General features: G+C 65.9%; 49 protein-coding genes (2 of these 49 only partly in view). 26 read left to right on the top strand and 23 right to left on the bottom strand.

Going from position 1 to position 57,386, the window contains the following annotated elements; genetic code table 11:
* Nucleotides 1-120, top strand: partial view of a M55 family metallopeptidase gene (locus tag HWY37_RS10050; RefSeq protein ID WP_176088561.1) — the end only. The gene continues 705 nt to the left of window position 1, outside the view; the window shows 120 of its 825 coding nt (coding positions 706-825); its start codon lies off the left edge, out of view; the stop codon is at nt 118-120.
* A gap of 14 nt (nt 121-134) precedes the next feature.
* Nucleotides 135-1,925: an aminopeptidase P family protein gene (locus HWY37_RS10045; RefSeq protein WP_175206312.1), complete on the top strand. Its 1,791-nt coding sequence runs from the start codon at nt 135-137 to the stop codon at nt 1,923-1,925.
* 69 nt (nt 1,926-1,994) lie between these two features.
* Here HWY37_RS10045 and HWY37_RS10040 read toward each other — a convergent pair whose 3' ends face one another.
* Nucleotides 1,995-2,996 carry a hypothetical protein gene (locus tag HWY37_RS10040; RefSeq protein ID WP_175206313.1) on the bottom strand — a complete coding sequence of 334 codons (1,002 nt, stop codon included), beginning with the start codon at nt 2,994-2,996 and terminating at the stop codon, nt 1,995-1,997.
* Between the two features lie 220 nt (nt 2,997-3,216).
* Here HWY37_RS10040 and pyrG point away from each other — a divergent pair, with 220 nt between their 5' ends.
* The 4 genes from pyrG (at nt 3,217) to ftsB (ending at nt 7,128) form a co-directional block, all read left to right on the top strand.
* Nucleotides 3,217-4,869: a CTP synthase gene (gene pyrG, locus HWY37_RS10035; RefSeq protein ID WP_175206314.1), complete on the top strand. Its 1,653-nt coding sequence runs from the start codon at nt 3,217-3,219 to the stop codon at nt 4,867-4,869.
* 203 nt (nt 4,870-5,072) lie between these two features.
* Nucleotides 5,073-5,357: a DUF1330 domain-containing protein gene (locus HWY37_RS10030; protein ID WP_042792438.1), complete on the top strand. Its 285-nt coding sequence runs from the start codon at nt 5,073-5,075 to the stop codon at nt 5,355-5,357.
* 4 nt (nt 5,358-5,361) lie between these two features.
* Complete coding sequence (gene eno / locus HWY37_RS10025) at nt 5,362-6,648, top strand: phosphopyruvate hydratase (RefSeq protein WP_175191069.1); 1,287 nt, start codon at nt 5,362-5,364, stop codon at nt 6,646-6,648.
* Nucleotides 6,649-6,714: 66 nt separating this feature from the next.
* A complete protein-coding gene (ftsB, locus tag HWY37_RS10020) occupies nt 6,715-7,128 on the top strand; it encodes a cell division protein FtsB (RefSeq protein ID WP_175206315.1) in 414 nt (137 codons plus the stop codon).
* Nucleotides 7,129-7,167: 39 nt separating this feature from the next.
* On the opposite strand, the gene HWY37_RS10015 is transcribed toward ftsB, so the two are convergent.
* The 15 genes from HWY37_RS10015 to HWY37_RS09945 form a co-directional block, all read right to left on the bottom strand.
* The gene (locus tag HWY37_RS10015) at nt 7,168-7,902 is read right to left on the bottom strand and encodes a TadE/TadG family type IV pilus assembly protein (protein ID WP_246302251.1); all 735 of its coding nucleotides are present in this window, start codon (nt 7,900-7,902) and stop codon (nt 7,168-7,170) included.
* 91 nt (nt 7,903-7,993) lie between these two features.
* On the bottom strand, nt 7,994-8,923 hold the full coding sequence (gene hslO / locus HWY37_RS10010) for an Hsp33 family molecular chaperone HslO (protein WP_176088560.1): 930 nt from the start codon (nt 8,921-8,923) through the stop codon (nt 7,994-7,996).
* A 74-nt stretch (nt 8,924-8,997) separates the two neighbouring features.
* On the bottom strand, nt 8,998-9,519 hold the full coding sequence (locus HWY37_RS10005) for a gamma carbonic anhydrase family protein (protein WP_175206318.1): 522 nt from the start codon (nt 9,517-9,519) through the stop codon (nt 8,998-9,000).
* Between the two features lie 22 nt (nt 9,520-9,541).
* Nucleotides 9,542-11,236 (bottom strand): acetate--CoA ligase, encoded by a 1,695-nt coding sequence (locus HWY37_RS10000; protein ID WP_175206319.1) that lies wholly within the window; start codon nt 11,234-11,236, stop codon nt 9,542-9,544.
* 127 nt (nt 11,237-11,363) lie between these two features.
* Complete coding sequence (locus HWY37_RS09995) at nt 11,364-12,236, bottom strand: UDP-2,3-diacylglucosamine diphosphatase (protein WP_175206320.1); 873 nt, start codon at nt 12,234-12,236, stop codon at nt 11,364-11,366.
* 77 nt (nt 12,237-12,313) lie between these two features.
* Nucleotides 12,314-13,039, bottom strand: coding sequence for a site-2 protease family protein (locus tag HWY37_RS09990; RefSeq protein WP_175206321.1), 726 nt, complete (start codon nt 13,037-13,039; stop codon nt 12,314-12,316).
* A 10-nt stretch (nt 13,040-13,049) separates the two neighbouring features.
* Nucleotides 13,050-13,958 (bottom strand): DUF2167 domain-containing protein, encoded by a 909-nt coding sequence (locus tag HWY37_RS09985; protein WP_175206322.1) that lies wholly within the window; start codon nt 13,956-13,958, stop codon nt 13,050-13,052.
* Between the two features lie 149 nt (nt 13,959-14,107).
* On the bottom strand, nt 14,108-14,626 hold the full coding sequence (locus HWY37_RS09980) for an RDD family protein (RefSeq protein WP_175206323.1): 519 nt from the start codon (nt 14,624-14,626) through the stop codon (nt 14,108-14,110).
* Between the two features lie 129 nt (nt 14,627-14,755).
* Nucleotides 14,756-14,944 carry a hypothetical protein gene (locus tag HWY37_RS09975; RefSeq protein WP_006393542.1) on the bottom strand — a complete coding sequence of 63 codons (189 nt, stop codon included), beginning with the start codon at nt 14,942-14,944 and terminating at the stop codon, nt 14,756-14,758.
* Nucleotides 14,945-15,206: 262 nt separating this feature from the next.
* Entirely contained in the window at nt 15,207-16,577 is a 1,371-nt protein-coding gene (locus HWY37_RS09970; protein WP_420872162.1) for a THUMP domain-containing class I SAM-dependent RNA methyltransferase, read from the bottom strand.
* 519 nt (nt 16,578-17,096) lie between these two features.
* Nucleotides 17,097-17,525, bottom strand: coding sequence for a CopD family protein (locus HWY37_RS09965; protein ID WP_176088558.1), 429 nt, complete (start codon nt 17,523-17,525; stop codon nt 17,097-17,099).
* Between the two features lie 100 nt (nt 17,526-17,625).
* Nucleotides 17,626-19,077 carry a bifunctional 2-methylcitrate dehydratase/aconitate hydratase gene (locus HWY37_RS09960; protein WP_175206325.1) on the bottom strand — a complete coding sequence of 484 codons (1,452 nt, stop codon included), beginning with the start codon at nt 19,075-19,077 and terminating at the stop codon, nt 17,626-17,628.
* Between the two features lie 63 nt (nt 19,078-19,140).
* Nucleotides 19,141-20,334, bottom strand: coding sequence for a bifunctional 2-methylcitrate synthase/citrate synthase (gene prpC, locus HWY37_RS09955; protein ID WP_175206326.1), 1,194 nt, complete (start codon nt 20,332-20,334; stop codon nt 19,141-19,143).
* 96 nt (nt 20,335-20,430) lie between these two features.
* Complete coding sequence (prpB, locus tag HWY37_RS09950; RefSeq protein ID WP_054450739.1) at nt 20,431-21,321, bottom strand: methylisocitrate lyase; 891 nt, start codon at nt 21,319-21,321, stop codon at nt 20,431-20,433.
* Between the two features lie 252 nt (nt 21,322-21,573).
* Nucleotides 21,574-22,563, bottom strand: a complete 990-nt coding sequence (locus HWY37_RS09945) for a malate dehydrogenase (RefSeq protein WP_088139105.1) — start codon at nt 22,561-22,563, stop codon at nt 21,574-21,576.
* Between the two features lie 353 nt (nt 22,564-22,916).
* On the opposite strand from HWY37_RS09945, the gene HWY37_RS09940 reads away from it, so the two are divergent.
* The 8 genes from HWY37_RS09940 to HWY37_RS09905 all read left to right on the top strand — a co-directional run bounded on the left by HWY37_RS09940 (nt 22,917) and on the right by HWY37_RS09905 (nt 30,081).
* On the top strand, nt 22,917-23,696 hold the full coding sequence (locus HWY37_RS09940; RefSeq protein ID WP_176088557.1) for a GntR family transcriptional regulator: 780 nt from the start codon (nt 22,917-22,919) through the stop codon (nt 23,694-23,696).
* Nucleotides 23,697-23,817: 121 nt separating this feature from the next.
* Nucleotides 23,818-24,231 (top strand): succinate dehydrogenase, cytochrome b556 subunit, encoded by a 414-nt coding sequence (gene sdhC, locus HWY37_RS09935; RefSeq protein WP_176088556.1) that lies wholly within the window; start codon nt 23,818-23,820, stop codon nt 24,229-24,231.
* Nucleotides 24,231-24,614: a succinate dehydrogenase, hydrophobic membrane anchor protein gene (gene sdhD, locus HWY37_RS09930; RefSeq protein ID WP_013392308.1), complete on the top strand. Its 384-nt coding sequence runs from the start codon at nt 24,231-24,233 to the stop codon at nt 24,612-24,614. Before sdhC ends, sdhD begins: the two co-directional genes overlap by 1 nt.
* A 15-nt stretch (nt 24,615-24,629) precedes the next feature.
* A complete protein-coding gene (gene sdhA, locus HWY37_RS09925; RefSeq protein WP_272909237.1) occupies nt 24,630-26,396 on the top strand; it encodes a succinate dehydrogenase flavoprotein subunit in 1,767 nt (588 codons plus the stop codon).
* Nucleotides 26,397-26,414: 18 nt separating this feature from the next.
* Nucleotides 26,415-27,131 (top strand): succinate dehydrogenase iron-sulfur subunit, encoded by a 717-nt coding sequence (locus HWY37_RS09920; protein WP_054450743.1) that lies wholly within the window; start codon nt 26,415-26,417, stop codon nt 27,129-27,131.
* 148 nt (nt 27,132-27,279) lie between these two features.
* Nucleotides 27,280-27,540: a succinate dehydrogenase assembly factor 2 gene (locus HWY37_RS09915; RefSeq protein ID WP_175206327.1), complete on the top strand. Its 261-nt coding sequence runs from the start codon at nt 27,280-27,282 to the stop codon at nt 27,538-27,540.
* A 19-nt stretch (nt 27,541-27,559) separates the two neighbouring features.
* Nucleotides 27,560-28,870: a citrate synthase gene (gene gltA / locus HWY37_RS09910; protein ID WP_176088555.1), complete on the top strand. Its 1,311-nt coding sequence runs from the start codon at nt 27,560-27,562 to the stop codon at nt 28,868-28,870.
* 101 nt (nt 28,871-28,971) lie between these two features.
* A complete protein-coding gene (locus HWY37_RS09905) occupies nt 28,972-30,081 on the top strand; it encodes a hypothetical protein (RefSeq protein WP_176088554.1) in 1,110 nt (369 codons plus the stop codon).
* Between the two features lie 44 nt (nt 30,082-30,125).
* Here the strand turns inward: HWY37_RS09905 and HWY37_RS09900 are convergent, their stop codons facing one another.
* From HWY37_RS09900 to mdeB, 3 genes are all read right to left on the bottom strand, one after another.
* Nucleotides 30,126-30,578, bottom strand: coding sequence for a DUF2214 family protein (locus HWY37_RS09900; RefSeq protein WP_175206329.1), 453 nt, complete (start codon nt 30,576-30,578; stop codon nt 30,126-30,128).
* Between the two features lie 134 nt (nt 30,579-30,712).
* Complete coding sequence (locus HWY37_RS09895) at nt 30,713-33,010, bottom strand: NADP-dependent malic enzyme (protein WP_175206330.1); 2,298 nt, start codon at nt 33,008-33,010, stop codon at nt 30,713-30,715.
* A gap of 278 nt (nt 33,011-33,288) precedes the next feature.
* Nucleotides 33,289-35,970: an alpha-ketoglutarate dehydrogenase gene (gene mdeB / locus HWY37_RS09890; RefSeq protein ID WP_176088780.1), complete on the bottom strand. Its 2,682-nt coding sequence runs from the start codon at nt 35,968-35,970 to the stop codon at nt 33,289-33,291.
* A gap of 225 nt (nt 35,971-36,195) precedes the next feature.
* On the opposite strand from mdeB, the gene HWY37_RS09885 reads away from it, so the two are divergent.
* Nucleotides 36,196-38,244: an OPT family oligopeptide transporter gene (locus tag HWY37_RS09885; RefSeq protein ID WP_176088553.1), complete on the top strand. Its 2,049-nt coding sequence runs from the start codon at nt 36,196-36,198 to the stop codon at nt 38,242-38,244.
* Nucleotides 38,245-38,274: 30 nt separating this feature from the next.
* Here HWY37_RS09885 and HWY37_RS09880 read toward each other — a convergent pair whose 3' ends face one another.
* The 4 genes from HWY37_RS09880 to HWY37_RS09865 form a co-directional block, all read right to left on the bottom strand.
* Nucleotides 38,275-39,507, bottom strand: coding sequence for a M20 family metallopeptidase (locus HWY37_RS09880; RefSeq protein ID WP_176088552.1), 1,233 nt, complete (start codon nt 39,505-39,507; stop codon nt 38,275-38,277).
* A 5-nt stretch (nt 39,508-39,512) separates the two neighbouring features.
* On the bottom strand, nt 39,513-41,282 hold the full coding sequence (uraD, locus tag HWY37_RS09875) for a 2-oxo-4-hydroxy-4-carboxy-5-ureidoimidazoline decarboxylase (protein ID WP_176088551.1): 1,770 nt from the start codon (nt 41,280-41,282) through the stop codon (nt 39,513-39,515).
* 11 nt (nt 41,283-41,293) lie between these two features.
* Complete coding sequence (puuE, locus tag HWY37_RS09870; protein ID WP_176088550.1) at nt 41,294-42,238, bottom strand: allantoinase PuuE; 945 nt, start codon at nt 42,236-42,238, stop codon at nt 41,294-41,296.
* 326 nt (nt 42,239-42,564) lie between these two features.
* Complete coding sequence (locus HWY37_RS09865) at nt 42,565-43,581, bottom strand: 1-aminocyclopropane-1-carboxylate deaminase (RefSeq protein WP_175206335.1); 1,017 nt, start codon at nt 43,579-43,581, stop codon at nt 42,565-42,567.
* Nucleotides 43,582-43,761: 180 nt separating this feature from the next.
* Here HWY37_RS09865 and HWY37_RS09860 point away from each other — a divergent pair, with 180 nt between their 5' ends.
* The 11 genes from HWY37_RS09860 to HWY37_RS09810 all read left to right on the top strand — a co-directional run.
* Nucleotides 43,762-44,232, top strand: coding sequence for an Lrp/AsnC family transcriptional regulator (locus HWY37_RS09860; protein ID WP_176088549.1), 471 nt, complete (start codon nt 43,762-43,764; stop codon nt 44,230-44,232).
* A 327-nt stretch (nt 44,233-44,559) separates the two neighbouring features.
* The gene (locus HWY37_RS09855; RefSeq protein WP_175206337.1) at nt 44,560-47,427 is read left to right on the top strand and encodes a 2-oxoglutarate dehydrogenase E1 component; all 2,868 of its coding nucleotides are present in this window, start codon (nt 44,560-44,562) and stop codon (nt 47,425-47,427) included.
* A 101-nt stretch (nt 47,428-47,528) separates the two neighbouring features.
* A complete protein-coding gene (gene odhB / locus HWY37_RS09850) occupies nt 47,529-48,755 on the top strand; it encodes a 2-oxoglutarate dehydrogenase complex dihydrolipoyllysine-residue succinyltransferase (protein WP_176088548.1) in 1,227 nt (408 codons plus the stop codon).
* Nucleotides 48,756-48,872: 117 nt separating this feature from the next.
* The gene (lpdA, locus tag HWY37_RS09845) at nt 48,873-50,300 is read left to right on the top strand and encodes a dihydrolipoyl dehydrogenase (protein WP_059374636.1); all 1,428 of its coding nucleotides are present in this window, start codon (nt 48,873-48,875) and stop codon (nt 50,298-50,300) included.
* A gap of 76 nt (nt 50,301-50,376) precedes the next feature.
* Nucleotides 50,377-51,468, top strand: coding sequence for a cell division protein ZapE (zapE, locus tag HWY37_RS09840; protein ID WP_175206339.1), 1,092 nt, complete (start codon nt 50,377-50,379; stop codon nt 51,466-51,468).
* Nucleotides 51,469-51,578: 110 nt separating this feature from the next.
* Nucleotides 51,579-52,112 (top strand): sigma-70 family RNA polymerase sigma factor, encoded by a 534-nt coding sequence (locus HWY37_RS09835; protein ID WP_175206340.1) that lies wholly within the window; start codon nt 51,579-51,581, stop codon nt 52,110-52,112.
* A complete protein-coding gene (locus tag HWY37_RS09830) occupies nt 52,105-53,091 on the top strand; it encodes a FecR domain-containing protein (protein WP_175206341.1) in 987 nt (328 codons plus the stop codon). The genes HWY37_RS09835 and HWY37_RS09830 overlap by 8 nt, the downstream gene beginning before the upstream one ends.
* Nucleotides 53,092-53,248: 157 nt before the next feature.
* Entirely contained in the window at nt 53,249-55,684 is a 2,436-nt protein-coding gene (locus tag HWY37_RS09825) for a TonB-dependent siderophore receptor (RefSeq protein WP_246302274.1), read from the top strand.
* Between the two features lie 108 nt (nt 55,685-55,792).
* The gene (locus tag HWY37_RS09820; protein ID WP_176088546.1) at nt 55,793-56,425 is read left to right on the top strand and encodes a DUF4198 domain-containing protein; all 633 of its coding nucleotides are present in this window, start codon (nt 55,793-55,795) and stop codon (nt 56,423-56,425) included.
* A gap of 23 nt (nt 56,426-56,448) precedes the next feature.
* Nucleotides 56,449-56,730 carry a DUF3649 domain-containing protein gene (locus HWY37_RS09815; RefSeq protein WP_176088545.1) on the top strand — a complete coding sequence of 94 codons (282 nt, stop codon included), beginning with the start codon at nt 56,449-56,451 and terminating at the stop codon, nt 56,728-56,730.
* Nucleotides 56,727-57,386, top strand: partial view of a PepSY-associated TM helix domain-containing protein gene (locus tag HWY37_RS09810; RefSeq protein ID WP_176088544.1) — the beginning only. It continues 1,002 nt past the right edge of the window; only the first 660 of its 1,662 coding nucleotides appear in the window; the start codon lies at nt 56,727-56,729; its stop codon lies off the right edge, out of view. The genes HWY37_RS09815 and HWY37_RS09810 overlap by 4 nt, the downstream gene beginning before the upstream one ends.

Below are 57,386 nucleotides of genomic sequence, written 5' to 3'. Positions count from 1 at the left end.
TGCATGTGGCCCACGCTGGAACGCGTGGACGGCGTGACCTTGCGATTCACCACGGATAGCATGCAGTCCGCCGTCCGCACGCTGAACAGCCTGGCCGCCATGTCTTTCATGTTGCGCTAAGGATCCCATCCCCCATGTCTAGCACCGACGCCCGTATCGCCCAATTGCGGCAGGCCATGAGCCGCCGCGGCCTGTCCGCCTATGTCGTTCCGTCCTCGGACCCGCACCTGTCCGAATACCTGCCTGCGCGTTGGCAGGGGCGGCGCTGGCTGTCCGGCTTCACGGGCTCGGTCGGCACGCTGGTGGTCACCGCCGATTTCGCCGGACTGTGGGTGGACAGCCGCTACTGGGTGCAGGCCGAGGCGCAGCTGGCCGGCACCTGCGTGCAATTGATGAAGATCGCGCTGGCCACCACGCCGGGCCATGTGGACTGGCTGGCGGCCAATACCAAGGCGGGCGAAGTCATCGGCGTGGATGGACAGGTGCTGGGCCTGGGCGCTTTCCGCGCCCTGTCCGCGGCCGCGGCTGCCGCCGGCGCCGTTCTGGAAATCCGCGAAGACCTGCTGCAAGAGGTCTGGAAGGACCGGGCCGGCCTGCCGAATGCCGCCATCTATGAGCACGTGGCGCCCGAAGCCTGCGTGACCCGCGCCGACAAGCTGGCGCAGGTGCGCGAGGCCATGCGCGGCCATGGCGCCGACGTGCACTTCATCAGCACCCTGGACGACATCGCCTGGCTCTTCAATCTGCGCGGCGCCGACGTGGATTACAACCCGGTATTCGTCGGCCACGCGCTGATCGGCCTGGATCACGCCACGCTGTTCGTGGCGGACGGCAAGATCGACGATGCCCTGCACGCCGTCCTGGCGGCCGACGGCGTGGAAGTGGCTGGCTACGCCCAGGCCGCGGATGCGCTGGCTTCGCTGGAACTGGACCAGAAGCTGCTGATCGACCCGGCCCGCGTGACCTGCGGCGTGTTCCATGCCATGGACCCGGCCGTGCCGCGCGTCGAGGCCATCAATCCGTCCACGCTGCTGAAGTCCCGCAAGACCGATGCTGAACTGGCCAACGTGCGCCAGGCCATGGCGCAGGACGGCGCCGCGCTCTGTGAGTTCTTCTCCTGGTTCGAGGGCGCGCTGGGCAATGAAACCATTACCGAACTGACGATCGACGAGCAGATCACCGCCGCCCGCGCGCGCCGGCCTGCCTACGTCTGCCCCAGCTTCGCCACCATCGCCGGCTTCAACGCCAACGGCGCGATGCCGCATTACCGCGCTACCGCGGAGTCGCACTCCACCATCGAAGGCGACGGCCTGCTGCTGATCGACTCGGGCGGCCAGTACCTGGGCGGCACCACCGACATCACCCGCGTGGTTGCGGTGGGCACGCCCAGCGCCGACCAGAAGGTGGACTTCACGCTGGTGCTCAAGGGCATGATCGCGCTGTCGCGCGCCTCGTTCCCGCGCGGCACGCCTTCGCCCATGCTCGACGCCATCGCGCGCGCGCCCATCTGGGAAGGCGGCGCGGAATACGGCCATGGCACCGGCCATGGCGTGGGCTACTTCCTGAACGTGCATGAAGGCCCGCAGGTCATTTCCTACCGCGCAGCGCCCGGCCCGCACACCGCGATGGAGCCGGGCATGATCACCTCCAACGAGCCGGGCATCTACCGTCCGGGCCGCTGGGGCGTGCGCATCGAGAACCTGGTCGCCAACCGCGCCTGGCTGACCTCGGAACTGGGCGAGTTCCTGTGCTTTGAAACGCTGACGCTGTGCCCGATCGACACGCGCTGCATCGAGCCCGCCCTGATGCGCGCCGACGAGATCGCCTGGCTCAACGACTATCACAAGACGGTGTTCGAGCGCCTGTCGCCGCTGGTCGAGGGCGAGGCCCTGGCCTGGCTGAAGCGCCGCACCGCGGCGATCTGATCCGCGTGAGCGCATGAAAAAAGGCCGCAGGCGTTTTGCCTGCGGCCTTTTTTCGTGGGCGAGGCTAGCTCAGCCCGCTGGCGTCGCGGCCTTGGCGCCGCGATACAGCGCCAGACTGCCGATCACGCAGCCCAGGGCCAGCAGCGCGCCGTATCCCAACAGCGTCATGACGGCGGTCGCCTGGGACTCCGAGGCCCGGATCAGCTGGCCCCAGGTCATCGCCCGGACGATCAGGAATCCTATGCCTATGCCCAGGGCTTGAGCCAGCCAGAACGCGAGGGTGCCATGGGCCACGGCCCGTCCGAAGCGGGCGTCGCCGATCGGATGCGGCAGCGTCTGCAGGCAGACCAGGAGGCACAGCGCTAGCAGGATCGCGGGCAGGGCCAGATAGCCCAGCGCGAACGCCGTCCAGCCTGCGTCCGGCATCTGCATTTGCAGCATGCCGCTCAGCGCGATTGAAACGGTCAGTTGCCAGATCAGCACGGTCAGCCCCGCAACCCAGGCGGCGTGGCGCCGTTCATAGGCGGGGCCGCCGGCCGGGCCGGCGGGTTGCACGGTCCAGGCGGCAATGCGCACGATGACGCAGATGCCGATGATCTCCAGTGCGATGGTCACCAGCTTGGTGATGGTGTTCAGGGCCAGGAATTGCCCGATCATGCCCAGGCCCAGCCGCTCCTGCAGCATGTCGCGGTTGTCCATGACGTAGCGCATCAGCGTGTTCTGCAGGAAGGCCATGCCCGCCGCCACGACCAGGGTGTAGAGCAGGAACAGGGCGATGAAGGTGCCGTACAGCTTGCGGGGTGCGTCCACCGCCCTGGTGTCATGGCGCGCCAGCCAACGGCGCATGGCTCCCCAGGTGGTCAATCCGGCGATCAGCGCTCCCGCGGCGATATGAGCCAGGAGCGGAACCAGGAACTGGGGCTGGCTGTACATCTCTTGCAACTGCTCGTACTGGGGCATGCCGAGCAGGCTGTAGAGCTGGACCAGCGCGGAATATCCCAGTCGCAGGAAAACGGCGGTCAACGCCAGGCGCCAGGCGAGCGAGTAGGGGGATCGGACAGGATCGGTCATCGGCGTAGGGGAAAGTGTTGAGAAAAAGCAGCAACCGAAAAAATAGGGATCGAACATAGCACGGCGCTGCGCCGCGCCACGCAACGCGCTGGTCCTTGCGGCGCTTCGAGTGCTGCCAAATGTTACGCCCCGGAGCTAGGGGAAAACCCAAATAACCTCCGCCTCCCGGCTATAATCCAAATTTCCCGCACGCGCCCGCTCGTCCCGGGTGCTCATTACGATGACCAAATACGTATTTGTCACCGGCGGTGTGGTGTCTTCCCTGGGCAAAGGCATCGCCGCTGCGTCGCTCGCCGCCATCCTCGAGTCGCGTGGCCTGCAAGTCACCATGCTGAAGCTCGACCCGTACATCAACGTCGATCCGGGCACGATGAGCCCGTTCCAGCATGGCGAGGTGTTCGTCACTGAAGACGGCGCCGAAACCGACCTGGACCTTGGCCACTACGAGCGTTTCATTTCCGCTCGCATGCACAAGGTGAACAACTTCACCACCGGCCAGATCTACGAATCCGTGCTCCGCAAGGAACGCCGCGGCGACTATCTGGGCAAGACCGTCCAGGTCATTCCGCACATCACCAATGAAATCCAGGATTTCATCGCGCGTGGCGCCGACGCTGCCTGGAACGGCAACACCGACGTCGCCATCGTTGAGATCGGCGGCACGGTCGGCGACATCGAGTCCCTGCCGTTCCTGGAAGCCGCGCGCCAGATGAGCCTGCGCATGGGCCGCAACAACGCCGCCTTCGTGCACCTGACGCTGGTGCCCTTCATCGCCTCCGCTGGCGAATTGAAGACCAAGCCGACCCAGCACTCGGTGCAGAAGCTGCGCGAAATCGGCATCTACCCGAACGTGCTGCTGTGCCGCGCCGACCGCCGCATTCCGGACGACGAGCGCGCCAAGATCTCGATGTTCTCCAACGTGCCCCTGGACGCGGTCATTTCCGTCTGGGACGCCGACTCGATCTACAAGATCCCGGCCATGCTGCACAAGCAGGGCGTGGACAACATCGTCTGCGAAGCGCTGGGCCTGACCCCGCCGCCGGCCGACCTGTCCATGTGGGACAACCTGGTCGAGGCGCTGGAGCACCCGCAGCACCAGCTCACCATCGGCATGGTCGGCAAGTACGTCGACCTGACCGAGTCGTACAAGTCGCTGACGGAAGCCCTGGTCCACGCCGGCATCCACACGCGCTCGAAGATCAACATCGAGTACATCGACTCCGAAGACATCGAAACCCGCGGTACCGACCAGCTCAAGCACCTGGATGCCATCCTGGTTCCGGGCGGCTTCGGCAAGCGCGGCACCGAAGGCAAGATCGCCGCGATCCGTTACGCCCGTGAAAACGGCGTGCCCTACCTGGGCATCTGCCTGGGCATGCAGCTGGCCGTCATCGAGTTCGCGCGCCACGTCGCCGGCCTGGGCGGCGCCAACAGCACGGAATTCGATCCGTCCGCGCCGCACCCGGTGGTGGCCCTGATCACCGAATGGATGGACCGCGAAGGCAAGGTCGAAAAGCGCGACCAGTCGTCCGACCTGGGCGGCACGATGCGCAAGGGCGCGCAGCGCGTGCCCATCAAGGCCGGCACCCGCGCGCAGGCCATCTATGGCGACGAGGTGAACGAGCGTCACCGCCATCGCTATGAAGTCAACAACGTCTACGTGCCGCGCCTGGAAGAGGCCGGCATGGTGATCAGCGCCCGCACGCCGAGCGAGAACCTGCCGGAAATGATGGAATTGCCCGATCATCCGTGGTTCGTGGGCGTGCAGTTCCACCCGGAGTTCACGTCCACTCCGCGTGACGGCCACCCGTTGTTCTCCAGCTATATCCGCGCCGCCATCGAGCAGAAGGCTCGCCGCGGTCAGGAGGCGTAATGCGCGTCTGCGGTCTCGAGTTCCGTAAGCGGATCTTCGGGACCGCGGGCCTTCGCCCCAGCGCCGCCCTGTACGGCGGCGCTTCTTTCGGATACAACCAATTAGCATCGGATATGCGTCGCCGGGCCGCCTTGCGCGACACTGGCGGCTTCGCCGTATCCGGCGTCAGACCGAAACCAACGCAACTGCTCTGAAGGAATCCCATGAGTGCCTACCTCATCGCCGACGTCTCAGTGACCAAGCCCGCGCAATACGAGGATTACAAGCGTCTGTCCACGCTCGCGATGCGCGCGTACGATGCCAAGATCCTGGTGCGTGGCGGCGAATCCAGGCACCTCGAGGGCCGTGAGCCCGGCCGCACCGTCGTCATGGAATTCCCCTCCATGACCGCGGCCCAGGCTTTCTACGACTCCTGGCAGTACCGCCGCGCCCGCAATGCCCGCGAAGGCGCGGCCGTCATGAATATGTTTATCGTTCAGGGAATGTAAAGTCATGAGTGCAATCGTCGATATCATCGGCCGCGAGATTCTGGATTCGCGCGGCAACCCCACCGTGGAATGCGATGTGCTGCTGGAATCCGGCGCCATGGGCCGCGCGGCCGTGCCGTCGGGCGCTTCCACCGGCGCCCGCGAAGCCATCGAGCTGCGCGACGGCGACAAGAGCCGTTATCTGGGCAAGGGCGTGCTGCGCGCCGTTGAAAACCTGAACACGGAAATCTCCGAAGCCCTGATGGGCCTGGACGCCCAGGAACAGACCTTCGTCGATCGCACCCTGATCGAGCTGGACGGCACCGAGTCCAAGGAACGCCTGGGTGCCAACGCCATCCTGGCCGCCTCCATGGCCGTGGCCCGCGCCGCCGCCGACGAGTCGGGCCTGTCCCTGTACCGCTATTTCGGCGGCAGCGGCCCCATGAGCATGCCCGTGCCGATGATGAATGTCATCAACGGCGGCGCGCACGCCAACAACACGCTGGACCTGCAGGAACTGATGATTCTGCCGGTGGGCGCAGGCAGCTTCCGTGAAGCCCTGCGTTGGGGCGCTGAAGTCTTCCACATGCTGAAGAAGCTGATCCACGGCCAGGGCATGTCCACGGCAGTGGGCGACGAGGGCGGTTTCGCGCCCAACGTGGCCAGCCACGAAGCCGCCATCCAGCTGATCCTGAAGGCCATCACCGAAGCCGGCTACGAGCCGGGAACGCAGATCGCCCTGGGCCTGGATTGCGCCAGCTCCGAGTTCTACCGCGACGGCAAGTACACGCTGGCCGGCGAAGGCGGCATCTCGCTGTCCTCGCAGGAGTTCACCAACCTGCTGGCCACCTGGTGCGACAAGTACCCCATCATCTCCATCGAAGACGGCATGGCCGAAAACGACTGGGATGGCTGGAAGCTGCTGACCGACCAGTTGGGCAAGAAGGTGCAGCTGGTGGGCGACGACCTGTTCGTCACCAACACCAAGATCCTGCGCGAAGGCATCCAGAAGGGCGTGGCCAACTCGATCCTCATCAAGATCAACCAGATCGGTACCCTGACCGAGACCTTCGCCGCCATTGAAATGGCCAAGCGCGCCGGCTACACCGCCGTCGTGTCGCACCGTTCGGGCGAAACCGAGGACTCCACCATCGCCGACATCGCCGTGGCGACCAACGCCATGCAGATCAAGACGGGTTCGCTGTCCCGTTCGGACCGCATGGCCAAGTACAACCAGCTGCTGCGCATCGAGGAAGAGCTGGCTGAAGTCGCGTCGTACCCGGGCCTGGAAGCGTTCTACAACCTGCGTTGATGACTAGCAGCCCCGGGCGCAAGCCTGGGGCCGCATCCACGCCACGACTGCTGAGGGTTCCCGCGTATGCGCCTGTTGTTCCTGGTGCTGTTCGTGCTGCTAGGCCTGATCCAATACCCGCTGTGGCTGGGTAAGGGCGGGTGGTTCAAGGTCTGGGATCTGCAACGCCAGGTGGCGGAGCAGCGCGAGACCAATGAGGGCCTGCGCGCGCGCAATGCCGCGCTTGAAGCCGAAGTGCGCGACCTCGAAGGAGGCTCCGGCGCCATCGAGGAACGCGCCCGCGGCGAACTGGGCATGATGCGCGACGGCGAAGTGTTCGTGCACATCCTGCCCCAGAACACGCAGCCGCCGGCTGGCGGCGCATCCCTGGCGTCCGACGCCGCGGCCAAGCCGGCCGTTCCCGCGCGCGCCAGCGCGCCTGCCGGCCGGCCTGCCGCCCAGGCTCCCAAGCCCGCCAACCAAGCCAACACCCGGCACTGAGCGCCCGCCGCGGCGCTCGCTCATTCACCACCATTGCCATTACCCGCAGCGCAGGCTGCGGCACTCGCCGTACACGATGCCGGCGGGTTGTGGCGCCCTGTGCGCCCAATCCACCGGGTGCGAGTGCATTTCGGTTTCCAGTTCCATCCGCACAGGCAGGAGGCCGCGGGCTTGCGCGTTGCCGGCATAGCTGGCGGCATCGACCGCCAGCGCGGCCAGCAGCGCCCGCAAGGGCGGCAGCAGCGGTTTGTGCAGGTAGGTCAGGCGCAGTTTCAAGGTATTGGCCTGGAATATGCTCTGGCCGCCCGGGCGCGGCGGCCGGCGCGCGTGTTGCAGGTCCTGGTAGCCGTTGTCGATGGCGCGCAGGCCGGCCGCCGCGGCTACCTTGAGGCCCGGGCGGGCATGTTCGCGGAACGACTGTTCGTCCGGCAGCAGCACTTCGATGCGCCAGGGATCGGAGCCTGAAATGGCCGCCAGCTCGGCCTGTTCATGTTCCTGGCGGCGGCGGGCGTGGTCCACGCCCTGCGTGCCCGCATGGCGCGGCAGCAGGGCCTGCAGAAAGGCCGCTCGCATGCGTGCCGGGTCTCCGTGCGCGGTGGCGCCGGCGCGCGCCGCTTCCATCAGGGCCAGATAGGCCATCTGGCGCGCGCCTTGCCAGAGAGCCGCTTCGATCGCGAGCAGGCCCAGCAGCAGCAACAAGGCCGCCGCCACCGCGAATTCGACGGCGGCGGCGCCGCGCTGGCGGTGCGGAAGGGCATGAAAAGAGGCGGTCATGGCTGCGCAGTCTGGCGCAGGCATGGCCGCCTGTCGATGAGGATAAGCCGGCGTGACGGAAACGTCCCGGCGGCCAGGCCGCCGGCGCGGTTCAGTGCACCGTGGGAGGTTCGTCCGCGGCGGGAGCCGCGTTGGACGAGAACAAGGTCGCGCAGTCGACGGCGTCGAACTTGTAGGGCTTGCCGCAGAAATCGCAGGACACGTCGACCTGGCCGCGTTCGGCGATGATGCTGTCGATCTCTTCCTGGCCCAGCGTGCGCAGCATGCTGGCCACGCGCTCGCGGGTGCAGGGGCAGTGCCAGCGCACGGACAGCGGATCGAACGCCACCAGGGTTTCTTCCCAGTACAGGCGATGGATCAGCGTGTCGATGTCGGTGGCCAGCAACTCGTCGCGCTGCAGGGTGCCGGACAGCGCGCAGGTGCGATCCCAGGTCTCGGCGGCGCCCTGTTCCGTCAGGACCGGCGCGTCCGCACCGCCGTGGAACGGCAGGCGCTGGATGAGCATGCCGGCGGCATGGTCGGCGTCGGCCGCCAGCCACAGGCGGGTGTCCAGTTGTTCGGAGGCCTTCATGTAGTGTTGCAGCGCCTCGGCCACGGTGTCGCCCTGCAGGGGCACGATGCCCTGGTAGGCCTGCTGGCCCGGCAGCTTGCGCTGCGGGTCCAGCACCACGATGAAGCGGCCGTTGCCGCCCGGGTTCAGCAGGCTCTGCATGTTGCCGTCGGTGGGGACGTCGTATCCTTCGCGCATCTTGACGGTGGCGCGCAGGCTCAGGTCGTTGCGGCATTCCACCACCAGCAGGGCGATGGGGCCGTCGCCCTGGATCTGCAGCACCAGCGAGCCGTCGAACTTGATGTTGGCTGCCAGCAGGGTGGACGCCGCCACCAGTTCGCCCAGCAGGTGGGTGATGGCGGGGGGATAGTCGTGATTGGCCTGCACGGCCTTCCAGGTCGCGTCCAGGCGCACGGCCTGGATGCGGACGCTGCGGTCTTCGGTAAGGTATTTCTTGAGCTGATCGGTCATGGGGGAATGTTAGCCGATCGGGCCGGCCTATTCCCCCTGCCGCCAGCAGGGTCGGGCGGCTGCCCGAGGGGCGCTCAGCCGATGCGCTTCAGGGCCGTCTTGTAGTGTTGGCCGCGCGCCACGTAATGGGCGGTGTTCTTGTGCAGATTGGCGATTTCTTCGTCCGAGAGCTCGCGGACGATCTTGCCGATGCCGATGACCAGGGAATTGTCGGGAATGATGCGGTCTTCGGGGATGATGGCGCCGGCGCCGATGAGGCAGTTGCGGCCGATGACGGCGTTGTTCAGCACGATGGCCTGCATGCCCACGAGTGCGCCTTCATGGATGGTACAGCCGTGCAGCATGGCCTGGTGGCCCACCGTGACGTTGGGGCCGATGGTCATGGGACAGCCGTCGTCCACGTGCAGCACACTGCCTTCCTGGATATTGGTGCCGCTGCGGATCAGGATGGCGTCGTTGTCGCCGCGGATCGACACGTTGGACCAGATGCTGACGCCGGCCTCCAGCGTGACGTTGCCGATGATGTCGGCGCTGTCGGCCACATAGGCGGCCGGGTCGATGCGGGGGATCAGGTCGTCGAGCTGGTAGATGGGCATGCCTTAGTCTCCGGTTGCGGCGTCACGCCTTGGGGGCGTGCTGCGCGTCTGTAATGCCTGCGGTCATCCGCGAGCGCTCTTCTTCGCGCAGGCGCAGGATGCGGCGCTGGATTTTACCGGTGGTCGTCATGGGCAGCTCGTCGACGAACTCGATCTCCTTGGGGTATTCATACGGGGCCAGGCGCTCGCGCACGTGTTCCTGCAGGTTCTCGATGATGTCGTTGCGGTCGCGCTGCGCGAAATCCGGCGTCAGCACCACATAGGCCTTGACCAGGGCGCCGCGCTCGGCGTCGGGCTTGGGCACGACGGCGGCGTTGGCCACGGCCGGATGTCCGATCAGGCAGCTTTCGATCTCGCCGGGGCCGATGCGGTAGCCGGCGGACTTGAAGACGTCGTCGGCGCGGCCCGCGTACCAGAGGTAGCCGTCGGCGTCGATCTTCGCCAGGTCGCCTGTCAGGCACCAGTCGCCCTTGAATTTGGCCTGGGTGGCGGCTTCGTTGCGCCAGTAGCCCAGGAACATCACCGGGTCGGGGTAGCCGTGGATGTCGAGGCGGTTGACGGCGATCTCGCCGGTGCCGCCGGGCGCCACGGGCTTGCCGTCCTCGTCCAGCACCGCGACGTTATGGCCGGGGTAGGGGCGGCCCATGCTGCCCGGCTTGGCGGGCCAGCGCTTCTGGCTGTTGCCCACCACATAGTTCATTTCGGTCTGGCCGAACATTTCGTTGGGCGTCACGCCCAGCGCCGACTGGCACCAGTCGAACACGGTTTCGCCGACGTTCTCGCCGGCGCTCATGATGGAGCGCAGGGCCAGCTGGTAGCGGTTGCGGGGTTCCGGCACCGCCTTCATCATCATCTTGAGCGCGGTGGGGAACAGGAAGGTGTTGGTGACCTGGTAGCGCTCCAGGAGTTCGAACGCGCGTTCGACCGAGAAGCGGCCGCGCGTGCCGACGATGGGGTGGCCGAAGTACAGGGTGGGCAGCAGGGCGTCCATCATGCCGCCGGTCCAGGCCCAGTCGGCGGGCGACCAGAACACGTCGGCGGGCTTGGGGAACCAGTCCTGCGAGGCCACGAAGCCCGGCAGGTTGCCGATCAGCACGCTGTGCGGCAGCAGGGCGCCCTTGGGCGCGCCGGTGGTGCCGGAGGTATAGAGCAGGATGGCTGGATCCGACGAACGGGTCTGGACCATCTTGAATTCGTTGGGCTGGCGCGCCAGCAGGCTGCGCCAGGGCAGCACGCGTTCGTCGGCGAAGCCGATGCCGATGATCTGTTGCAGGTTGGGGCAGTTGTCGCTGACGGCCAGCAGGTTGGCGCTGGAGGCGTGGTCCACGATGGCGACGCGGGTTTCGGAGTCGCGCAGGCGGCTTTCCAGGGCTTCCGGCCCGAACAGGGCGGATAGCGGCAGCACCACGGCGCCGACGCTGTAGATGGCCATGTGGGCCACCACGGTTTCAGGGCGTTGCCCCAAAACCACACCGACGCGGTCGCCGCGCCCCACGCCCATTTTCACCAGGCCGTTGGCCAGCTGATTGACCGCTTCCGCCAGGCGGGCATAGGTCCAGACCTCGCGGTTGCCGGATTCATCTTCATAGTAGATGGCAATGCGCCGCGCATCCGGACTGCTGGATGCCCAGCGGTGGCAGCACGCTTCCGCGATGTTGAACTGGGTGGGTACCAGCCAGCGGAATGTTTGGTAGAGCGCCTGATATTGGTCGTTCATGGCCCTATGTTGTGAGCATGTTGCAGCGTGAACGGGTCAAGTTCGCCCGTTGCCCCAGATGCAAGCATGACCTAGAGGGCCGTGAACTGCAACATCCCCGTTGCGTAACGGGGACGCATACGGGTTATCACGGGTGTTTGCCTTGGCGGCGCAGTGCCGAGGGCAGGGCGGGCAAGGTCAGCGAGCGCGGCGGACGGGCGGCGGGGTCGGCCTCGCGCTCGGCCATGACGGCGGCCCAGTCCAGCAACTGGAGCTGGCCGTCGTGGGTCTCGGCCAGGGCGGACAGGCTTTCCACCCAGTCGCCGTCGTTGCAGTACAGGATCTCGCCCACGTAGCGCAACTCGGCCTTGTGGATATGGCCGCAGACCACGCCGTCCAGTCCCCGGCGCCGGGCCTCGCCCGCCAGCGCTTCCTCGAAGTCCGTGATGAAGGACACGGCGTTCTTGACCTTGTGCTTCAGGTATTGGGACAGGGACCAGTAGTGCAGTCCCAGGCGGTGGCGCAGCCGGTTGAAATGGTGGTTGATCCACAGCGCCAACTGGTAAAGGCCGTCGCCCAGGTGGGCCAGCCAGCGGCTGTGCTGGATCACGCCATCGAACTGGTCGCCGTGCAGCACGAGCAGGCGCTGCCCCTTGGCGGTGATGTGCACGTCCTCGTCCAGGATTTCGATGTCACCGAACGCGAAGCCGGCGAATTCGCGTGCGAATTCGTCATGGTTGCCCGGAATGAACACGACCCGGGTGCCGTTGCGCGCCTTGCGCAGGATGCGCTGGATCACGTCGTTGTGCGCGCGAGGCCAGTGCCAGTGCTTGCGCAACTGCCAGCCGTCGACGATGTCGCCCACCAGATAAAGGGTGTCGGAATCGTTGTGGTCCAGGAAGTCGAGGAGGAATTCCGCCTTGCACCCGGCGGTGCCCAGGTGGATATCGGAAATCCAGAGGGCGCGCCAGTGCGCGGGGCGGATTTCGTTCACGGTAGCGTTCCCAGGGGCTGTGCTCATGCCTGGGAATGAAACCATCCGGCGATGACCGGAACGTGAAGGTTACATGACGCTGTTGTGACGGCGCGCGCCGCCGTTCAGCGGCGCACCGAGGCCAGCATTTCGTGCACGTCGTGGGCCATCACGGCCAGGATGCACACCAGCGCCAGGTAGGCGCAGGTATAGGTCAGCTTGCTTTCCGTCGAGACGCCGTAATAGGCCTGGTTTTCCGGCAGCGAGGGGTCGTAGCGGAAGGCCCGCAGCACGTTGGGAAAGGCCAGCACCGCCACCAGGATCAGGATGGGGCTGGGACGCCAGAAGAACAGGGCGACCAGGATCGGCACGCCGGCCAGCCAGATGCGGGGGGACAGCACGGCCGTGATGCGTCCGCCGTCGAACGGCGACAGCGGGATCAGGTTGAACAGGTTGATGAAGAAGCCCGCATAGGACAACGCCAGCAGCAGGTCGCTGCCCGTGTCGCGCGCGGCGAAATAGCAGGCCAGCGACGCCAGCGTGCCGGCGAAGGGGCCGCCCAGGCCCACGTAGGCCTCGGTATCCGCGTCGTGCGGCAGCTCCTTCAGCTGGATCCAGGCGCCGACAAAGGGAATGAAGACCGGGGCGCCGACGTCCAGCCCGCGCTGGCGCGCCGCAACGTAGTGCCCCAGCTCATGCATGAGCAGCAACAGCACGAATCCGGCGGCGTAGCGCCAGCCGAAGATAAAGGCATAGGCCGCCACCGACAGCAGCATGGTGCCGCCGGTGGCCAGCAGCTTGCCGAACTTCAGGTACTTGAAGCCCGACAGCAGCAGCAGGAGCAGCTTCATGGCCTGCCGATCAGGACTGCTGCTGGTCGGCCTTCTTGGAGCGCAGGCGCTTCCACAGGCCGCCGCCCAGCGCCGCCGCGGCCAGCACGCCGACCTTGGCGAACTTGGCCAGGAAGGCGGCGATCACGGCGAACAGGCCCAGTTTCTTGGCGGCCACGCCGGCCACCAGGGCGGCCAGGCCGTACTCGGCCACCTTGTCGGTCGACGAGTTGAAGTCGGCGTAGCGCTTGCCTTCGACGTAGGTGAGGTTGTCCAGCAGGGTCAGCACGGCCGTCTTGTCCTTCGGCACCAGGCTCTTCTGCGTGATCAGGTCCAGCGTGATGTAGCCGTCGCGGCCCAGCGCGTAGGTGTTGTAGTTGACCGTGGGGTTTTCGGTGGCGCTTTCGCCCTTGTGCTTGACGGCGACCGACCAGACCAGACGCTGCGTATTGCTGTCGTATTTCGGCGCTTCGACCCAGCCGTCCATGATCAGCTCGGGGAAGCCGCGCTTCTTGCGCTCTTCGTTGGACTGTTCCGTGCCTTCGCGCAGGCTGTCCAGCAGTTCGTTGACGTTCCAGTTCTTGGCGTCGTCGTCCTTGATGTAGCCGGCCTTGTCGAAATTGACGGTGATGACCCAGTCGTCATCGTCGCTCTTGGGCATCACCACGCCCAGCAGCGAGGGATCCTTGCCGTTGCCGTAGGCCGCCATCAGGCGGTCCGCCTGCAGGCGCGGCACGAAGAACATGGATTCGGGCAGGTGAACGACCGCCTGCTCGCCCAGCTTGACGTCAGCCGGGCCTTCCTGGGCGGCGGCGAAGGCGGCTTTCGTGGCCGCTTCGATTTCCTGCTGGGCGGCCGCGTTTTGGGCGTTGGCGCCGGCGGGGAGCAGGAACAGGGCGCTGGCGGCGGCCAGCGCAAAACGGGAAAGGAAAGCGCGCATGATGGTTCCGGGGCGTCTTGAAAAAAGGGGCCCCATTGTCTTTGCGGTCGACTTTCAACTTTCTGAAAGCAAGCGGCTAATTCGGCGCACGATGTTGCTGTTTGTCGCTGAATGTATGCGGCGTCTATTCCTTGGCGCCGGATCCGCCGTTATCGGGCCTTTTTGTGCCGCGGCGCGTTGCGCAGCCGCGTGCCCAGGATGCGGTCGTGCAGGAACTGGCCGTCGGGGTCGAACCAGGACCAGATGAAGATGCTGAAGGGCGCGGCGACGATGAACATGTCCATCGACGCCCAGCCGGTGGCGCTGGACGCGGCCCAGACCAGGGCTGCGCCGGCCAGCACCAGGGGCCAGGCCAGCACATAGCGCAGCACCAGGCGGGGCGTGGACGGGGTGTTGCCGTCGCGGTCGACCAGGCGGATGTTCCAGGTCTTCATGGGCAGGGTCTGCCCGCGGCGGCGCCAGCACAGCACGAAGTACGCGCCGATCGCGAAGAACAGCCAGGCCTGCCGGGCGGAGCGTAATTCCAGCGCGTTCTTGCTTTGGGTAAGGGTGTCGAGCAGGTAGCCCGCCAGGAACACCACGCCGAACAGCAGCACGGCTTCGTACATCATGCAGGCGAACCGGCGCAGCCGGTTGGGGGTCTGGTCTAGGAGGGCGTCGGTCGTCATGGGTCGCTATTATCCGACAAAGCCCGGGCCTTCCAAGGCAAAAAAAAACCCACCGGTAAGGGTGGGTCTTAAAAGGGGCTGTGCAGCCCCCAAGGGGAAAACTGTTCAGGCCTGAGGCCTGGGCCTTGCTCAGGCGGCGGAGTGCGCGTTCTTGGCGCTCGTCTTGCCAGCCAGGGCACGGACGCCGTGGGCCAGCTTGCGCAGGCCGGCGGCCAACGCCCGCATCGGGTGCGGACGGAATTGTTCTTCAATAGCCTGGAGCATCAGTTGGCGCTCGAGTTCGTCGGTCAGGCGGATGGTGTTGTTCGGGTTGATCACAATAGCCTCCACGGGCTTGCACTGTTTGTTTAGCTACTAGGGATAACCCGAATTATAGGGTTAACCCTGAACATGTGCAAGTGGCCAGTGCGGATTGGCAACACCTTGGTGCGATGATGCCCAAAAACGATGCCGGGGGACACCATAAGCAAAGATACGCGCACCATATTGCGGCGCGTTTACAACGCGCGATTCAGGGGTGGGCGCAAGGCTGGGGAACAGGGTTTACCCAGGGCGGAGCCGCCCCGGGGTGGCGGCGCGTTCAGGCGTCGCGGTAGCCGGCGGCGACCAGCTCGAAACCGAACAGGCGGCAATCCAGCGAGCCGTTGTGTAGCGGCACGCGGCGCTTGGGCTTCAAGCGCAACTGGTTGGGCAGGGTCAGGTCGCTGGTGATGACGTGCAATTGCCAGCCGGCGAAGTTGCGCTTCAGGCAGGTGGCCCAGTCGCGCCACAGGTCGGCGTCCTGTTCCGTCCCCATACGCTCGCCGTAGGGTGGGTTGGTGACGATCCAGCCATGGTCGGCGGGCGCCGTCACATGGCGGGCGTCGCCGACCTCGAAGCGGATGGAGTCTTCCGTCAGCCAGGCGCGTTCGGCGTTGTTGCGGGCAAACTCGATGGCGCGCGGGTCCAGGTCGTAGCCGACCAGCGGCGCATCCAGCTGCGGCAGGATGCGCGAACGGGCGTCGTCCTTCAGGTCGCGCCAGCGGTAGGCGTCGTGGCCGCGCAGGCGTTCGAAGCCGAACGGACGCGAGATGCCCGGCGGTACGCCCAGCGCGATCCAGGCGGCCTCGATCAGGATGGTGCCCGATCCGCAGAACGGATCCAGCAGCGGCGCGGCCGGGTCCCAGCCCGCCAGCGCCAGCATGCCGGCGGCCAGGTTCTCGCGCAGCGGCGCCTCGCCCTTGTCCAGGCGCCAGCCGCGCTTGAACAGCGATTCGCCGGAGGTGTCCAGGTACAGGGTGGCCGTATGCCCGGTCAGGAACAGGTGCACGCGCGCGTCCGGCCGCACCGTGTCGATGCTGGGGCGCTCGCCTTCCAGGTCGCGCAAGCGGTCGCAGATGCCGTCCTTGGCGCGCAGATTGCAGTACTGCAGGCTCTGCACCGGGCTCTTGATGGCCGAAGTGTCCACGCGCAGGGTTTGTTCAGCGCCGAACCAGCGTTCCCAAGGGGTGTCGCGGGCCAGGTCGAGGATGTCGTCTTCGTGCGAAATCTCGGCATGGGCCACCTGCACCAGGATGCGGGTCGCCAGGCGCGAATACAGGTTGGCGCGCTGCACGCCCGCCCAGTCGGCGGTGAAGGAACAGCCGGCGCGGCCGGCCTGGGCGTCCTCGAACCCCAGCGCTTGCATTTCCGCCGTCAGCGCTTCTTCCAGCCCCTGCGGGCAGGGGGCGAAGATGGGAAACACTTCCGCCTGGCGAGTTTCGCGCGGGCGGCGGCTGCGGACCTCGACGGCCGGCTCGCGGCGGTCGTGATCCCGGTCGTGGTCCCGGTCATGTTCCTGGCTGTGGCCATGGCCGTGGTCGCGGTCGCGGGCGAAATCCGATTCGTGCTCGGGCTCCGCCTGGTATTCAGGGGCGGGGCCGTCGTCCTCGAAGGGGTCGTAGAAGCGTCCCGCTGGCGTGGCCGGAGCGATGTACTGGTCGTCGCGCAGGCGCGGCGCGCGCTGCGGGGTGCGGCCGGAACGGCTGCCCGGTTCGGCGTCGCGGTACTGGCTGTCGGGACGCTTGTCGCCTGGTGCAGTTCGGCTCGATGCAGCACGGCTTGGCGCGGCCCGGTCTGATGCGGTCCGCCCCGATCCAGTCCGGCCTGACGCGGCCCGGCCTGACGCGGCCCGGTCCGACGTGACCCGGTCCGACGCCGCGCGATCCGAGGGGCCGCGCGCGGCCTGGCCGCGGCCAGCGCCGCGCGGGCCGCGGGCTTCCTCTTCCTTGCGCCGCTGATAGGCAGCGGGATCCTTCTGGCGTTCGACGTTTTCCTTGGCGCGCTCCTGCTGCGCGACGAGACGGGCGCGGGCGCCGCTGCGGGTGCGCTTGGGGGCGTCCTCGGCATGGGCGTCGCGCGCCGTTTTCTTGATCGTCAGCGTCTTGCGCGGGCGGTCCTGTTCATCAGCGGACATACGAATCCTGGCGAATGTGCAAAGGTAGGGGGGATATCAGAAGGGTTTGACGACGACCAGCGCCACCACCACCAAGAGCAGCAAGACGGGAACTTCGTTGAACCAGCGATAGAACTTGTGCGAACGGGTGTTCTTGCCCAGTTCGAATTTGCGCAGCATGGAGCCACAGGCGTGATGGTAGCCGATGATGAGCACGACGAAAAAGAGCTTGGCGTGCATCCAGCCGTTGCCGGGGCCGACACCGATGCCGTAGCCCATGTACAGCCACATGCCCAGCACGACCGCGATCACGGCCAGGATGGTGGTGAAGCGGTACAGGCGGCGCGCCATGCCCAGCAGGGTGGTCTGGACTGCGGGGTCCGATTGTTGCGCCAGGTTCACGAAGATGCGCGGCAGGTAGAACAGGCCGGCGAACCAGGAAGCGATAAAGACGATATGAAAGGTCTTGACCCAAAGCATGGCCATGGCGCGATCCAGTCGAGGAAAGCCGCATTGTAAGCTGCGCCACCCTGCCGGGCGGCCATGAGGCAAAGCCCCGCGGACGGGGCTTTGCGAGGGCTGCGGCTCAGATCACATACAGGTCCACGTACTCGTGCACGGGCATCGCTTCCAGCCGTTTCTGTTCCAGCGACGCATCCAGGATGCGATCCTGTTGGCGGGCCGGGAACATGCGCGCCAGGTTGGTGCGGAACTTGGCCTCCAGCAGCGGGATGCCTTCGGCGCGCCGGCGCTTGTGGCCGATGGGGTATTCGCAGACCACCTCGTCCAGGCGCGTGCCGTCCTTGAATTCGACCGTCAGCGCATTGGCGATCGAGCGCTTGTCGGGATCGTGATAATCCCGGGTGTAGGCCGGATCCTCGACGCAGACGATCCTGTCGCGCAGCGCGTCGATGCGCGGGTCGCGCGCGATCGCGTCCTCGTAGTCGGCCGCCGTCAGCCGGCCGAACAGCAGCGGCACGGCCACCATGTACTGGATGCAGTGGTCGCGGTCGGCCGGGTTGGCCAGCGGGCCCTGCTTGTCGATGATGCGGATGCAGGCCTCGTGCGTGCGGATCGTGATTTTCGCGATGTCGTCGGCGCTCCTGCCCGCGGCCTTCAGTTGCCCGTGCAGTTCCATGGCGCATTCGACCGCGGTCTGGGCGTGGAACTCCGCGGGAAATGAAATCTTGAACAGCACGTTTTCCATCACGTAGCTGCCATAGGGGCGCTGGAACCTAAACGGCTGGCCCTTGAACAAGACGTCGTAGAAGCCCCAGGTCTTGGCCGTCAGCACCGACGGGTAGCCCATTTCCCCGGTCCTGGCGATCAGCGCCAGGCGCACGGCGCGGCTGGTGGCGTCGCCCGCGGCCCAACTCTTCCTGCTGCCGGTGTTGGGGGCGTGGCGGTAGGTCCGCAGGCTCTGGCCGTCGACCCAGGCCAGCGACACCGCGTTGATCACTTCGTCGCGGCTCAGGCCGAGCATCTGCGCCACCACGGCGGTGGATGCCACCTTGACCAGCACGACGTGGTCCAGGCCGACCTTGTTGAAGGAGTTTTCCAGCGCGATGCAGCCCTGGATCTCATGCGCCTTGATCATGCCGGTCAGCACGTCGCGCATCAGCAGGGGCGGCTTGCCCGCGGCGACCGCGGTGCGGGACAGCCAGTCGGCGGTGGCCAGGATGCCGCCCAGGTTGTCGGACGGATGGCCCCATTCGGCGGCCAGCCAAGTGTCGTTGAAGTCCAGCCAGCGGATCATCGCGCCGATGTTGAACGCGGCCTGCACGGGATCCAGCTGGAATTGCGTGCCCGGCACCTTGGCGCCCTGGGGCACTGTCGTGCCGGGCACGATGGGGCCCAGCAGTTTCCTGCACGCCGGATATTCCAGCGCTTCCAGGCCGCAGCCCAGCGTGTCGATCAGGCAGTTGCGTGCCGTTTCGTACGCCAGGCCGCTCTGGATTTCATACTTGAGGACGTAGTCCGCGATATCGACCAGGACCTGGTCGGGCTCGGGACGGACGTTGGAGATCGGGGCAGACATAGCGGTACCTCTCCATGAAATGAATACAGGTGGCCATGCCGTGCCCTCGTCCGCGTCCTTGCCTTACTTGCGCTTTTCCAGCGGCACGAACTTCTGGTCTTCCGGGCCCACGTAGTTGGCGGTGGGGCGGATGATCTTGTTGTCGATGCGCTGCTCGATGATGTGGGCCGACCAGCCCGCCGTGCGCGCGATGACGAACAGCGGCGTGAACATGGCGGTGGGCACTCCCATCATGTGGTAGCTGACGGCCGAGAACCAGTCCAGGTTGGGGAACATCTTCTTGATGTCCCACATGACCGTTTCCAAGCGTTCGGCGATGTCGAACATCTTGGTGCTGCCGGCCTTCTTGGACAGCTTCTTGGCCACTTCCTTGATGACCTTGTTGCGCGGGTCGGAGACGGTGTAGACCGGGTGGCCAAAGCCGATGATAACTTCCTTGGCTTCGACGCGGCGGCGGATGTCGGCTTCGGCCTCGTCCGGCGTTTCATAGCGCTTCTGCACGTCGAAGGCCACTTCGTTGGCGCCGCCGTGCTTGGGGCCGCGCAGTGCGCCGATGGCGCCGGAAATGGCGGAGAACATGTCCGAGCCGGTGCCGGCGATGACGCGGGCCGTGAACGTGGACGCGTTGAACTCGTGTTCGGCGTACAGGTTCAGCGAAATGTGCATGGCCTTGACCCACTCGTCGCTCGGCTTTTCGCCGTGCAGCAGGTGCAGGAAGTGGCCGCCGATGCTGTCGTCGTCGGTTTGCACGTCGATGATGCGGCCGTTGTGGCTGTAGTGGTACCAGTACAGCAGGGCCGAGCCCAGGTTGGCCATCAGGCGGTCGGCGATGTCGCGCGCGCCCGGGGTGTTGTGGTCGTCCTTTTCAGGCAGCACGCAGCCCAGCACCGACACGGCGGTGCGCATCACGTCCATGGGGTGGCTGGCGGCCGGCAGGGCTTCCAGCGCGGCTTGCAGCTGGGCGGGCAGGCCGCGCAGGCTGCGCAGCTTTTCCTTGTAGGCCTTGAGTTCGGCCTTGTTGGGCAGCTTGCCGTGGACGAGCAAGTGGGCGATTTCCTCGAATTCGCTGGCGTCGGCGATATCCAGGATGTCGTAGCCGCGATAGTGCAGGTCGTTGCCGCTGCGGCCGACCGTGCACAGCGCGGTGTTGCCGGCGACGACGCCGGACAGCGCAACCGACTTCTTGGGCTTGAAGCCGGCTTTTTCTTCCGGCTTGGCGTCCGATTTGGCCTCTTGCTTCTTGGGAGCCGTACTCATGTGTCTACTCCTTTCCTTTCGCGTTGGTCGTTGCTATGGGGTGGGCATGCAAGGCGCCGGGCGGCTGCCGCGGCGCCGGAAACCGGCAGGCGTGCTTTACGCTTTGCCCTTCTGGAAAAGCGCGTCCAGCTTGGATTCAAACTCGTGGTAGCCGATGCGGTCGTACAGTTCCTCGCGGGTCTGCATCAGGTCCACCACGTTCTTCTGGTGGCCGTCGCGGCGGATCGCGGTGTAGACCGCTTCGGCGGCCTTGTTCATGGCGCGGAAGGCCGACAGCGGGTAGAGCACCATGCCCACGCCCACGCTCTTCAGCTCTTCCACCGAGAACAGCGGCGTCTTGCCGAATTCCGTGATGTTGGCCAGCACCGGCACCTTGACCGCCTTGACGAAGCGGTCGTAGGTGGGCAGGTCGTAGGCGGCTTCGGCGAAGATGGCGTCGGCGCCCGCTTCCACGCAGGCCAGCGCGCGCTCGATGGCGGCGTCCACGCCGTGCGAGGCGATCGCGTCGGTGCGGGCGATCAGGTAGAAATCGGTGTCGGTGCGGGCGTCGGCGGCGGCCTTGACTCGGTCGGCCATTTCCTCGGTCGAGACGATTTCCTTGCCCGGGCGGTGGCCGCAGCGCTTGGCGCCGACCTGGTCCTCGATGTGGCAGGCCGCGGCGCCGAACTTGATGAGGCTCTTGACGCTGCGGGCGATGTTGAACGCCGAAGGGCCGAAGCCGGTGTCGATGTCCACCACCAGCGGCACGTCGCAGACGTCGGTGATGCGGCGCACGTCGGTCAGGACGTCGTCCATGGTGTTGATGCCCAGGTCGGGCAGACCCAGCGAACCGGCCGCGACGCCGCCGCCGGACAGGTAGATGGCGCGGTAGCCGGCGCGCTTGGCCAGCAGGGCATGGTTGGCGTTGATGGCGCCGATGATCTGCAGGGGGCTTTCTTCGGCGAGCGCGCGGCGGAAGAGGGCGCCGGCGGATTCGGGTCTGGACATGGGTGGTCTCCGTATTTGGACCGGGTGTTTTCAGGGAGCCCCGGATGGAACGACTGGATTGCGGACTGGCGGCCTGCCGGCCGGGGCGAGATGCTTCCCGCCCTGTCGCCTGACCTTACCGCGGGCCCGGAAAATAAATCTGTCCCCTTCGCGACAATTCTTTGCGCAGGGGCAAAGGGACAGGTTTATGTTTCGGTCTTGCCTAGGAATTGGGCCCGCGCAAACGGGCCCAATTCTTTACTCATGCGCTGCTTACTTCAGCAGGTCCTTGACGCCGTCGCGCTCTTCGAGGAGCTCTTTCAGCGTGAAGTCCAGGCGCTCGCGCGAGAAGGCGTCGATTTCCAGGCCTTCGATGCGCTTGTATTCGCCGTTTTCGGTCGTGACCGGCACGCCGTAGATGATGCCTTCGGGGATGCCGTAGGAGCCGTCCGACGGGATGCCCATCGTGACCCACTTGCCGTTGCTGCCCAGGACCCAGTCACGGACGTGGTCGATGGCGGCGTTGGCGGCCGAAGCGGCCGAGGACAGGCCGCGGGCTTCGATGATGGCGGCGCCGCGCTTGCCCACGGTGGGGATGAACGTGTCGCGGTTCCAGGCGTCGTCGTTGATCAGCTTGGACAGCGATTCGCCGCCGACGGTGGCGAAGCGGTAGTCGGGGTACATCGTGGGCGAGTGGTTGCCCCACACGACCAGCTTTTCAATCGCGGCGACCGGCTTGCCCGACTTGGCGGACAGTTGCGACAGGGCGCGGTTGTGGTCCAGGCGCAGCATGGCGGTGAAGTTCTTGGCGGGCAGGTCCGGCGCCGACTTCATGGCAATGTAGGCGTTGGTGTTGGCCGGGTTGCCCACGACCAGGACCTTGACGTTGCGGCTGGCGACGTCGTTCAGGGCCTTGCCCTGGGCCGTGAAGATCTGGGCGTTGACGGACAGCAGGTCCTTGCGCTCCATGCCGGGGCCGCGCGGACGGGCGCCAACCAGCAGGGCCACGTCGGCGTCCTTGAAGGCGGTGCGCGGGTCGCTGTGGGCGGTGACTTCTTGCAGCAGCGGGAAGGCGCAGTCATCCAGTTCCATGATGACGCCCTTCAGGGCCTTTTGCGCTTTCTCGTCGGGGATTTCCAGCAGTTGCAGGATGACGGGTTGATCTTTACCCAGCATTTCGCCCGAGGCGATGCGGAATAGCAGTGCGTAACCGATTTGGCCGGCGGCGCCGGTGACGGCGACACGCAAGGCAGGCTTGGACATGGACGTTCTCCGTAATGGTTTGGCGAGAAAAAATCTCACCAATCAGTGTAATCGTTGGGCGTGAAAATCAACGCGGGCGCGACAGCGGGCGCGGGGCCCGGGGCAGCGTTGAATCCTAGATCGAATTTACGTATGCGTCAATTGCTCTTCTATCTTATATAAGACATAAGACGTTGGACAGTTTCCCGGCCGATATGCCACAATAGAGCGTTTATTCGAATGCGCCGCAGCCCGGTTCGGCTGCGCGCCTGTATCAAGCCAGAAGACCGGCGGCAGCGCATTGCGGATGGGTACGCTGCCTTTGTGTCGCTTTCCCGTTCCCCCGGATAAACATGACTCAATCAAAAAGATCCATGGCAGAGCCCCGGCCCGAAACCTCCTTACGCATTCGCGCCGCCCGTCCGGCGGGCGAGGGGGCCGCTTTCAGTCCGCTCTACCGCCAAATCAAGGATCTGCTTGTCCAGAGCCTGGAACGCGGCGAATGGAAGCCCGGCGAGCTCATCCCCAGCGAAATCGATCTGGCCGCCCGTTTCCAGGTAAGCCAGGGCACGGTGCGCAAGGCGGTCGACGAGCTGGCCGCCGAGCACATGCTGCTGCGCCGCCAGGGCAAGGGCACTTTTGTCGCCACCCACCATGAAGCGCGCGTGCGCTACCGCTTCCTGCGCCTGGCCGCCGACGACGAAGGCGAGGCCGGCCGGGCGGAAAGCCGCATACTGGAATGCCGGCGCCTGAGGGCGCCCGCCGAGATCGCGCGCGCCCTGGACCTGCGCGTTGGCGAGACCGTCATCATGATCCGCCGCCTTCTTTCCCTCGGGCATGCCCCCACCGTGGTGGACGACATCTGGCTGCCCGGTTCCATTTTCCGTGGACTGACCCTGGAGCTGCTGAGCGCCAACAAGGCGCCGCTCTATGGCCTGTTCGAATCCGAATTCGGCGTGAGCATGGTGCGCGCGGACGAAAAGCTGCGCGCGGTGCTCGCGCCGGCCGAGGTCTGTCCGCTGCTTAATGTTCCCCCCGGAACGCCGTTGTTGCAGGTGGATCGAGTGTCTTATACGTATGGTGACCGCCCCATGGAAATCCGCCGGGGTTTGTACTTGACCGATCGATACCACTACCGCAATAGTCTGAATTGATGAGCTTTTTACCTACGATTTGATACCGACCCTATCTCTGGGCGAAAATAGCGTGTTTGCCCGCAAGGGCCACGACATTTTCGTCGTAACGATTCCCTAGTTCCGAAACACCGAGGCCGTCATGTCCGACACCGCTGCCAAGCCACGTCCGCAGTTTCGCAATATTGGTATTGCGCAACTCGCCAGCTACCGCCTGCCCCTGGCCGGCAAGCTGTCCATTCTGCACCGCGTCAGCGGCGCGCTGCTGTTCCTCTGTCTTCCCTTGGTCATCCTGCCGCTGTTCGCGGCCAGCGTGGCCGCGCCGCAGACGTTCGCCGCCGTGGCCGCGTACGCCGGCAACCCGATAGTCAAGCTCGTGTTTCTGGTCCTGGTCTGGGGCTATCTGCATCACTTCTGTGCCGGCATCCGCTACCTGCTGCTGGATCTGCACATCGGCATCGACAAGCTGTCGGCCAGGAAGAGCGCCGGCGTGGTTTTCGGGGTGAGCCTGGCGCTGACCCTGGTGTTCGCTCTCAAACTGTTCGGAGTGCTGTAATGGCCGACGTCAAAAACTACGGACCCAAGCGTCTGGTCGTGGGCGCCCATTACGGCGTCATGGATTTCATCATCCAGCGCATCACCGCCGTCATCATGGCCGTGTACACGCTGGTGCTGCTCATCGGCATCCTGATGATGCCGGCCTTCACGTACGAACACTGGACCGCGCTGTTCAACTTCTACGTGGGCGTTCTTCCGGTTGGCCAGATCCTGGCCACCCTTGCATTCATTGCGCTGGCCTGGCACGCCTGGATTGGCGTGCGCGACATCTGGATGGACTACGTCAAGTCGGTGGGCGTGCGCCTGCTGCTGCAAGTGCTGACGATCCTCTGGCTGGTCGGTTCGGTCGTTTACTTCGCGCAAATCCTCTGGAGCATTTAAGCCGTGGTCTCTGTCATGAAATCCCTGCCGCGCCGCCAGTTTGATGTGGTGGTCGTTGGCGCCGGTGGAGCCGGCATGCGTTGTTCGCTGCAACTGTCCCAAGCGGGCCTGTCCGTTGCGGTGCTGTCCAAAGTGTTCCCCACGCGTTCGCACACGGTTGCGGCGCAGGGCGGCGTGAGCGCCTCGCTGGGCAACATGAGCGAAGACAACTGGTACTGGCACATGTACGACACCGTCAAGGGTTCGGACTGGCTGGGCGACCAGGACGCCATCGAATTCATGTGCCGCGAAGCGCCGAACGCCGTGTACGAGCTCGAGCACTTCGGCATGCCGTTCGACCGCAACCCCGACGGCACCATCTACCAGCGTCCGTTCGGCGGCCACACCGCCAACTTCGGTGAAAAGCCGGTCCAGCGCGCCTGTGCCGCTGCCGACCGCACCGGCCACGCGCTGCTGCACACCCTCTACCAGCGCAACGTCGCCGCGCGCACCCAGTTCTTCGTCGAATGGATGGCGCTGGACCTGCTGCGCAACGAAGCGGGCGATGTCGTGGGCGTGACCGCCCTGGAAATGGAAACGGGCGAAATCTACATCCTGGAAGCCAAGACCACGGTGCTGGCCACCGGCGGCGCCGGCCGCATCTGGGCCGCTTCTACCAATGCCTTCATCAACACCGGTGACGGCTTGGGCATGGCCGCCCGCGCGGGCATCCCGCTGCAGGACATGGAATTCTGGCAATTCCACCCGACCGGCGTGGCCGGCGCCGGCGTGCTGATCACGGAAGGCGTGCGCGGCGAAGGCGGCATCCTGCTGAACAAGGATGGCGAACGCTTCATGGAGCGCTATGCGCCCACGCTGAAGGACCTGGCCCCGCGCGACTTCGTGTCCCGCTCGATGGACCAGGAAATCAAGGAAGGCCGCGGTTGCGGTCCGGACGGCAGCTACGTGGTCCTCAAGCTGGACCACCTGGGCGCCGACGTGATCAACAAGCGTCTGCCCTCGATCCGCGAAATCGCGATCAAGTTCGGCAACGTGGATCCGATCAAGGAACCGATCCCCGTCGTTCCGACCATCCACTACCAGATGGGCGGCATCCCGGCCAACTACCACGGCCAGGTGCTGACGCGCGAAAACGGCGAGAACAAGATCGTCAACGGCCTGTACGCCATCGGCGAATGCGCCGCGGTGTCGGTGCACGGCGCCAACCGCCTGGGCACCAACTCGCTGCTGGACCTGATCGTGTTCGGTCGCGCCACCGGCAACCACATCGTCAATTCGCATCCGGAACGCCAGCACGCGCACCAGCCCGTGCCGCAGCAAGCCGTCGAATTCTCGCTCGACCGCGTCAACAAGCTGGAATCGCGCACCTCGGGCGAAAAGACCCAGGACATCGGCAACGCCATCCGCTTCTCGATGCAGCGCCACTGCGGCGTGTTCCGCACGCTGGAACTGCTGAACGAAGGCGTGACCCAGATCGAAGATCTGGCCAAGCAAGCCGACAACATCTACTTCAAGGACAAGTCCAAGGTGTTCAACACCGCGCGCGTCGAGGCGCTGGAACTGGCGAACATGACCGAAGTGGCCCGCGCCACCATCAAGTCGGCCGCCAACCGCACCGAAAGCCGCGGCGCGCACGCGCTGGACGACCACCCGACGCGCGACGACGAAAACTGGCTGAAGCACACGCTGTGGTACTCCGAAGGCAGCCGCCTGGATTACAAGCCCGTGCAGATGAAGCCGCTGACGGTCGAGTCCTTCCCGCCCAAGGCGCGTACCTTCTAAGTCCGGATTGAGCCCACTATGAGCACCAAGAGAATCGTCAAGTTCGAAATCTACCGCTACGATCCGGACAAGGACGAGCGCCCGTACATGCAGAAGCTGGAAGTCGAACTCCAGCCGACCGACAAGATGCTGCTCGATGCGCTGGTGCGCATCAAGAACGACGTCGATGACAGCCTGGCCCTGCGCCGCTCGTGCCGTGAAGGCGTGTGCGGTTCGGATGCCATGAACATCAACGGCAAGAACGGTCTGGCTTGCACGACGAACCTGCGCGAACTGAAGGAACCCATCGTTCTGCGTCCGCTGCCGGGCCTGCCCGTCATCCGCGACCTGATCGTGGACATGACGCACTTCTTCAACCAGTACCACTCGATCCGCCCGTACCTCATCAACGACACGCCGCCGCCTGAAAAGGAACGCCTGCAGTCGCCCGAGGCGCGCGAAGAGCTGGATGGCCTGTACGAGTGCATCCTGTGCGCGTGCTGTTCCACTTCCTGCCCGTCGTTCTGGTGGAACCCGGACAAGTTCGTCGGCCCGGCCGGCCTGCTGCAAGCCTACCGCTTCATCGCCGACAGCCGCGACGAAGCCACCGGCAGCCGTCTCGACAACCTGGACGATCCGTACCGCCTGTTCCGTTGCCACACCATCATGAATTGCGTCGACGTCTGTCCCAAGGGACTGAACCCGACCAAGGCGATCGGCAAGATCAAGGAACTGATGGTTCGCCGTACGGTCTAGTTGTAATACGGTCTGGTTTTAATTAAGCGCGTTTTGCCTCCGGCGGTGGGTTTCCGCCGCCGGGCCGTCCCAAGGCAAAAATGCCCCCTCGGGGGGCAGCAAGCCCGCGTAGCGGGTGCGGCGTGGGGGCGTTTTATTAGGTGTAAGAATGAGCAGGCTAACTGAATTGGAGCGGGCACGTCTGCGTTGGCGGGCGCGCCGCGGCTTGCTCGAAAACGACTTGATCATCACCCGGTATCTGGACGCCCATGAGGGCGAACTGACCGATGATGACGTGGCCGCATTGACGCAGCTTTTCGAGATGGGCGACAACGACCTTCTCGATCTGCTGCTGGCCCGCAAAGAGCTTGAAGGCGCGCTGGACACGCCCAGGCTTCGGAGCATCATTGGCCAGATGCGCGCGCTCTGATTAATTGAGAGGAATGAACATGAACCTGTCTGACAAAAAAGCCACGCTATCCTTCTCGGATGGCAGCGCCCCTATCGAGTTCCCCGTTTACAAGGGTACGGTTGGTCCGGATGTGATCGACATCCGTAAGCTGTATGGCCAGACGGGCATGTTCACGTTTGACCCCGGCTTCATGTCCACCGCCGCCTGCGAATCGGGCATCACGTACATCGACGGCGACAAGGGTGAACTGCTGTACCGCGGCTACCCCATCGAGCAGCTGGCCGTGAACTGCGACTTCATGGACATCTGCTACCTGATCCTGAACGGCGAACTGCCCAACAAGGACCAGAAGGCCGATTTCGATTCGCAAGTGACCCATCACACGATGGTGAACGAGCAGCTGCACTTCTTCCTGCGCGGCTTCCGCCGCGATGCGCACCCGATGGCCGTTCTGACGGGCCTGGTCGGCGCGCTGTCCGCGTTCTACCACGACTCCACCGACATCACGAACCCGCAGCATCGCCATATCTCGGCCATCCGCCTGATCGCCAAGATGCCGACGCTGGTCGCGATGGCCTATAAGTACTCGCAAGGCCAGCCCTTCATCTACCCGCAGAACAACCTGTCCTACACGGGCAACTTCCTGCGCATGATGTTCGCCACGCCGTGCGAAGACTACAAGGTGAACGAAGTCGTCGAGCGCGCGCTCGACCGCATCTTCATCCTGCACGCCGACCACGAGCAGAACGCTTCGACCTCGACCGTCCGCCTGTGCGGCTCGTCGGGCACCAACCCGTTCGCCGCCATCTCGGCTGGCGTGGCTTGCCTGTGGGGCCCGGCTCACGGCGGCGCCAACGAAGCTTGCCTGCAAATGCTGGAAGAACTGCAAGCCAACGGCGGCATCGCCAAGGTCGGCGAGTTCATGGAGAAGGTCAAGGACAAGAACTCGGGCGTGCGCCTGATGGGCTTTGGCCACCGCGTCTACAAGAACTACGACCCGCGCGCCAAGCTGATGCAGGAAACCTGCAAGGAAGTGCTCTCGGCCCTGGGCCTGGAAAACGACCCGCTGTTCAAGCTGGCCATGGAACTGGAACGCATTGCCCTGTCGGATCAGTACTTCGTGCAGCGCAAGCTGTACCCGAACGTGGACTTCTACTCGGGTATCGTCCAGCGCGCCATCGGCATCCCGACCTCGCTGTTCACGGCCATCTTCGCGCTGGCCCGCACGGTGGGCTGGATTGCCCAGTGGAACGAAATGTTGTCGGATCCCGATTACAAGATCGGCCGTCCGCGTCAGCTGTTCACCGGTTCGGTCACGCGCGACGTGCCCCCGATGGACAAGCGTTGATACGCAGCCTGGCTTGAACAAGAAACCGCCTTCGGGCGGTTTTTTGTTGTCGGCTCGTCCTGCGGCCGCGGCGGGGCGGTTTGGCGTGTACCATCCTTGCCATGATTCCGATAGCACTGCCTTCCGCCGGCTTTTACATCTTCGTTTCCCTGGGTTTTCTTGCAGGCCTGGCGCTGCTGGCCTGGGCCGTGGTCCTCGTCGCCAGCGGCGGCGCGCGCCGCACGGTGCGCAAGTACTGGAAGACTTCCTCCCTGGTTTTCATCGTGCTGGCTGTGCCGTTCGCGTTCTATGCCTGGGTCCAGACGGTGGTCTGGCAGATCGAGCGGGAGGGCGCTCGCGCCGAGGCGGCTCGCAATGTCACCCTGCAGGAAACGACAACGGTGGGAGGCACTGCCATGCCCGCCGGCACGCGCCTGAAGCTGCAGGACGAAGGGCAACTGGAAACCTATATTGAGGCGGAGTTTCCGCAGCCCGTGGCCATGTACGGAGCCATGGCGACGAGCGTGCGGCGTTTTCTGGGCACCGACTACGACAGCGAAACCTATGCGCTGCGCGAGCGCTACCCGCGCAGCGTCATCCTGCGCGGCGCTGGCAGCCAGACGGTGCGGGGCTGGCAGTGCGAGGCCACGCAGGACATCGAGTTCGACGTGGAGCGCGACGGCGCCATGACGCAGCTGAGCAAGTGCGTGCTGGGGCCGGGCAACCGGGTCGAAACCTTGGAGCTCGCGCCCGGCTCCATCGTCTACGAATCCAGTGGCACGGTCTATACCGACGGTGCGCGCGATCCGGACCGTTGGCGCATCGAGGTCAAGGACCCGGTGGCGGTCAAGGTGTTCGGGCTGCCCCTGAGCGAACCCAGGCTGTACCTGGACGAGGCGCGGCATTTGTTGCGCGTTAGCGATGCCGAACTTGCCTGCCCCACGCGCTTCGGCGGTGTCAGCTATGCCGTCGGCACCCAGGTCAAATCAGTGCGCCGCGGCCGCGGCGATGAGCGCGAACCGTTTCCCGGCGTGCTGGTGCTGAGCCCCTGGAACGGTCAGGCCGCCAAGCGCGATGGCCAGGCCGACGTGCCTGAGGGGATGTCGGTGATGCAGACACTGGCCGGCGAAGTCGTCGATGTGGTCAAGAACGATGAGGTGGGCGTGTTCCACTTCGCCACCTTTGTCGTCGGCGATGAGGAGCCAGAAGTCCGCCGCGCGGCCTGCCCCTGAGCCGCGCGTCCTATCGTTGAGTCGCGCGGCCCATGGCGCGGGTATCAGGCGCCGATGCCGCGCGCCATCAGCACGGCGAACAGCGGCAGGAAGATGAACAGATGCGATTCGATCATCACCCAGCGCCGCGCCCGTTTGATGTCGGTGGCGGCGGGCACGAAGCCCGGCTGCTGGCGCGATTGCTTGGCCCAGCGCAGGAACGTCATCGTGGGCGGGATCGAACAGAGGCCGATGACGACGAAAAGCGTGATCTTCGCGTGGAACCAGGGATTGCTCATGTAGAACGCGGCGCCCTTGGCGCCCAGCGTCAGCCGCAGCACGCCGGTGATCAGCACCACCACGGCGCTCAGCGCATAGAGGCGGTCATAGATGACCAGGCGCTTGAGCCCGTTGACGGTGAGGTCGGGCCGCAGCAGCACGGCTTCCGCGGTGAGGACCACCACGAGCAGGAAAATGGCCAGGTAGTGAAACCAGGCATACAAGGCGTCGGCCAGCATGGGGACTCCAGAAACAAGGTTGAACCTGGTTTTTACCATCAGCCCGTGCGCGCGGGCTATCGTGGCGGCGATGACATCGCGCAATGAAAAAGGGCGCCCCGCGGGGCGCCCTTTGCCTTAGAGGCCGTAGATCATCAACGGCGCTTCTTGGCGGCTTCGGCGGCTTCCTGCTGCGCGTCCACCACGGCCAGCGCCGTCATGTTGACGATGCGGCGCACGGTGGCGCTGGTGGTCAGGATGTGCACCGGGCGCGCCGCGCCCAGCAGGATCGGACCCATCGCGACGCCATTGCTGCCGGTCATCTTCAGCATGTTGTACGTGATGTTGCCGGTGTCCAGCGTGGGCATGACGAGCAGGTTGGCGCGGCCCTTGAGCGTGCTGTCCGGGTAGGCCTGGACGCGGATCTTTTCCGACAGGGCGGCGTCGGCGTGCATTTCGCCGTCGACTTCCAGGTCGGGCGCGCGGTCCTGCACCATCTGGCGCGCGGCGGCCATCTTGCGCGACGAGTCCGTGACGCGGCTACCGAAGTTGGAGTGCGACAGCAGGGCGATCTTGGGCACCACGCCAAAGCGCAGCATTTCGTCCGCGGCCTGGATGGTGATGCTGGCGACTTCCTCGGCCGTCGGGTTTTCGTTGACGTGGGTGTCGGTGACGAACAGCGTCTGGTCGGGCAGCATCAGCACGTTCAGGGCGGCGTAGGTCTGGCCTTCCTTCTTGCCGATGATTTCATCAATGTACTTGAGCTGGTTGTCGTACTTGCTGGCCACGCCGCAGAGCAGGGCGTCGGCGTCGCCACGGCGCAGCAGCATCGCGCCGATGAGCGTGTTGTGCTTGCGGATCATCGCCTTGGCGATGGCCGGCGTCACGCCTTCGCGGCCCTTGAGCTGGTAGTACGCGTTCCAGGTTTCGTTGAAGCGGCTGTCGTCTTCGGGATCGACGATCTCGAAGTCCTTGCCGGCAGCCAGACGCAGGCCGAACTTCTTGATGCGCATTTCGATGACGGACGGGCGGCCGATCAGGATCGGGAATGCCAGTTTTTCATCGGCCACGGTCTGCACCGCGCGCAGCACGCGCTCGTCTTCGCCGTCGGCGTAGATGACGCGCTTGGGCGCCTTCTTGGCCTGGGCGAACAGCGGACGCATCAGCTGGCCCGAGTGGTACACGAAGCCCATCAGCTTCTGGCGGTAGGCTTCGATGTCCTCGATGGGGCGGGCAGCCACGCCGGAGTCGGCGGCGGCCTGCGCCACGGCGGGGGCGATCTGGACGATCAGGCGCGGGTCGAAGGGCTTCGGAATGATGTAATCCGGGCCGAACGACAACTCCTGGCCGGCGTAGGCGCGGGCCACTTCGTCGTTCTGCTCGGCCTGCGCCAGGTCGGCAATGGCCTTGACGCAAGCCAGCTTCATTTCTTCCGTGATGCGCGAGGCGCCGGCGTCCATGGCGCCGCGGAAGATGAAGGGGAAGCACAGCACGTTGTTGACCTGATTCGGGTAGTCCGAACGGCCGGTGGCGATGATGCAGTCCGGGCGGGCGGCCTTGGCCACTTCGGGACGGATTTCGGGTTCCGGGTTGGCCAGCGCCAGGATCAGCGGGCTGGCGGCCATCGTCTTGACCATGTCGGCGGTCAGCACGCCGGCGGTCGAGCAGCCCAGGAACACGTCGGCGCCGTTGACCACGTCGGCCAGCGTGCGCGCGTCGGTCTTCTGCGCGTAGCGCTTCTTGTTGGCCTCCATGTTCTCGTCGCGGCCTTCCCAGATCACGCCGCGTGAGTCCACCACGTAGATGTTTTCGCGCTTGACGCCCAGGTGGACCAGCAGGTCCAGGCAGGCGATGGCGGCGGCGCCGGCGCCGGAGCAGGCCAGCTTGACCTTGCCGATGTCCTTGCCCACGACCTTCAGGCCGTTCAGGATGGCGGCCGACGAAATGATGGCGGTGCCGTGCTGGTCGTCATGAAAGACGGGGATCTTCATGCGTTCGCGCAGCTTCTTCTCGATGTAGAAGCACTCGGGCGCCTTGATGTCCTCGAGGTTGACGCCGCCCAGCGTGGGCTCCAGCGCCGCGATGATGTCGACCAGCTTGTCCGGATCGTTCTCGGCCAGTTCGATGTCGAACACGTCGATGCCGGCGAACTTCTTGAACAGGCAGCCCTTGCCTTCCATCACGGGCTTGGCGGCCAGCGGGCCGATGTTACCCAGGCCCAGCACGGCGGTGCCGTTGGTGATCACGCCCACCAGGTTGCCGCGCGAGGTGTACTTCGAGGCCGCGTCGTCGCCCTGGTCGAAGATGGCCATGCAGGCGGCCGCCACGCCGGGGGAGTAGGCCAGGGACAGGTCGTCCTGGTTGGCCAGGGTCTTGGTCGGGGTGACCGAGATTTTGCCGGGAGTGGGGTAGGCGTGGTAGTCCAACGCCATTTTGGTGAGAGTTTCGTCCATGGGATACAGGCCTTGCGGGCGCTAAATGGAAAGGAAAGCTGGAAAGGAAAACTGGAAAAGAAAGCGGAGTGCAAAAAGCGGGCTCGCGGCCCGCCGTATTCTCTGGGAAATGCTTGGGAACACCCGTATTTCAACAGAAAGCGCGGGTGCTTGGTTGTTGCGGTGCAGCGAATGGACGATTTTGAAGGCGCAGGATGGATGACGCGCGAGATTTCCGATGAAAAGCCCGCGGCGTCCAACGCGCGTTCTTGACCCTGCCTTCCCGCGCTGCACCCATCCTACAGTTCCCAGGGAGGCGTCTGACGCGCGCCGGCGTTCAGGCGGGCGCGCAGTGCCCGGGCGTCTTCCTGGCGGTCCAGGCTGTCCAGCGCGTACAGCATGATCCAGTCCGCGCTGACTTCGAAGAAGTCGCGCAGCTGGGCGCGGGTGTCGCTGCGGCCGAAGCCGTCGGTGCCCAGCGTGCGGTAGGGCGCGGGCACCCAGGCGCGGATCTGTTCGGGCACGGCGCGCACATAGTCGCTGGCGGCGACCACCGGGGCGTTGCTGGCGCCCAGGCAGGCGCGGACCCAGTCGACGCCGGCCTCCAGCCCCAGCACCCGCGCGCGTTCGGCTTCGCGACCAGTGCGGGCCAGTTCCGAGTAGCTGGTGACGCTCCAGACCTCGGCGTCCACGCCGTAATCGGCCTGCAACCGCTGCGCCGCCAGTTCGGCCTCGCGCAGCATTGGGCCGGCGCCCAAGAGGCGCACCTGGGCCTGCCCGCGGGACGGACGCAGGCGGTACATGCCGCGCAGGATGCCCTCGCGTACCTCCTCGCCGGGCGGCATGTCCGGCTGCGCCAGGTTTTCGTTGGTGACGGTCAGGTAGAAGAACTCGTCGCGCTGTTCGTCCAGCATGCGGCGCATGCCGTGTTCGACGATGACGGCGACCTCGAAGGCATAGGCCGGGTCGTAGGCGCGGCAGTTGGGCACGGCCGCCGCGATGATGTGGCTGGATCCGTCCTGGTGCTGCAGGCCTTCGCCGCCCAGGGTGGTGCGCCCGGAAGTGGCTCCGACCAGGAAGCCGCGCGTGCGCTGGTCGGCGGCGGCCCAGATCAGGTCGCCGATGCGCTGGAACCCGAACATCGAGTAATAGATATAGAAGGGCAGCATCGGCAGGCCGTTGACCGAGTAGCTGGTGCCCGCGGCGGTCCACGACGAGATCGCGCCGGCCTCGGTGATGCCTTCTTCCAGGATCTGGCCGTCGCGGGCCTCGCGGTAATACAGCACCGAGCCGATGTCCTCGGGCTCGTAGAGCTGGCCTTGCGCCGAATAGATGCCGATCTGGCGAAACAGGTTGGCCATGCCGAAGGTGCGGGCCTCGTCAGCCACGATGGGCACGATGCGCGGTCCCACCGTGCCGTCCTTGAGCAGGGCGGTCAGCATGCGCACGATGGCCATGGTGGACGACATCTCCTTGCCGTCGGCGGCCAGCGCGAAGCGCGCCCAGTGTTCGGCGTCCGGCGGCGCCAGGCGCGGCGCTTCCATGTTGCGGCGGGGAATGTGGCCGCCCAACGCGGCGCGGCGCGCCTGCAGGTGACGCAGCTCGACGCTGTCCTCGGCGGGGCGGTAGAACTTCAGCGCCAGGCAATCGGCATCCGAGATCGGCAGCGCGAAGCGGTCGCGGAAGGCCAGCAGCGCTTCGTCGTCCAGCTTCTTCTGCTGGTGCGTGGTCATCTTGCCCTGGCCGGCCGAGCCCATGCCGAAACCCTTCTTGGTCTGCGCCAGGATCACCGTGGGCTGGCCGCGATGTTGAGCGGCGCGGTGGTAGGCCGCATGGATCTTCACCATGTCATGGCCGCCGCGGTGCAGGCGGTCGATGGCCTCGTCGCTCCAGTCGGCCACCAGCGCGGCCAGTTCGGGATTCTGGTTGAAGAAGTGGGCGCGGTTGAAGGCGCCGTCGTTGGCGGCGAAGGTCTGGAACTGCCCGTCGACGGTGTTGGCGAAGGCGCGCGCCAGCGCGCCATTGGTGTCGCGCCGCAAGAGCGCGTCCCAGTCGCTGCCCCAGACCAGCTTGATGACGTTCCAGCCGGCCCCTGCGTACAGGGTTTCCAGCTCGTCGATGATGCGGCCATTGCCGCGCACCGGGCCGTCCAGCCGTTGCAGGTTGCAATTGACCACGAACACCAGGTTGTCGAGTTTCTCGCGCGCGGCCAGCGTGAGCGCGGCGATCGATTCGGGTTCGTCCATCTCGCCGTCGCCGAAGATGCCCCAGACCTTGCGGTCGCCGCCGGGCATGAGCGAACGGTGCTCCAGGTAGCGCATGAAGCGCGCCTGGTAGATGGCGTTGATGGGGCCGATGCCCATCGAGCCGGTGGGGAACTGCCAGAAGTCCGGCATCAGCCACGGGTGTGGATATGACGACAGCCCGCGCAGGCCGCGCGCGGAGGCCGTGATCTCCTGGCGGAAATGCGCCAGGTCTTCTTCGCTCAGGAATCCTTCCAGGTAGGCGCGGGCGTACACGCCGGGCGCCGAGTGCGGCTGCATGTAGACCAGGTCGCCCGGACCGTCCTGGGTGCTGGCGCGGAAGAAGTGGTTGAAGCCCACCTCGAACAGGTCGGCCGCCGAGGCGTAGCTGGCAATGTGGCCGCCCAGCTCGCCGTGCGCCTGGTTGGCGCGTACCACCATGGCCAGCGCGTTCCAGCGGTTGATGCGGGCGATGCGCTCTTCCACCGCCAGGTTGCCGGGAAAGGCCGGCTCCTGGTCGGCGGGGATGGTGTTGAGGTAGGCGGTGCGGGTCTGGCTGTTGGCGCGCAGGCCCAAGGAGGCGGCATGGCCCAGCAGATTGTCCAGCACGTAGCCCGCGCGCTCGGCGCCTTCCGCCTGTACCAGCGACGCCAGCGCATCACGCCATTCGGCGGTTTCGGCGGGGTCGAGATCGTGCTGGGTATCTTGCCCGGGGCGGGCGGAACTGGCGTCGCGCATGGTCTTGTCGTCTCCTGGTTTGACGTCCATGCTAGACCCTAGCCCCAGGCATGGGTAATCAAAATTTTGGGGGAAATCCCGAAAATTCAGCATAATCTTTTGCAGGTTTTGCTACCTGCGGCAGCTTCTGCCGAGGATGTGCCTGACGGGCGTCCCAGGGACGGTGACCGCTGGGTGGACGCGAAGGCGCTAGAATTCGCGGCTGGCATGATAGGAATTACTGCAATGACCCAACCCATCAGCGTCCCGGCAGAGGTCACGTTGCCCGAACTTACGTTCCGCGGCATCCTCCTGGGCGCAATCATCACCGTGATCTTCACGGCCTCCAACGTCTTCCTGGGCCTGAAAGTCGGCCTGACGTTCTCGTCCGCCATTCCGGCGGCGGTGATCTCGATGTCCGTCCTGCGCCTGTTCAAGGACGCGAACATCCTCGAAAACAATATGGTGCAGACCCAGGCCTCCGCGGCCGGAACGCTGTCGGCCATCATCTTCATCCTGCCGGCCCTGGTCATGATGGGCCACTGGCAGGGCTTTCCGTTCTGGCAGACGCTGGGCATCTGCGCGGCGGGCGGCATGCTGGGCGTGATGTTCACCATTCCGCTGCGTCACGTCATGGTGGTGCAGAGCGACCTGCCGTATCCGGAAGGTGTGGCGGCCGCGGAAATCCTGAGGGTCGGCAGCGCCGAGCGCGCCCAGGACGAGGCCGCGGACGACGGCCGCACGCCCGCCAAGACCGAGACCGGCATGGGCGACATCGTGACCGGCGGCGTGCTCGCCGCCGTGGTCAGCTTCGCGGCCGGCGGTTTGCGGGTGCTGGGCGATAACGTCAGCCGCTGGTTCGAGCTGGGCGGGGCGGTGTTCCGGCTGCCCATGGGCTTTTCGCTGGCGCTGCTGGGCGCGGGCTACCTGATCGGCATCGTCGCCGGCCTGGCCATGCTGACCGGGCTGATCATCTCCTGGGGCATCGCCGTGCCCATCCTCAGCGCCATGGGCGACGTGCCCGCCGGCATGTCGCTGGCGAAGTACGCCACCGGCTTGTGGTCGTCGCAGGTGCGCTTCATCGGCGCCGGCGTGATCGGCGTGGGCGCCATCTGGACGCTGGCCACGCTGTTCATGCCCATGGTCCGCGGCGTCAAGGCGTCGTTCGCGGCGCTGACCAAGGCGGGCGCGGCGCGCGCCGGACGCGCGCCGCGCACCGAGCGCGACCTGTCGGCCGGCTGGATCTCGGTGGTGACGCTGGTGCTGGTGGCGATCCTGGTCGCTACCTTCCAGGTGTTTCTATCGGGCGCGCCGGTGTCGCCAGCCGGCATCTGGAAGCTGGTGGCCTACTCGGTGCTGTTCGCCTTCGTCTTCGGCTTCCTGGTGGCCGCGGCCTGCGGCTATATGGCGGGCCTGGTTGGCACGTCGACCAGCCCGATCTCGGGCGTGGGCATCGTTGCCATCGTGTTGGTGTCGCTGCTGATGCTGGCGCTGGGCGGCGAATTGCTGGACGCGCAGAACGGGGTGCAGATGGCGATCGCGCTGTCGATCTTCAGCACCTCGGCGGTGGTGGCGGTGGCCTCCATCGCCAACGACAACCTGCAGGATCTCAAGACCGGCTGGCTGGTGGGTGCGACGCCATGGCGCCAGCAGGTGGCCCTGCTGATTGGTTGCGTGGGCGGCGCGATGGTGATCTCGCCGGTGCTGGAACTGCTCTACAACGCCTACGGTTTCGCCGACGCCATGCCGCGCGAGGGCATGGATGCGGCGCAGGCCCTGTCGGCGCCGCAGGCGACGCTGATGCTGGCGATCGCGCGCGGCATTTTCACGCACCAGCTCAACTGGACCATGATCCTTATCGGCATGGCGGTCGGCGTGGGCCTGATCGTGGTGGACGAGATCATGAAGCGCACCTACCGCGTGGCGCGCATCCCGGTGCTGGCGGTGGGCATCGGCATCTATCTGCCGCCTACCGTGGCGACGCCCATCGTGGTCGGCGCCGTGCTGGCCTGGCTGCTCGAACGCGCCTTGCGCCGCCGCGCGGCCGCCGCCGGCAAGCCCTATGAGCAGTTCGCGGACGCGGCCAACCGCCGCGGCGTGCTGATCGCCTCGGGCCTGATCGTGGGCGAAAGCCTGGTCGGCGTGCTGTTGGCCGCCATCATCGGCGCGGCCGGCAGCGAGGCCCCGCTGGCGCTGGTCGGCGAGGACTTCGCCCAGACTGCCTCGTTCCTCGGCCTGGCCGTCTTCGTGCTGGTGGTGGTCCTGTTCTGGCGCCGGGTGATGAAGCTGGCTTAACGCGGCGGGCCGGCCCTGCCGGCCGCCGCGCTAGGCGGCAGCCAGCAGGTCGGCCAGCGTGCGGGCGATGACCTTGGTGGCGCGCCGCAGGTCTTCCAGCACCACGCGTTCATCGTTGCGCTTGGCGTGCGATTCCAGCACGGTGCGCGGCCCCGCGCCGTAGATCACGCCGGGGATGCCGGCTTCGGCGTACAAACGCACGTCGGTGTACAGCGGCGTGCCCATGGCGGCTATCGGTTCGCCGAACAATTCCTTTCCGTGTTTCTGGATGGCCTCGACCAGCGGCTGGCTGCCCGGCAGCGGGCGCATGGAATTGGCCAGCAGCAGGCGCTTGATGCCCACGCTGATGCCGGGCAAGGACGCGGCGGTTTCCTGGATGATGTGGCGGATGCCGGCCTCGACCTCGGCGGCGTTTTCCTCGGGAATCATGCGCCGGTCCAGCTTGAACGTGACCTTGCCGGGCACCACGTTGGTGTTGGTGCCGCCTTCGATGCGGCCGACGTTCAGGTAGGGGTGGCTGATGCCGGGGACTTCGGACCTGATTTCCCGGTAGCGCGCGTTCTGCGCATACAGCGCATTGAGGATCGCGACCGCGCCTTGCAGCGCGTCCATGCCACTGCTGGGGATGGCGGCATGCGCCATCTTGCCGTGCACTGTCACTTTCATCTGCAGGCAGCCATTGTGGGCGGTCACGACTTCGTAGCTGAAGCCCGCGGCGATCAGCAGGTCGGGCTTGGTCAGTCCTTGCGACAGCAGCCAGCCGGGGCCCAGCAGGCCGCCGAATTCCTCGTCATAGGTGAAGTGCAGTTCGACCGCGCCGCGGCTGGGCCGGGCCACGGCCTCCAGCGCGCGCAGGGCGAAGGTGTAGCTGGCGAAGTCGCTCTTGCTGACGGCGGCGGCGCGGCCATACAGGCTGCCGTCGTCGATTTCGCCGCCGTAGGGATCGTGCTGCCAGCCTTCGCCCGGCGGCACCACGTCGCCGTGGGCGTTGAGCGCCACGCGCGGGCCGCCCGCGCCGTATTCGCGGCGCACGATCAGGTTGGTGATGGATTGCAGTCCGTAGTCCCGGACTTCCTGCGCGGGCACTGGATGGGCCTCGGCCTCCAGGCCATAGCCTCGCAGCAGTTCGGCCGTGCGTTCGGCATGAGGGGCGTTGTTGCCGGGCGGCGTGTCCGTTGGCACGCGCACCAGCTCCTGCAGGAAGCGGACTTCCTCGTCAAAGTGGGCGTCGATCCAGGCGTCGAGTCGGGCGTAGTCGGTCATGGTGGCTATTGCTTGTCGTGGGCAAGATCGTCGAGCAGGTGCAGGAACGCCTGCACCGCAAGCTGGATGTCGTCGCTGGAGGTGGATTCGCGCGGGTTGTGGCTGATGCCGGAGTTCTGGCCGCGCACGAACAGCATGGCCTGCGGCATGACCTCGTGCAGCTTCATGGCATCGTGCCCGGCGCCGCTGGGCATGAGGTGGACGGGCAAGCCCAGCGCGTCGACGGCGCGTTCCCAGCGCTGTTGCCAGGCGGGATCGCTGGGGGCGGCGGCGGCGCGCATGGTTTCCTCCAGCGTGTAGCGCAGGCCGCGGCGCTGGCAGATGGCGTCCAGCTCGGCCAGCACGTCGCGCGCCAGCGCATCGCGCTGCGCGTCGTCGGGCGCGCGCAGGTCCAGGCTGAAGCGGCATTCGCCCGGTACGACGTTGATGGAGCCGCCGGGCACTTCCAGCATGCCTATGGTGCCCACCGAATCGCCGTCGCGGGCGGCGCGCTGTTCCACGTAGAGGGCCAGTTCGGCCGCGCCGGTGGCGGCGTCGCGGCGCCGGTCCATGGGCGTGGTGCCGGCATGGCAGGCCAGGCCCGAGATCCGGACCTGGTAGCGCACGCAGCCGTTGATGGACGTGACCACGGCCAGCGGCAGCCCCATTTCATACAGCACCGGGCCTTGCTCGATATGGACTTCGATGAAGCCCAGGTAGCAGGCGGGATCGCGGCGCAGGCTGGCGATGTCCTCGCTGCGCAGACCGGCCTGCGCCATTGCGTCGCGCATGCTGATGCCGTCGGCGTCCTGCTGGTCCAGCCATTCGGGCTTGAAGTCGCCGATCAGGGCGCCGGAACCCAGGAAGGTGGCGCGGTAGCGCTGGCCTTCCTCTTCCGCGAAACCGATGACTTCCAGGTGGTAGGGCAGGCGCTTGCCCTGGCGCTGCAGTTCCCGCACGCAGGCCATCGGCACGAAGATGCCCAGGCGGCCGTCGTACTTGCCGGCGTTGCGCACGGTGTCGTAATGGCTGCCGGTCATGAGCGTGGGGGCGTCGGGGCGGTCGGCCAGGTAGCGGCCGACCACGTTGCCCACGGCGTCGATCCCGACCTCGTCGAAACCGCAGTCGCGCATCCATTGCGACAGCAGCCCGGCGCAGGCGCGGTGGGCATCGGTCAGGTAGGTGACGGTCAACTGGCCTTTCTCGGCATAGCCCGGGTCGCTGTGGACGGCCAGTTGCTCGCCCCAGTCCCAGATGTCGTTGCCGACGGCGGGTTCGGCGCCGAACCGGCCGCGCAAGCGGATCTCGGCGATGCGGTGCAACTGCTGCATGGCCTCGTCGAACTCGAGGTCCGGCGGGTTGTCCAGGCGGCGGGCAAATTCGTCGATCACCTGCGGGCGGGTCATGCCGGCGCCGCGCGGGCCGCGCACGGCCAGCACGAAGGGAAATCCGAACCTGGCCTTGTAGGCGGCGTTCAACTCCTGCAGACGCGCCTGTTCGGCGGGCGTGCAGCCGGCCAGTCCGGCCAGGTTCTGCTCGTGCGCGGAATCCGAGTCCAGGGGCGCGCTCTGTGCGGCCGCCAGTTCGGGCTGGGCGCGCAGCAGCGCCGTCCGGGCCTCGGCATCGGCCGCGCTGACCGCCTGGCGCAGGCGCTGGCCCAGATCGGCCAGCGAACGGAACGGCCGGCGGGCCAGCGCGCGCTCGGCGATCCAGGGGGCGTGCCCGTACAGGCCGTCGAGCATGGCGGCGGCGTCGGCGGGCGCCGCCGCGTTGAGTTGGGCTAGGGTATGGGCCATGGCCGTCCTGTTCAGGCGTTGGGGGTATAGGGGTGCGCCGCCTTCCAGTGCCGGGCGATATCGAGCCGCCGGCAGACCCAGACGCGGTCATGGCGGGCGATGTGGTCCAGGAAGCGCTGCAGCGCGGTGATGCGGCCGGGCCGGCCCAGCAGGCGGCAATGCATGCCGATGCTCATCATCTTGGGCGCCTCTTCGCCTTCGGCGTAGAGCGCGTCGAAGCTGTCCTTCAGGTACTGGAAGAAGGGATCGGCGTGCGAATAGCCCTGCGGCAGCGCGAAGCGCATGTCGTTGCAGTCCAGCGTGTAGGGCACGATCAGCTGCGGCACGACGCTACCGTCCGTTTTCCGTACGCGCATCCAGAAGGGCAGGTCGTCGCCGTAGTAGTCGCTGTCGTATTCGAAGCCGCCGTAGTCGGCGACCAGGCGGCGGGTGCGCGGACTGTCGCGGCCGGTGTACCAGCCCAGCGGGCGGCTGCCGGTCATTTGCGTGATGGCGTCCATGGCCAGGCGCATGTGCTCGCGTTCGGTGGCTTCGTCCACATGCTGGTAGTGGATCCAGCGCCAGCCGTGGCAGGCGATTTCGTGTCCCAGTTCGGTGAAAGCGGCGGTCAGTTCCGGGTGGCGCTGCAAGGCCATGCCCACGCCGAAGACGGTCAACGGCAGGCCGCGCTTCTCGAATTCCCGCAGGATGCGCCAGACGCCGGCGCGCGAGCCGTATTCGTAGATGCTCTCCATGCTGAGATGGCGCTCGGGATAGCTGGCGGGGTTGAACATTTCCGAAAGGAACTGTTCGGACCCGGCGTCGCCGTGCAGCACGCTGTTCTCGCCGCCCTCCTCGTAATTCAGCACGAACTGCACCGCGATGCGCGCCTGGCCCGGCCATTGCGCGTGGGGCGGATTGGGGCCGTAGCCGGCGAGGTCGCGGGGGTAGGGCAGCGTGGAATCGTAGACGGTCATGGACAGGCGGGCGGAGTGCGCCGGCGCGAGGCGGCCGGGCGGTGGTTGGCGGACGACTTCCTGATGATCAGCACCATAGCCGGAAACCGTAGTTTTGTATACAAATTATGTATATGATTTTCCCGGGTTGAAGGCGTCTTTTGCGGGACGACGCCGGCAGGGAACCCCGATGCGATAAGCCCAGCCGGCGGATCCGCCGGCTGGGCTGTGCGTCCTGCATCCATCATGGGCGTTGGCGGCCGGGGCTGGCAAGCCCCGGCGCTCAATCAAGGCTGGCCTTTCAGCGCAGGTCGCCGCAAGGCCAGCCGAAGGCGCCGTAGGCGCCTTTATCCGTTGCGGTAGAGAAAGCTGTAGGCGTTGATCGCCGGCACCCCTCCCAGGTGCGCATACAGAACCCGCGAGCCTGCTGGAATCTCGCCGCGGCGGATGATGTCCATCATGCCCTGCATGGATTTGCCCTCGTAGACCGGGTCGGTCATCATGCCCTCCAGCCGGGCGCACAGGCGGATGGCCTCGTTGGTCTCGGCCGACGGCAGGCCATAGGCCGGGTAGGCATAGCGCGTGTCCAGCACCACGTCGCGGTCTTCGATGGCACGCTCCAGCCCGACCAGATCGGCGGTGCGCCGGGCGATGCGCAGGACCTGCGCCCGGGTCTGGTCGGGCGTGGCCGAGGCGTCGATGCCGATGACGCGGTCGGCGCGCCCGTCCGCCGCGAAGCCCACCACCATGCCCGCCTGCGTGCTGCCCGTGACCGCGCATACGACGATGTAGTCGAACTTGAATCCCAGCTCGGCTTCCTGGCGCCGCACTTCCTCGGCGAAGCCGACATAGCCCAGGCCGCCCAGTTCGTGGTCCGACGCGCCGGCCGGAATGGCATAGGGCTTGCCGCCGCGCTTCCGGACCTCTTCCAGGGCGTCTTCCCAGCTGCGGCGAAAGCCGATGTCGAAGCCCTGGTCCACCAGGCGCACGTCGGCGCCCATCAGGCGGCTCATCATGATGTTGCCGACCCGGTCGTAGACCGCGTCGGAATAGTCCACCCAGTTTTCCTGCACCAGCACGCAGGCGAGTCCGAGCTTGGCGGCCACCGCGGCCACCATGCGGGTGTGGTTGGACTGGATGCCGCCGATGGTGACGAGCGTGTCGCAACCCTGTTCCAGCGCCTGGGGGATCAGGTATTCCAGCTTGCGCAGCTTGTTGCCGCCGAAGGCGAGGCCGCTGTTGCAGTCTTCGCGCTTGGCGTAGATCTCGACCTTGCCGCCCAGATGCGCGGACAGGCGGTCGAGCTTTTCGATGGGGGTGTCGCCGAAAGTCAGGCGATGGCGGGGAAAGCGTTGCAGATCCATATGGGCTCCTGTGCCGGCCGGGTGGCGCGGATGGAAAAATCATAGGAATCGGGTGAATATGCCGTCAATTGCGTATTTTTGAGGTTTATTCGACTAATAATCGGGTAGGGGTTTTTAATTCTTCCCATTATTTCTTGTATAAAAACAAGAACGAAATTTAATTTTTCGGGGACGAATCGAATGCCGGCAATTTCCAATCTGGACCGCATCGACCGCCAGATCCTGCGCGTCATGCAGCAGGATGCCCAGATCACCAATCTGGAATTGAGCTCCCGCGTCCATCTGAGCCCGGCCGCCTGCTTGCGCCGCGTTGAAAAGCTCAGGGCCGAGGGCATCATCCGCAAGACCGTCGCCTTGCTCGACCCTGCGGAAGTGGACATGGCCACGCTGGTCATCGTGGGGGTGGTGCTGGACCGTTCCACGCCGGAATCCTTTACCGACTTTGAGGCCGCGGCGCGCGGCATCAGCGGCTGCCTCGAATGCCATCTGGTGGCGGGCGAGTTCGACTACTTCCTGATGCTGCGCATCCGCGACCTGGAACGCTTCAACAAGCTGCATGCGGGCGAGATCATCAAGCTGCCCGGCGTACGCCAGATCCGCACCTTTTTCGTCCTGAAAGAGATCCTGTCGACCACCGAATTGCCGGTATGAACGAGGCTAATGCGCAACACTGGCATTTCTGCCAGGGAAAATGATGCGTTGCGGCATTTTGGATTGACGGAAATTGATGGCGCGTAGACGGCGCAATGTAAGGGGTTCGCTGGACATTCCACGGCCGCATGAAGGCATTCCCTATGGGCTTTTGCGTCACGCAAACGCAAGAAGACGTGCTTAAACTCAAAGGGCTATACTCTTATCCATACGGCTTTCAAGGCTTGTACGCGCCTTCTGCCCCTGCTATCCGCTTAACGGGAAGCCCGTGTCGCGGAAGGTTTTCCTGCATCGTGTCGAGTGAAGCACTCGTAAAGGTGAAGCGATATGTCTTCGGAAATAGAATCTCTATCCACGTCTTATCTCTTTGGGGGTAACGCCCCTTATGTTGAGGAGCTTTACGAAGCCTACCTCGACAATCCCGGTTCGGTACCTGACAACTGGCGCGAATACTTCGACCAGCTGCAACATGCTCCCGCTACCGACGGCCAGGAATCCACTCGCGACCAGGCCCACGCTCCCATCGTCGAATCGTTCGCCCAGCGCGCCAAGGCCAATGCCTTCGTGCAACGCGCGGCCGAACCCGACCTGAGCGTCGCCAGCAAGCAGGTTTCGGTGCAGTCGCTGATCGCGGCCTACCGTTCCCTGGGTTCGCGCTGGGCCGACCTGGATCCGCTCAAGCGCCAGGAACGTCCCCCGATCCCCGAGCTCGATCCCGCCTTCTACGGCCTGACCGAAGCCGACCTGGATCAAACCTACTCGGCCACCAACACCTACTTCACGACCGCCAGCACGATGACGCTGCGCGACATCCTGAAGGCGCTGCGCGATACGTATTGCCGCAGCATCGGCGCCGAGTTCACGCACATCTCCGACCCCGCCGCCAAGCGCTGGATCCAGGAACGCCTGGAAGCCACCCTGGGCGCGCCCGCCTACTCGGCCGAAGAAAAGCGCCACATCCTGCAGCAGCTGACCGAGTCCGAAGGCCTCGAGCGCTTCCTGCACACCAAGTACGTCGGCCAGAAGCGCTTCTCGCTGGAAGGCGGCGAAAGCTTCATCGCCTCGATGGACGAAGTGGTGAACCACGCCGGTGAAAACGGCGTCCAGGAAATCGTGGTCGGCATGGCCCACCGCGGCCGCCTGAACCTGCTCGTGAACATCATGGGCAAGATGCCCGGCGACCTGTTCGCCGAGTTCGAAGGCAAGCACGCCGAAGGCCTGACCGACGGCGACGTGAAGTACCACAACGGCTTCTCCAGCGACCTGTCCACCCGTGGCGGCCCGGTCCACCTGTCGCTCGCGTTCAACCCGTCCCACCTGGAAATCGTCAACCCCGTGGTCGAAGGCAGCGCGCGCGCTCGCCAGGAACGCCGCGGCGACGCCGAAGGCAAGCAAGTGCTGCCGGTGCTGGTGCACGGTGACGCGGCTTTCGCCGGCCAGGGCGTGGTCATGGAAACCCTGAACCTGGCCCAGACCCGCGGCTACGGCACGGGCGGCACGTTGCACATCGTCATCAACAACCAGATCGGCTTCACCACGTCCGACCCGCGCGACTCGCGCTCGACGCTGTATTGCACCGACGTGGTCAAGATGATCGAAGCGCCTGTGTTCCACGTCAACGGCGACGATCCCGAAGCCGTCGTGTTCGTCACCAAGCTGGCCCTGGACTACCGCCTGCAGTTCCGCCACGACGTGGTCGTGGACATCGTCTGCTTCCGCAAGCTGGGCCACAACGAGCAAGACACCCCGTCGCTGACGCAGCCCCTGATGTACAAGCGCATCGGCCATCACCCCGGCACGCGCAAGCTGTACGCCGACAAGCTGACCACGCAAGGCGTGCTGGCCGAAGGCGAAGCCGATCAGCTCGTGAAGGACTACCGCCAGCTGATGGAAGACGGCCAGCGCACCATCGAACCGGTGCTGACCGACTACAAGAGCAAGTACGCCATCGACTGGTCGCCGTTCCTGGGCGCCAAGTGGACCGACCAGGCCGACACCGCCGTGCCGCTGGCTGAACTGAAGCGCATCGGCGAACGCATCACCACCGTGCCGGAAGGCTTCACGGTGCACCCGCTGGTCGCCAAGCTGCTGAACGACCGACGCACCATGGCCAAGGGCGAAATGAACCTGGACTGGGGCATGGGCGAACACCTCGCCTTCGCGACCCTGGTGTCCTCGGGCTACGCCATCCGCATCACCGGCCAGGACTCGGGCCGCGGCACGTTCACGCACCGCCACGCCGTGCTGCACGACCAGAACCGCGAACGCTGGAACGACGGCACCTACATTCCGCTGCAGAACGTCTCGGAAGGCCAGGCTCCGTTCACCGTCATCGACTCCGTGCTGTCCGAAGAGGCGGTGCTGGGCTTTGAATACGGCTACTCCAGCGCCGAACCCAACACGCTGACCATCTGGGAAGGCCAGTTCGGCGACTTCGTCAACGGCGCCCAGGTCGTGATCGACCAGTTCATCAGCTCCGGCGAAGCCAAGTGGGGCCGCCAGTCGGGCCTGACCCTGATGCTGCCGCACGGCTACGAAGGCCAGGGTCCCGAGCACTCGTCGGGCCGCATCGAGCGCTTCCTGCAGCTGTGCGCGGACAACAATATGCAAGTGGTCCAGCCGACCTCCGCGTCGCAGATCTTCCATGTGCTGCGCCGCCAGATGATCCGTCCGTTCCGCAAGCCGCTGGTGCTGTTCACGCCGAAGTCGCTGCTGCGCAACAAGGATGCCGGTTCGCCCCTGACCGACCTGGCCGGCGGCAGCTTCCGCCCGGTCATCGGCGAGGTCGACGAGGCCATCGACGCCAGCAAGGTCAAGCGCGTGCTGGCTTGCTCGGGCAAGGTCTACTATGATCTGGTCAATGCCCGCCGCGAGCGTGGCGCCGACAACGTCGCGATCGTCCGCGTCGAACAGCTGTATCCGTTCGCGCACAAGTCGTTCGAGTCGGAACTGCGCAAGTACCCGAAGGCAACCGAAGTGATCTGGGTTCAGGACGAACCGCAGAACCAAGGCGCCTGGTTCTACGTTCAGCATCATGTGTACGAAAACATGGTCGAAGGCCAGAAGCTGGGCTACGCCGGCCGCGCCGCGTCGGCATCGCCGGCCGTGGGCTACCTGGCCAAGCACCAGGAGCAGCAGAAGGCCCTGATCGAAACGGCTTTCGCGCCCAAGTTCAAGGTCATGTTGACGAAGTAACACTCGCTTGATGCACGCGCCGCGCGCGCAGGTTTCTGGAATTCCGATTCGAAGCTTGCCGCGCAGCGCGACCAGAACACAAACTTTACGGAACAAACAAAATGGCTATTACCGACGTCGTCGTCCCCCAACTCTCCGAATCCGTCTCCGAAGCGACGCTGCTGACCTGGAAGAAGCAGCCGGGCGCTGCCGTTGAAGCGGACGAAATCCTGATCGAAGTCGAAACCGACAAGGTCGTGCTGGAAGTGCCGGCTCCCGCTTCGGGCGTGCTGGCTGAAATCGTCAAGGGCGATGGCAGCACCGTCACCTCCGGCGAAGTGCTGGCTCGCATCGACACCGCCGGCAAGGCCGCCGTCGCCGCCGCCGCGCCCGCCGCCGAGGCGCCCAAGGCCGCTGAACAAGCCGCTGCCGCTCCGGCCGCTCCCGCTTCGTCGGCCGCCGCCGGCGTGGCTTCGCCCGCCGCCGCCAAGATCCTGGCCGAGAAGGGCGTCGACGCCGCTTCCGTGGCCGGCACCGGCCGCGACGGCCGCGTGACCAAGGGCGACGCCCTGGGCGCCAGCGCTCCCGCCAAGGCCGCTCCGGCCAAGGCCGCCGCTCCGGTCGCTCCCCCGACGCTGTCGCTCGACGGCCGTCCGGAACAGCGCGTGCCGATGAGCCGCCTGCGCGCCCGCATCGCCGAGCGCCTGCTGCAATCGCAGCAGGAAAACGCGATCCTGACCACGTTCAACGAAGTGAACATGCAGGCCGTGATCGACCTGCGCAGCAAGTACAAGGACAAGTTCGAAAAGGAACACGGCATCAAGCTGGGCTTCATGTCGTTCTTCGTCAAGGCCGCCGTTGCCGCGCTGAAGAAGTACCCGCTGATCAACGCCTCGATCGACGGCAAGGACATCATCTACCACGGCTACTTCGACATCGGCATCGCTGTCGGCAGCCCGCGCGGCCTGGTTGTGCCGATCCTGCGCAACGCCGACCAGCTGTCGATCGCCGATATCGAGAAGACCATCGCCGACTTCGGCCGCCGCGCCGCTGACGGCAAGCTGGGCATTGAAGAAATGACCGGCGGCACGTTCTCGATCTCCAACGGCGGCGTGTTCGGCTCGATGCTGTCGACTCCGATCATAAACCCGCCGCAATCGGCCATCCTGGGCGTGCACGCCACCAAGGACCGCGCCGTGGTGGAAAACGGCCAGATCGTCATCCGCCCGATGAACTACCTGGCCCTGTCCTACGACCACCGCATCATCGACGGCCGCGAAGCCGTGCTGGGCCTGGTCGCCATGAAGGACGCCCTGGAAGATCCGCAGCGCCTGTTGCTGGACCTGTAATCTCGACGCCCCGGCCCGGCGCCCGATCGACCTTCGGGTCTTGCGGCGCCCCGGCCGGCTCCATGCCGGCCCGCAGGGCGGGGCGTGTTCCACTCAATACCTCTTCGCGAGAACACTATGTCCAAACAATTTGACGTCGTCGTCATCGGCGCGGGCCCCGGCGGCTACATCGCCGCCATCCGCGCCGCGCAGCTCGGCATGTCGGTGGCTTGCATCGACGCCTGGCAGAACGGCCAAGGCGGCCCGGCTCCCGGCGGCACCTGCACCAACGTCGGTTGCATCCCGTCCAAGGCGCTGCTGCAATCGTCCGAACACTACGAACAAGCCAACCACCACTTCGCCGAGCACGGCATCGAAGTCAAGGGCGTCAGCCTGAAGCTCGATACGCTGATCGGCCGCAAGAACACGGTGGTCAAGCAGAACAACGACGGCATCCTGTACCTGTTCAAGAAGAACAAGGTCACGTTCTTCCATGGCAAGGGCGCGTTCGCCGGCCAGGTGGAAGGCGGCTGGGCCATCAAGGTCACCGGCACTGCCGAGGAAGACCTGGTTGCCAAGCACGTGGTGGTCGCCACCGGCTCGTCCGCGCGCGAACTGCCCGGCCTGCCGTTCGATGAAAAGGTCGTGCTGTCCAACGACGGCGCGCTGAACATCGGCGCCGTGCCGAAGACGCTGGGCGTGATCGGCGCCGGCGTGATCGGCCTGGAAATGGGCAGCGTGTGGCGCCGCCTGGGTTCCGAAGTCACCATCCTGGAAGCCATGCCGGAATTCCTGGCCGCGGCTGACGGCCAGGTGGCCAAGGAAGCCCTCAAGGCCTTCACCAAGCAAGGCCTGAACATCCAGATGGGCGTCAAGATCGGCGAGATCAAGGCGACCGCCAAGTCCGTGACCGTGCCCTACGTCGACGCCAAGGGCGCCGAGCAGAAGCTGGTGGTCGACAAGCTGATCGTCTCGATCGGCCGCGTGCCCTACACCGGCGGCCTGAACGCCGACACCGTGGGCCTGAAGCTCGACGAGCGCGGCTTCATCGCCGTGGACGGCGACTGCAAGACCAACCTGCCGAACGTCTGGGCAGTGGGTGACGTGGTGCGCGGCCCGATGCTGGCGCACAAGGCCGAGGAAGAGGGCGTGGCGGTTGCCGAGCGCATCGCCGGCCAGCACGGCCACGTCAATTTCGACACCGTGCCGTGGGTGATCTACACCTCGCCGGAAATCGCCTGGGTGGGCAAGACCGAACAGCAGCTCAAGGCCGAAGGCCGCGAGTACAAGGCCGGCAGCTTCCCCTTCCTGGCCAACGGCCGCGCCCGCGCGCTGGGCGACACCACCGGCTTTGCCAAGGTGATCGCCGATGCCAAGACCGACGAGGTCCTGGGCGTGCACATCGTGGGCCCGATGGCCTCGGAACTGATCTCGGAAGCCGTGACCATCATGGAATTCCGCGGCGCTGCCGAAGACATCGCCCGCATCTGCCACGCGCACCCGACGCTGTCGGAAGCCGTGAAGGAAGCCGCATTGGCCGTGGACAAGCGCGCATTGAACTTCTGATACGCGCATAGCCGATGCAAGACGGGGGCGGGTTCACGGATCCGCCCTTTTTTCATTCTGCTTTTCCTGCTCCCACATGAACGTCCGCGAATACTACGAACACGCCCTGGCCGAACGCGGCTACAAGCCCGACGAAGCCCAGAAAAAGGCGATCGACCGGCTGCAGCGCTATTTCGACGAATGGGTCAAGTTCAAGTCGATGCGCTCGAACGCGCTGAAGAAGCTGCTGAACCGGCCCGACGTGCCGCGCGGCGTGTACCTGTGGGGCGGCGTGGGCCGGGGCAAGAGCTTCCTGATGGACGCCTTCTACGCCACGGTGCCGGTGGTGCGCAAGACGCGCCTGCACTTCCATGAGTTCATGCGCGGCGTGCACCGCGAGCTGGAAGAAGTGAAGGGCATGCAGGATCCGCTGGACGAAGTGGCCCGGCGCGTGGCCAAGCGCTACCGCCTGATCTGCTTCGACGAGTTCCACGTGTCCGACGTGGCCGACGCGATGATCCTGCATCGCCTGTTGTTCAAGCTGTTCGAGTACGGCACGTCCTTCGTGATGACGTCCAACTACGAACCCTCGACCCTGTACCCGGAAGGCCTGCACCGCGACCGCGTCTTGCCTGCGATCGAACTGATCCAGGCGCGCATGGACGTGATGAACGTGGATGCCGGCGTGGACTATCGCCGCCGTTCGCTGGAGCAGGTGCAGTGCTATCACACGCCCTTGAACGACGCGGCGCGGCAGGCGCTGCAAGACGCTTTCAACAGCCTGGCGGATACCCCGCCGCAGGAGCCGCTGCTGCATATCGAGCACCGCGAGATCCGCGCGCTGGCGCTTGCGGGCTCGGTGGTGTGGTTCGATTTCGCCACGCTTTGCGGCGGTCCGCGGTCGCAGAACGACTACCTGGAACTGGCCAACCGCTTCCATGCGGTGATCCTGTCCGACGTGCCGCGCATGGGGCCGCGCCAGGCTTCCGAGGCGCGCCGCTTCACCTGGCTGATCGACGTGTTCTACGACCACCGCGTCAAGCTCATCATGTCCGCCGAGTGCGAGCCCGAGGAAATCTACACCGAGGGCGCATTGGCTAATGAGTTCCACCGCACCGTGTCGCGCATCCTGGAAATGCAGTCGCGCGAGTACCTGGAGTCGGAGCGCCGCCTGACCGTGACGTTGTAGTCGCGCCGCATCCGCCCGGATTTTTCGGGCGATGCTTACTTGAAATTGGTAATACAAGTCATTATCAATTAAGATTTGGAGACTTCTGGTCCAGCACCGCAGTCTCCATCGTGTCTTCCACCTTCCTGTCTGCATCGGCCCCGCGCGCAGAGGCTTGCGCCGCACCTGTCGATGGCCTGTACCGCGATCACCGCCCCTGGCTGTTTGGATGGCTGCGCCGCCGTCTCGGTTGCGAGCATCGCGCCGAAGACCTGGCGCAGGACGTGTTCCTGCGGGTGATCCAGGGGCGCAAGACGGTGCGGACCGGCGAGGCCCGCGCGCTGCTGACCACCATCGCCCAGGGGCTGGTGGTGGACCACCAGCGGCATGCGGCGCTGGAGCGCGCGTATCTGGCCTATCTGGCCGCCATTCCCGAAGCCTATGCGCCTTCTCCCGAAGAGCAGGCCGAACAGTTGCAGTCGCTGGCGCGGCTGGACCGGTTGCTCGACGGACTGCCGCCCAAGGCGCGCTCCGCCTTCCTGCTGTCGCAACTCGACGGATTGACCTATCCCGAAATCGCGCAGCGGTTGGACGTGTCCCTGAGCTCCGTGCAGCAATACATGGTGCGCGCGATGTCCGCGTGCTATGCCGCGTTCCATGAGTAGCGGCGCGGGCGCGTCCGCGGATCCGGTGGTGGAGCAGGCGATCGCCTGGTGGGTGCGGCTGCAATCCGGCATGGAGGGAGCCGCCGCAATGCGGTCTTGCGAGGACTGGCTGGCGCAGGATCCCGCGCATCGCCAGGCCTGGGACCGCTTGCAGCGCATCAGCCAGGACGCGCGCCGGGTGCCGGCGGCGTTGGCGCATTCGGCGCTGGCGCATTCCGCGCCCGGGCATGCGGCGCGGGCGGCGCCCCGTCCCAACGGCCGACGGACGGTGTTGCGCGGACTGCTGCTGATCGGCGGCACGGCCGTCACCGGCTGGGCGGGTTACCGCCATGCGCCCTGGCAGCGCCTGGCCGCCGATATGAGCACCGGCGTCGGCGAGCGGCTGGCAGTCGCGGTGGCCGATGGGCTGCACATCACCTTGAACAGCGACAGCGCGGTGCGACTGCATCTGCGCGGGAATGCCCGCGGCATTGACCTGCTGCGCGGCGAAATCCTGGTGCGGACTGAGCCGCGCCCCGGCCTGCCGGAGCTGCGCGTGGATACCGGTTATGGCGAACTGCGCGCCGAGCAGGCGCGCTTCGATCTGCGGCGCACGGCCCGAGGGGCGCGCGTGGGCGTCTATGAAGGCAGCGTCGTACTGTTGCGCGAAGGCGTGGCGACGCACGCGGACGCGGGCGAGCGCCTGGCTTTTGGAGGGCGCGGCGAAATCCATCGCCGCGCCTCCGACCCGGACAGGCTGGCTTGGGCTGACGGCCTGGTGGTGGCCAAGGACTGGCGCCTGGACTACTTCGCGCAGTACCTGGCGCGCCAGCGCATGGGCGTGATCCGCGTCGATCCGGCGGTCGCCGGTCTGCGGTTGTCGGGCGTGTTTCCGCTGGACGACGCCGAGCGCGCGCTCAGGGCGCTGGAACCGGCGCTGCCCATCCGCGTGACGCGCCACACGCAGTACTGGCTGCAGGTCAGCGCCCGCGAGGCTTGAGCGTTACAACTTTTTTTTCCAGCGCCTTGCAGGTTTTCGGATCCCGTACGGAAAGCAGGGATAGATACCACCGTACAGGGAGAGTTTCGTGTCCGCTTCATCTCACTCGCGCTTGCGCGTCCCCTTGTCTGCCAGCCGCGTCGCGGTGCTTGCCGCCATGTGGGCGGGAGGGATGGCCGCCGCCTTGCCGCAGGCTTGGGCGCAATCCGTTCCCGCCGCCAGCGCGCAGCGCAGCTACCAGATCGCCGCGGGGCCGTTGGCCGACGTGCTGACCCAGTTTGCGCGCGGCGCGGGTGTGGTCCTGTCGTTCGATCCGGCGCTGGTGCGCGGGCTGCGTTCGGAAGGGCTGGAAGGGGCCTACCCGGTGGGCGCGGGATTTGCGCGCATCCTGGCGGGCAGCGGCCTGCAGGCGCGCGCGCAATCGGGCAATACCTGGACGCTGCAACCGGCGTCCGCGCCGGGGGGCGATACGACCACGCTCGCGCCGGTGACGGTATCGGGCCTCGCCGACAGCGCGACCGGGCCGACCGTGGGCTATGTGGCTGCCGTGAGCGCCAGCGCCACCAAGACCGATACGCCGCTGATCGAAACGCCGCAGTCGATCTCCATCGTCACGCGCGAGCAAATGACGGAGCAGGGCGCGCAGACGTTGAACCAGGTACTGCGCTACACCGCCGGCGTCGCCACGGAGTCGCGCGGCGCCACCGCCACGCGCCTGGACCAGTTCAGTGTGCGCGGCTTTTCGGCCTCGACCTACCTGGACGGCCTGCGCGTATTCGGCGGCCGCGACGCCTTGCCGCAGGTGGACGCCTACCGCCTGGAGCGCGTGGACGTGCTGAAGGGACCGGCATCCGTCATGTACGGGCAGGGCGGTCCGGGCGGCGTGGTCAACCAGGTCAGCAAGCGTCCGCTGGAAGAGACGCTGCGCGAGGTCGAGGTGCAGGTCGGCAACTACGACTACCGCCGCGCCAATTTCGATTTCGGCGGCCCGGTGGATGAGGACGGCAAGTTCCTGTACCGCCTGGTCGGCTCGGGCTACATGTCCGACGGCCAGGTCAAGGACACCAAGGAGCGGCGCTACTTCGTGTCCCCGGCCTTCACCTGGAAACCCAACGCCGATACCTCGCTGACCGTGCTGACGAACTTCCAGCGCGATCCCGACATGGGATCCTATGGCAGCGTGCCGTCCATGCGCACGCTGCTTTCCGCGCCCGACGGCATCCGCCTGCCGGCCAACTACTACGACGGCGACGCCAATTTCGAAAAGAGCGACCGCAAGAGCTACTCGCTGGGCTACGTGCTGGACCATCGCTTCAACGACACGTTCAAGGCGACGCAGAGCCTGCGCTGGACGCGTTCGGAAGCGCAGTACCGCAGCATCTACGGCGCGATGACGAACTATTACGGCTACACCGACAACACCTACCGCTATCACCAGCGCGCGTCGATCGCGACCGACGTGGACGTGGGCGCGCTGACCATCGACAACAATCTGCAGGCGCGCTTCAACACCGGCCGCTTCGCTCATACCGCGCTGCTGGGCTTCGACTACCAGCACGTCAAGACCGACACCCTGGCGGGCTACGGGACCGCGCCCGCGCTGGACGTGTTCAACCCCGACAACCACCAGCACATCCCGGTGCCGGCGTTCTCGTCGGACGCGACCTCCAAGCAGTACCAGGCCGGCCTGTACTTCCAGGATCAGATCAAGATCGATCGCCTGTCGGTATTGCTGGGCGGACGCTACGACTGGTCGCGCACCGTGGGCGAGACCACCACGATCGCCACCGGACGGGTCGCGCCCTCGTCGCTGAACGCGGAAAAGTTCTCGGGCCGCCTGGGCACGATCTACAACTTCGACAACGGCGTGGCGCCTTACTTCAGCTACTCGGAGTCGTTCGAGCCGCAATCGGGCACCGGCTGGCAGAACGCGCCGTTCAAGCCGATCGAAGGCAAGCAGTACGAGGTCGGCATCAAGTACCAGCCTGCGGGCAGCGCGACGCTGCTGTCGGTGGCGGCCTTCGACATCCGCCGCCAGAACATGACGACCACCGATCCGGACCCGACCCATGTCTGCGGCACGGCGGGCGGACGCTGCTCGATCCAGGCGGGCGAGCTGCGCACCCAGGGGATCGAGCTGGAAGCCAAGACCGAGCCCTTGCGCGGCCTGACCCTGGTGGCGGCCTACTCCTTGATGAACAACGAGTACTCCAAGGCCTATCCGAACGCCGCGGGCCTGGACCTCAAGGGCAAGACGCCGGTGGGCGTGCCCTCGCAACAGGCTTCCGCATGGGCCCGCTACCAGCTGCAGGAAGGCCCGCTGGCCGGCGTGGGCGTGGGCGGCGGCGTGCGCTACATCGGTTCGTCGTATGCGAACGAAGCCAACACCCTGAAGGTGCCGTCGGTCACGCTGTTCGACCTGATGCTGGACTATGACCTGGGCCGCGCGTCGCCGTCGCTCAAGGGCATGCAAGTGGCGCTGAACGTGCAGAACCTGTTCGACAAGGAATACATCGCGTCGTGCTCGGGCGATTCCTGGTGCTGGTACGGCTACCAGCGTTCCATCAAGGCCAGCCTGCGCTATCGCTGGTAAGACCCGTCTCTATTTCTAAGTGAGAATGGTTATAATTTAAAACTAGCCGGAACAGGACCTGGCCGCGGGGCGGGTCCCATCCGGCCCTTGGACTAAAGGAAATCAACAATGAAATTCGCAAAAACCTTGGCCGCCATCGCCCTGCTGGGCTCGGCGGGCGCCGCGCAGGCGCATTTCGTCTGGTTGGAACGCAGCGCCGAGGGACCGGCCAAGGCGTACTTCGGGGAGTGGGCGGACGATCTGCGTGAACCGCGCGATGGCCTGCTCGGCAAGCTCCTGGTTGCCCCGGTCGTGACCGGCGCGGACGGCAAGGCGCTGAAGGCCTCGGGCCAGGGCGCGAATTTCCTGGAGTTCGCCGCGGCGGGCAAGGGTGACGTGCGTTTGCGCCAACCCTATCTGTACAAGGACACCTTGATGCAGTACGGCGCCAAGGCCGGCCGCGCGGACACCGAGGGCAAGCTCGACCTGGAGCTCGTGCCGGTGGCGGCCGGGGCCAACGCCTTCGTGCTGCAGTTCAAGGGCAAGCCGTTGCCGAAGACGGAAGTGACCGTGTTCGGCCCGCCCAAGTGGGAAAAGCGCTTCCACAGCGACGAGAACGGCCGCATCGAAATCACCACGCCGTGGCCCGGCCAGTACGTGCTGGAAGCCGCCCACGTCGAAGACCAGGCGGGCGAGGCCGACGGCAAGCCCTACGCCAAGATCCGCTACGTTTCCACCCTGACCTTCAACGTTTCCCAGTGAAAGCTCCCGCAGCCGGCGCAGGCATGATGCGCTACCGTCTGGCCGTATTTTCCCGGGCCGTCGCCGCCATCCTCGGCGGTTACGCCCTGGCCTCGGCGGCCGCGGCCTGCCTGGCCGTCTGGCTGCCCATGCGACGGCCGGACGCCGTGGTCACGGCGCAGATGCTGTCCTTCGTGTTCTACGCCTGCGGGGTGATCTGGGTCTTCGCCACGCGCAACGCCTGGCGCGCCTGGGCCGGTATCCTGCTGCCGGCGGCCACGCTGGGCGCGCTGTTCGCGGCCGGCCGCGCCATGGGGGCGGCATGAAGGCGAAACCGGAAAAGGCCCAGGGCGAGGAAGGCCTGCGCCAATCCATGTCCTGGCTGCACACCTGGTCCGGGCTGATCTTCGGCTGGGTGCTGTTCGCGATGTTCCTGACCGGCACGCTGGCTTTCTTCCGGCCGGAAATCACGAGCTGGATGCAGCCCGAGATCCAGGTGCGTCCGGCGCCCGCCGCGCAGTCGGTGGCCATGGCTCAGCGCTACCTGGCCGAGCATGCGCCCGATGTCACGCGCTGGTTCATCACGCCGCCGTCCGACCGCGAGCCATCCATCCAGCTGCTCTACCCGTCGCCCAAGCCCAAGCCGGGCGAGCGCGGCTTCGTGCGGGTGAAGCTGGACCCGGCCACGGGCCTAGCCGTGACCGCGCGCGAGACGCGCGGCGGAGACTTCTTCTACCGCTTCCATTTCGAACTGGAAACCGCGTTTCCGTGGGGGCGCTGGCTGGCCAGCATTGCCGGCATGTTCATGCTGGTGGCCATCATCAGCGGCATCATCACCCACAAGAAGATCTTCACAGACTTCTTCACCTTCCGTCCCAAAAAGGGCGGCCAGCGCGCCTGGATGGACGGCCACAACGCCTTGTCGGTGCTGGGCCTGCCATTCCATCTGATGATCACGTTCAGCGGCCTGGTGCTGTTCATG

Origin of the sequence: Achromobacter anxifer (genome assembly GCF_903652925.1) — a bacterium.
In the GTDB taxonomy this organism is placed as follows: Bacteria; Pseudomonadota; Gammaproteobacteria; order Burkholderiales; family Burkholderiaceae_B; genus Achromobacter; species Achromobacter anxifer.
The sequence above is the reverse complement of the archived record's forward strand: the minus strand, read 5'-3'. Positions and strand labels throughout refer to the sequence as shown.

Excerpts from the sequence above, each read along its gene's own strand:
- HWY37_RS10045 (WP_175206312.1), top strand. The coding sequence starts at position 135 with ATGTCTAGCACCGACGCCCGTATCGCCCAATTGCGGCAGGCCATGAGC.
- HWY37_RS10040 (WP_175206313.1), bottom strand. The coding sequence starts at position 2,996 with ATGACCGATCCTGTCCGATCCCCCTACTCGCTCGCCTGGCGCCTGGCG.
- pyrG (WP_175206314.1), top strand. The coding sequence starts at position 3,217 with ATGACCAAATACGTATTTGTCACCGGCGGTGTGGTGTCTTCCCTGGGC.
- HWY37_RS10030 (WP_042792438.1), top strand. The coding sequence starts at position 5,073 with ATGAGTGCCTACCTCATCGCCGACGTCTCAGTGACCAAGCCCGCGCAA.
- eno (WP_175191069.1), top strand. The coding sequence starts at position 5,362 with ATGAGTGCAATCGTCGATATCATCGGCCGCGAGATTCTGGATTCGCGC.
- ftsB (WP_175206315.1), top strand. The coding sequence starts at position 6,715 with ATGCGCCTGTTGTTCCTGGTGCTGTTCGTGCTGCTAGGCCTGATCCAA.
- HWY37_RS10015 (WP_246302251.1), bottom strand. The coding sequence starts at position 7,902 with ATGACCGCCTCTTTTCATGCCCTTCCGCACCGCCAGCGCGGCGCCGCC.
- hslO (WP_176088560.1), bottom strand. The coding sequence starts at position 8,923 with ATGACCGATCAGCTCAAGAAATACCTTACCGAAGACCGCAGCGTCCGC.
- HWY37_RS10005 (WP_175206318.1), bottom strand. The coding sequence starts at position 9,519 with ATGCCCATCTACCAGCTCGACGACCTGATCCCCCGCATCGACCCGGCC.
- HWY37_RS10000 (WP_175206319.1), bottom strand. The coding sequence starts at position 11,236 with ATGAACGACCAATATCAGGCGCTCTACCAAACATTCCGCTGGCTGGTA.
- HWY37_RS09995 (WP_175206320.1), bottom strand. The coding sequence starts at position 12,236 with ATGAGCACAGCCCCTGGGAACGCTACCGTGAACGAAATCCGCCCCGCG.
- HWY37_RS09990 (WP_175206321.1), bottom strand. The coding sequence starts at position 13,039 with ATGAAGCTGCTCCTGCTGCTGCTGTCGGGCTTCAAGTACCTGAAGTTC.
- HWY37_RS09985 (WP_175206322.1), bottom strand. The coding sequence starts at position 13,958 with ATGCGCGCTTTCCTTTCCCGTTTTGCGCTGGCCGCCGCCAGCGCCCTG.
- HWY37_RS09980 (WP_175206323.1), bottom strand. The coding sequence starts at position 14,626 with ATGACGACCGACGCCCTCCTAGACCAGACCCCCAACCGGCTGCGCCGG.
- HWY37_RS09965 (WP_176088558.1), bottom strand. The coding sequence starts at position 17,525 with ATGGCCATGCTTTGGGTCAAGACCTTTCATATCGTCTTTATCGCTTCC.
- HWY37_RS09960 (WP_175206325.1), bottom strand. The coding sequence starts at position 19,077 with ATGTCTGCCCCGATCTCCAACGTCCGTCCCGAGCCCGACCAGGTCCTG.
- prpC (WP_175206326.1), bottom strand. The coding sequence starts at position 20,334 with ATGAGTACGGCTCCCAAGAAGCAAGAGGCCAAATCGGACGCCAAGCCG.
- prpB (WP_054450739.1), bottom strand. The coding sequence starts at position 21,321 with ATGTCCAGACCCGAATCCGCCGGCGCCCTCTTCCGCCGCGCGCTCGCC.
- HWY37_RS09945 (WP_088139105.1), bottom strand. The coding sequence starts at position 22,563 with ATGTCCAAGCCTGCCTTGCGTGTCGCCGTCACCGGCGCCGCCGGCCAA.
- HWY37_RS09940 (WP_176088557.1), top strand. The coding sequence starts at position 22,917 with ATGGCAGAGCCCCGGCCCGAAACCTCCTTACGCATTCGCGCCGCCCGT.
- sdhC (WP_176088556.1), top strand. The coding sequence starts at position 23,818 with ATGTCCGACACCGCTGCCAAGCCACGTCCGCAGTTTCGCAATATTGGT.
- sdhD (WP_013392308.1), top strand. The coding sequence starts at position 24,231 with ATGGCCGACGTCAAAAACTACGGACCCAAGCGTCTGGTCGTGGGCGCC.
- sdhA (WP_272909237.1), top strand. The coding sequence starts at position 24,630 with ATGAAATCCCTGCCGCGCCGCCAGTTTGATGTGGTGGTCGTTGGCGCC.
- HWY37_RS09920 (WP_054450743.1), top strand. The coding sequence starts at position 26,415 with ATGAGCACCAAGAGAATCGTCAAGTTCGAAATCTACCGCTACGATCCG.
- HWY37_RS09915 (WP_175206327.1), top strand. The coding sequence starts at position 27,280 with ATGAGCAGGCTAACTGAATTGGAGCGGGCACGTCTGCGTTGGCGGGCG.
- gltA (WP_176088555.1), top strand. The coding sequence starts at position 27,560 with ATGAACCTGTCTGACAAAAAAGCCACGCTATCCTTCTCGGATGGCAGC.
- HWY37_RS09905 (WP_176088554.1), top strand. The coding sequence starts at position 28,972 with ATGATTCCGATAGCACTGCCTTCCGCCGGCTTTTACATCTTCGTTTCC.
- HWY37_RS09900 (WP_175206329.1), bottom strand. The coding sequence starts at position 30,578 with ATGCTGGCCGACGCCTTGTATGCCTGGTTTCACTACCTGGCCATTTTC.
- HWY37_RS09895 (WP_175206330.1), bottom strand. The coding sequence starts at position 33,010 with ATGGACGAAACTCTCACCAAAATGGCGTTGGACTACCACGCCTACCCC.
- mdeB (WP_176088780.1), bottom strand. The coding sequence starts at position 35,970 with ATGCGCGACGCCAGTTCCGCCCGCCCCGGGCAAGATACCCAGCACGAT.
- HWY37_RS09885 (WP_176088553.1), top strand. The coding sequence starts at position 36,196 with ATGACCCAACCCATCAGCGTCCCGGCAGAGGTCACGTTGCCCGAACTT.
- HWY37_RS09880 (WP_176088552.1), bottom strand. The coding sequence starts at position 39,507 with ATGACCGACTACGCCCGACTCGACGCCTGGATCGACGCCCACTTTGAC.
- uraD (WP_176088551.1), bottom strand. The coding sequence starts at position 41,282 with ATGGCCCATACCCTAGCCCAACTCAACGCGGCGGCGCCCGCCGACGCC.
- puuE (WP_176088550.1), bottom strand. The coding sequence starts at position 42,238 with ATGACCGTCTACGATTCCACGCTGCCCTACCCCCGCGACCTCGCCGGC.
- HWY37_RS09865 (WP_175206335.1), bottom strand. The coding sequence starts at position 43,581 with ATGGATCTGCAACGCTTTCCCCGCCATCGCCTGACTTTCGGCGACACC.
- HWY37_RS09860 (WP_176088549.1), top strand. The coding sequence starts at position 43,762 with ATGCCGGCAATTTCCAATCTGGACCGCATCGACCGCCAGATCCTGCGC.
- HWY37_RS09855 (WP_175206337.1), top strand. The coding sequence starts at position 44,560 with ATGTCTTCGGAAATAGAATCTCTATCCACGTCTTATCTCTTTGGGGGT.
- odhB (WP_176088548.1), top strand. The coding sequence starts at position 47,529 with ATGGCTATTACCGACGTCGTCGTCCCCCAACTCTCCGAATCCGTCTCC.
- lpdA (WP_059374636.1), top strand. The coding sequence starts at position 48,873 with ATGTCCAAACAATTTGACGTCGTCGTCATCGGCGCGGGCCCCGGCGGC.
- zapE (WP_175206339.1), top strand. The coding sequence starts at position 50,377 with ATGAACGTCCGCGAATACTACGAACACGCCCTGGCCGAACGCGGCTAC.
- HWY37_RS09830 (WP_175206341.1), top strand. The coding sequence starts at position 52,105 with ATGAGTAGCGGCGCGGGCGCGTCCGCGGATCCGGTGGTGGAGCAGGCG.
- HWY37_RS09825 (WP_246302274.1), top strand. The coding sequence starts at position 53,249 with ATGTGGGCGGGAGGGATGGCCGCCGCCTTGCCGCAGGCTTGGGCGCAA.
- HWY37_RS09820 (WP_176088546.1), top strand. The coding sequence starts at position 55,793 with ATGAAATTCGCAAAAACCTTGGCCGCCATCGCCCTGCTGGGCTCGGCG.
- HWY37_RS09815 (WP_176088545.1), top strand. The coding sequence starts at position 56,449 with ATGATGCGCTACCGTCTGGCCGTATTTTCCCGGGCCGTCGCCGCCATC.